The following is a 57,671-nucleotide window of genomic DNA, read 5'->3' on the forward strand; positions in this document are numbered from 1 at the left end:
AGAGCGAGTTTAACGATAAAAGAAGGGGTATTTTCAAAAGCCCATGAACTGAACGAACGAAGCCAACCATCCAACAACTCAAGTGCAACATCAACATCCAATACATCGGCATTAATATCTCCCGTCGTCGACAGCAACACTCGCTTGTAAGAAGTGACATCCACGCCAAAAGGTTCCATTAGGGAGATGGTCTCTTCTAAGCTAGCAACCATGACACTAGTACGCTCATTAAAGCGTATTAGCTCCTTTTTGATGGTCGCTTTCTCTTCTTCAGTGACAAAAGACAAACGTGCCTCTTGGTCTTGTCGCTGTGTGTCAGTGTAAAGAATGGCATTGGTTAGATACTTGGAACGAGATATTAGAGCCATCTTGAGCTTATCTTCGGAGACAGTAACATCAACGCCACGCTCTTTAGACCAATCTAATGTCTTAGCAAGTTGCTGATAATAAGCATCCATCATTCCGATTCGTTTTTGAATTCGTAACTCTAGAGGTTTCTTAGCATCACCTTCTGCTGAACGATTTTCTTTGCTCAATGTAACGATTTTAACTTCATTCAATGCCAACAGTTTTTCTAAGAGTTCAACCTGCTGAGAAAGAATGACATCAAGTCCATCTTTTTTGTCAGATGATAATTGAGAGAATATCTCTTCGCGTAAGGCTTGATTCTTACGCCTTAATATATCCTCAAGAAAGGGCTTCTCTGCATCATGCGCCGTTTCTAATGTTGCCAGATCGAGCATTAATTGATCTTGTACTTCTGCTATTTTATCGACACTTTGTGCAAAACTTCCAAATGCAACAAACGCCAACATTAACAATAGACAACGCCAAACCTTCATCATATTAATTCCTATTACTGTCTAAATTGACCCTATAAATAGTAGTAAAAAGAAGATGGATAACAAGCATTTAAACGTATGTTATGTTAAAACTTCGCAAATTATCAGACAGCTTCTAATATTTGAGAGTTCCAATCCCCACTTATGACCTGTAGAGTACGCATCCAACAAAGAACAATGGCCAATATCTTCACTCGGGCACATGCACTAAAGCGCCTTAAATACGATGTTGGCTCACAGCAAGAGAGCATAAAAATGAACAACGAACTTGATATTATTGAGTCTCTAGAAGAACTAGAGCAATTCCTAATTTCAGTGGAAGCTGGCGGTTTAGGCCTTGAAGGCGTTGAAGGTGTAGGCATGGCAACCAATAATTCTGATGGCCGTCACTTCGTTGCTGTATTCAACAGCAGCCATAAAGTTCTACTTGCTCGTTGGATCACCAAAGAAGTGTTTGATAACGGTAAAGACTTGGTACGTAACGGCCCTCGCCGCACTCACTAAGTTTTTCCAATAGTCCTAATGATTAAAGCCCAACACGTTCATCTACGGCCTGTTGGGCTTTTTTGTATCGCCTCATGGAAAATAAACCACTCGATACACAATAAATTCGCGATAACTGCCGATTGTTGTGAACTTTAACTAGAGCTCAATGTCGTATTCGCGTGAGTTGGTGATTATACGGCGTTTATCGTATATCTGCTGTTTCCCGCACTAATACATAGTTTCACTTTAACAATTTTATGACTTGTGGCGCGAAGAGAACTTATCTAAGCTAGCCACAATCCAACGAGCTCGCTTTTAGCTACTAACTGATTCGATTACTGACTGATTTGCTAAATACACCATTACTTTTCTTATCTACACAGAATCGCCGACAAAAGCATTCGCTTTGGGCGCTCTTTCTTACCGGACTGGTTATCGTAACCTGTCTGGCAAGTACGCTATCTGTAAAGAAAGTATCGATTTCAACTTCTCTCATTGGTCAATCTATCCTAGTTGATGCACAAACTCACACGGAAGCCAGTAACCCTCAAACCGACATCGCTTCTTCAGAAAAAATGACCGCTCTATACGCCAGTGTTTTCGGTTTAGAAGCCTCTAAAATGTTAACTTCACCCAATTCAAGTTCATGCAGCCTAAGTTCAAAAATGCTGACCTTTGCCGCCCCAAAAACCGGCTGGCTGATCCCATTCGTACTTATTATTGCTGTTGCATTTAATTTACCGCCTCACATCTCAAGGTTATCTAGAGATAATCATCGCTCTACTCGACCTACAAAACACCGATTGCATCTAAAGCACTGTATATTTAGAGAGTAAATAACCGGGCTACTACACCCTTTTATTTATTTTTTGGAGATACATTTGTGTACAACACACTACTAACTAAGTTTGTCGATTCATTGGCATTCTCTATGCGTACATGCGCGAAAACCTTAGTCACTGCCCTTTTGGTTATGACGTCATTTACCGCCTTGGCACAGACAACGGGCTGGCTTAGTGTGCCTGAGCATCCGCCTGTTAAGATGCGAATGATGTCGACAGGTGAACAGTCGGATGACGGCTCTAAAATCCAAACCGTGCTCGATGTCGTGCTCGACGGCGACTGGAAAACCTATTGGCGTAGCCCAGGCGAAGGTGGCATTCCGCCAAGCTGGGACTGGTCTGGTTCAACAAACATTGAGTCAGTAGATTGGCATTGGCCGATACCTAAGTATTACGAGCAGCTTGACGTCATGACGTTAGGTTACAAAAAGCACGTCAGCTTTCCTGTCACGTTAACCCTGAAAGACAACACAAAGCCTGCAATATTCAGGGCGTCGTTTACCTTTCCGTCGTGTACCAATATCTGTGTGTTAACCGATTACGATATCGAACTGCCGATTGACCCACAAACTTTAGCGCTCGATGAAGAAGCGATGTTTTTGTTCAACCAAGGCATGAGCCAGTCGCCACGAGAAGCTAACCGCACTGCGGTGAACGGTCTATTTTGGGATAAGAGCAAGCAGCAATTAGTTACTCAGCTAACAAGTAAAGATGGCTGGGATAAGCCTATGGTGTTGATTGACGGGCAAGAAGTGATTGATGACTTCTTCTCTCAACCAAGCGTCCACATCACAGACAATACAATGACAGCCGTATTTGATGTGAGCAACTGGATCGGTGAAGTCGACTTAACGGACCGTACAGTGAGTGTCACTGTTTCAGACAGTAATTTTGCCGAAGAGATGACGGCTCAAGTTGGGTCACAACCGATCACTTATCAAACAAGCAACAACGGTTTTCTGGCAATGATTGGCTTTGCTTTAATTGGTGGTTTGATCCTCAACATCATGCCATGTGTGTTGCCAGTATTAGGAATGAAGTTAAACAGCATCATTCAAAACCAAGGTGCATCTAATCGTCATATTCGACTGTCATTCCTAGCTTCTGCTTCAGGTGTCATTACATCATTTGCGCTGTTAGCCCTAGGTATGACAGCTCTAAAAATGGGTGGTAATGCGATTGGTTGGGGAATCCAATTCCAAAATGTTTGGTTCATCGGGTTCATGCTGTTCATCACTTTGCTGTTCTCGATTAACCTGCTTGGGTTATTCGAATTCAGACTACCATCAGGCTTAAACACTTGGATGGCAACCAAAGGCGATGACTCACATTCAGGCCACTTTGTTCAAGGCATGTTTGCGACGCTGTTAGCAACGCCGTGTAGCGCGCCATTCCTAGGAACCGCAGTCGCGTATGCACTCGGAGCAAGCTACCAAGAGTTATGGGCTATCTTTATCGCGCTCGGTATTGGTATGAGTGCGCCTTGGTTGATCTTTGCGCTATTCCCAAGCCTAACCAAGTTGCTTCCAAAACCTGGAGCGTGGATGTTCAAAGTTAAGCTGGTATTTGGCTTAATGATGTTCATTACCAGCCTTTGGCTAACAAGCCTTCTGAATCCATTCATTGGTAAATTCCCGACTATCCTGCTGTCGCTATTTATCGTGATTTCAGTGCTAGTTTGGATTGGCATGAAACTGGGCCGAAAGGTACTGATTCCTATCATGGCAACCACAACCTTGGTGTTTGGTGCTGCATTGATCGTCGGTAGTGTCACCGCTGATAACTGGGCGACACCCATTGTTGACGATCTCGCTTGGCAAAAGCTGGATGCGAAGCAAATCCCTCAGCTCGTTGATGAAGGCAAAACGGTCTTTGTCGATGTGACGGCTGATTGGTGTATCACCTGTAAAGCCAACAAGATCGGTGTCATCCTTCAAGATCCTGTCTACAGCCACCTACAACAAGAAGACATAGTTTTGATGAAAGGCGATTGGACGACACCAAGTGAAAGTGTCACCCAATACTTACAAAGTAATGGGCGATTTGGTGTGCCATTTAATATCGTCTACGGTCCAAGCTATAAAAGCGGTATTCCACTTCCTGTCATTCTCAACAGTGACACTGTCGTGCAAGCCATCGATGCTGCGAGATAACTGATGAAGACTCCCAACAATGAAGAGAGATCTAACACGGCTGAAGACAGCACTGTAAAGAGTGAGGCCAAAAAGCCAAGTCGTCTTAAGAAGTGGGGAAAGGAACTGGTTTCAATGATACTTATCGTTGGCGTGGTTTCATTTGCCATGGACTTTTATCACAGCAGAAGTATGCCTCAGGGCGATGCGATTCCAATTGTGGGTCAATCGCTCCAAGGGGAAGATATTGATGTTATCGAGCTAAGCAAAAATGGTAAGCCTGTCATTGTCTATTTTTGGGCGACTTGGTGTGGTGCCTGCAAATTTGTGAGCCCAGCCGTCAATAGCTTCAACGACTCCCATCAGGTGGTTTCGGTCGCTCTATCGTCTGGCCCAGACGAGCGTGTCCAGCGCTACTTGGATGCAAAAGAGTATGACTTCCCTGTTATCAATGATCTTTCTGGGTCAATCAGCAGAAGTTGGGGCGTTAATGTCACTCCAAGCATCGTCATCATCAAAGACGGAAAGATCAGCAGTATCGCAACAGGCGTTACTTCTCCTATAGGGCTGTGGTTAAGAACCTACTTTGCCTAACTCGCTCACAAAGAAAAAACAGAGCAAAGCTAAGTGAATAAAGCGATTCAGCCCGTTTAACAAACAACATTAATGTGAGCGCAACCCAATAAGCGCTCACGATTATCACGAATTTGAGAAAAGACAATATGAAAAAGCATCTGATAAGCGCACTGATTTTAGGCTCACTATTGAGTACTAATGCCTTCGCAGAATTAAACAAAGAGCAAACTCAACAACTTGAAGAAATTAATCAATTCCTGAAAGAGAACCCTTCAACAATCTCTGGGTTGCATACCAGTTTAGAGCAGTACGTAGCAGGTCAAGAGCAAGCGAAGAAAGCCCAAGCGGAAAGCCATGATTGGTTATACAACAATGACGCTCACCCAATCACGGGCAATCCGGATGGCAAATCGGTCATTATTAATTTTACAGACTATAACTGTCCTTACTGTAAGCGCTTGGAAAAAGGCTTGGTTCAATTAGCCTCTGAAAATAGCGATATTAAAGTGATCAACGTGTACTTATCGTTTAAGCAGCAACAGGTTTCGGGTCTAAACACCAACGCAGCGCTATACGCGATGAAAGTATGGAAAGATAACCCAGAAGTATTCCCTGAAGTTGATAGATTGCTGATGGCGAAAAGCGGCATTCACTCGAAAAGCTCACTAGAAGCAGTCGCCAAGAAGACGGGAACAGAGGCGGAGCTAAAAACAACTCAAGAACAAAACCAGGTTCTAACCACTAACCACCAAACCTTTAGCGCTCTAGGTTTAACAGGCACTCCAACCATGATGATGAACGGAAATGTTTTACCGGGATATGTGCCTTATGACCGACTTAAAGATATCGTGGACGACGCTTTTTAATCGAGTTTAGACAGAGATAAAAATTCGAAAGAGAAGTGAATAAAAAGCCGACTCGTAGTCGGCATTTTGATGAGCTTAAAATAATGTTTTCAATATTATTTTTGAAACAGAAAAGCAGTCGAAGTGTCACTATCTTGCAATGGATTCTTAATCTACACTCGCTACTCTAAAAGCAGTTCTGTCGATGAGTCCAAGACGTGCTTACTCTAGACAACTGTCTTTTGACCGAGCCCCTTGCTCGGTCTTTTTTTTGCGTGTTTTAGATGGCGACACAGCGCATTAACACGGAAACGTCCAATCAACTGAACCCTAACTCAGCAAGCGACAAACAAGTGCACCCGGTTCCCTTAACGCATCCACGTTATAGCTAAGGACACATCCAGCAGATGGCGCGTGATAGCGGCGACACTCATTACCAAAAGCGTCATATTGAATTGCTAACAAATCATCTTGCTCCACGCTTTGTAAAAGCTCGACCTGAGGCAAAACAAAACCACCAATATCAGCACGAATAGATACCACATTGTTACCTTCAATCCAATCCATACTCGGCAACTGGCTTGTCCCCAACGGATCTTTTCCCTCAACTTCAAGCATCTCGTAATAGGAGAGCATATTCAAAACGCCGTCTACTGCTCTTTGAATCATTTCAGGCTGAGTAAACTTACCCATGCCTACTTCCACCGTGATACTTGGTATTCCACTTCGATTCCAAACCGTTTCAAGAATACCCGGGTCGCCAGGATCATTAAGCACACAATCAGGTTGCATCAACCTTGCCATCTCCAAACATTGTTCAATTCGGTAATCAGCAAACACATAAAGTGGGTAGACCGCGCCACGAGTTTGAGTATGGAGATCAACAGCGAATGTCGCATTGAGCTTAAGTAAGCGATCCCACAGAGACGCAACAAAGCGCTCCGCAGCTAAACCATGTGCATCACCCGGAAAGAGTCGATTAAGATTCGCAGGACATGAGCCAGGATCTGAAGAGACGAAGTCACGACTATGGTTCAACAAACCTGACAAGTTCACCGTAGGCACAATCGTTACCGAGCCTTTTAGGGTTTTACCCACTAAGTCACGGATAATTTGCTGAGCAGCCAACACACCGTTTAGCTCATCACCGTGAATGCCGGCAGTGATCATCAATTTAGGGCCATCTTGGCTGCCTTTGAAAACAGAAACCGGCATATTCTTAGGCTGCCCTAGTCCATCACTGGTTACTTGAAACCAAAACTGATGCTCTCCAACGGGTAAGTCTTCAACATTCAAGGAGCCAATAACCTGTCTGCCTTGTAAAACATCACCTAAGTACTCTGTTTTCATCCAACGTCTCCATCTTGTTGAGCAAAATCTATTCTCTTCTAAGTTTTTGCATCATAGAGGATATCTTAACCAGTACAAGCAGTTAATCAGATTAACAAGCTCTAAAGCGCTCCCAAAATTCACCAGCATCGACATACGTGATTCCAAGGTAAAACTTGTCAATGTGACCTTTGAAATACACGCAACTTGTATAACTATTCACAGAACACTCAGTCTGATGAAATAAAAGTGCAATAAAATCAACACTTAAAAAAGTTCCCCATTCACGAAAATGTAATTTTATAGAAATGAAAGCTTAATTTAGCTGTTCTAAATTAGCTTAATATCGAAACGGAGAGCACATTGCTCACGGATTTTAAAATACAAGGTAAGTGATTATGAAAAAGGCAGTTCTAGCTTCTGCAGTGGTAGCGGCACTAGTTTCAGGTTCATCTCTAGCAGCAACAGTTTACAGCTCGGATGGTACGGAACTTAAAATTGGCGGTCGTGCGGAAGCTCGCTTCAACGTCTCTGATAACAACGAAAGTGCGTCTGACAGCTCTTTTAAAGACAAGTCACGTGCCCGTGTAAATATCTCAGGAAAAACTCAAGTTTCTGATGAACTATACGGCTTTGGTAAATATGAAGCTGAGTTTACAGGAGACACAGCTGTTGGTGTTAACGGAGAAAAAACTGACTCACTTACTAACCGTTACTTCTTTGCTGGTCTTGGTACCAACTTCGGAGAATTTTCTTACGGTAAGCAAGACTCGGCTCAAGTAATGTTGACAGATATTACAGATACTATGGCTACATTTGGTGCAGATGCCGCTGATGCTGTCGCTGGTAACAAAGACAAACGCGAAAACAACTTCCTTTACTCTGGCGAATTTGACGCGTTGACAGTTCAAGCAAACTACATCGCAGCCGATGAAAAAGATGCGGACAGCTTTGGTCTTGCTGCTATGTACAACCTAGGCGCTTTTGACCTTGGTGCTGGTTACGTTTCCCAAAAGAATGGTAACTTCGATGATGACCAGATTAACCTTGTAGCTCAATTCTCGATGGATGCGTTTACTGTTGGTGGCTTATACACAATGGCTTCAGTTGCAGATGAAGATTACACTGGCTACGAGCTTTCAGCTATCTTCAAAGCAACTAAGCAGTTATCACTAATTGGTGTATACAACTACGGTGAGTTCGATAAAGCGGCTGACGAAGAAGCAAACAACTTTGCTATTGAAGCGGTATACAAGTTTAACGGCCACATTCGTACCTATGCTGGTTACAAGTTCGAGCAACTAGACAATAAAGATGACCAACTACAAGCTGGTGTACGCTACGACTTCTAATCTAAATTTACTTTAGATGAAGGCTAAAAAGGTTGGGCAATGGCTCAACCTTTTTTCATATTCAAATATTCTGACTAACTTCATCAATGCTTTTTCTGGTTTCATTGTGCTAAATCCGTATCATAGGTGAACCACATCAAATAATTAGAAGCATCATGTCACAACACCATCCGATTCAAGGCGCTAGCTGGATGCTAACCGCTGGTTTAGCCTTTGCTGTCATTAACAGCCTTACTCAAATCGCTAGCATTCATTTCGGACTTACTTCTACCACCGTCGCCGTCATTCAATACGCTATCGCGTTGTTCGCTATTCTTCCTTATCTGAAAACGCTAGGCATTCGCAGAGCACTAAAAACCGACAACCTCAAATTGCACGTGTTCCGGGTCTTCTTATCAGTCATTGGTATTCAGCTGTGGATTTGGGCGTTAGCTTACCCAGTGCCTATTTGGCAAGGTATTGCCCTTCTCATGACTTCGCCTTTATTCGCGACTATAGGTTCTGGGTTTTTTCTAAAAGAGAAAGTGGGCGCTGCTCGTTGGGGAGCGACCTTAGCAGGCTTCGCTGGTGCGATGGTTATTCTCGAGCCATGGGCTGAAGACTTTAACTGGGCAACACTGTTACCAGTTGGTGCCGCTTTCTTTTGGGCATGCTACTCACTGATGGTTAAAAAGCTCTCTTCACAAGACAGCCCTTCAACCATGGTGGTCTACCTTTTACTATTGATCACGCCATTTAATATCCTACTTGCCGCGCCTGATTGGCAGACTCCAAGCGGCGGTACTATTTGGGGAATATTAGTTGTTATTGGTGTAATGACAGCACTCGCTCAGTGGGCAATTGTAAAAGCTTATTCCGTCGCTGATGCTTCATTTGTTCAACCGTTTGACCATGCGAAATTGCCGCTAAATGTTCTAGCTGGTTGGGTTGTATTTAGCTGGGTTCCACCAGGTCGCTTATGGTTAGGGGCTGCTATTATTATTGCGTCAGTTGCGTTTATTACCCACTGGGAAACTAAAAAGCCTTCGAAACTGAAGAAAGTTTAGGGGTGGTGAAATAAATAGTTCGACTGTCCGTTCTATATGGATAATAGAATTCAAACGAGGCCGTAACCATGAAGAAACCAGTCAAGATTACACTATACCGTTGGGCAGGCAGCTGGGGTCCATTTACAGTGAACATCCCATGTGGAGAATGTACTTTGACCAAAGATATTCTTAAAGATACTTTTGAGAATGAGTTGGCCGATGTCGATGTCGAATTGGAAGTGAAAGATTGGTTATCTCACTGGTGGGAACCTTTAAAGCTGGGCTCTTGGCATGCTCCGATCCTTGTTGTTGAAGGTAAGGTAGTAAGCCAAGGCGAAGCACTAAATCGCGGTGTTCTGATTCAATCGGTCATTAAAGAGTGGACCAAAAGAGATACCCTAAAAGGCAATATTGTTTATGGCAAAGCAACCTGCCCATTCTGCGTTAAGGCGAAGAAAATGCTTGATGAAGCGGGTGTTGAATACCAATACCATGATGTCGTAAAAGACAGCGCAGCTTTGTATCGTATGATTCCAGAGGTAAAAGCGCACATTGGTGAGAAAACACCAGTAACTGTCCCTCAGATCTGGCTCGATGGTAAATACATCGGTGGAGCAGACAACTTAGATGCATGGATGAAAGAGAATGGCTTAGATAGCATCCCAAATAATGTTGTCGATCTGTCCAACCAATCAGCAGGCTAAACTCACACAGAGCTATAAATCCAATCGTGAATTAATCAGTGTTTTTTGTGTCCATCCACAACAAAACAGGGCGATGAACTTCATCAATCGCTAAAACGACAAAGGCCTTAAACATCATAGATGTTTAAGGCCTTTTAAAATTCCGTTTTTTAAAATGCTTATTTAGCCATTTTCTTCATCATTCGCTTAAGGAATGATGTTTTTTTTGGCTTTGGCTTGCCATACAATGCTTCGTGCATCATGTTTTTTGCTGCCATTTGACCAAGGTATGCATGGCCTAGTTCGTAATTCATGCTTATCTCCGCACATAATCAACTTTCCTTAGCGCGGATTTTACACTTAAAACGCCCAAAAACAATACATGCATCACACTTTAATGCAATAAAATCCATTAATTTGCAACAAACCTAATTTTGTCTCTGTGCTAATCAGCACTGTCTATGTATATCAATGAGTTAACCTGAATTCTGGTTTGAGCTTAATGCTCCATTCCTAATAACAGTCCAACACATTGATTTAGACGCTTATAAAAAAAAGCAGCTCAGAGAGCTGCTTTCTAAAATACTTTACTAAGAACCCTAGCTGCGCTTTGGCTGTCTGTAAGTTTTACCAGCAATTTGGTATGTGTCTTTTTGCTTCAATTCAAACATTGTTTCAAAGAACCAAGCTGCAAATTTGATTAAGTCATCGCCTTCATTCATGACATGTTCGATGTACTCTTGCTCTTCGCCTTGTTCATTTTCTTGAAGCGTCACGTGGTAAATACGCTTTTCGCCTTCCACTTCAGCTAGTGCAAATTGACCCGTCAGTGATGCAGCAGCCTCAGCGACTTCTGTATCCTCATTGGATTTCAATAGCTCAAGCGCTTGAGGCAGGCCATCTAGTGCGCAGATAGCTTTTACCAGTACTTCAAATTCATTTTGCTGCATTTTGTTTTTACCTATTCAATGGACCGAAGCATTGTAGAAAACCATCAGCACAAATACAACGTATTAACGATGGTGCATTGGACGATAGTGGACTAGGCATTTAGCTATATTCCACTTCAACAGTATCATCTTTCTTGTTCATTTTGGTTGAAGACCAAAGCACGCCCCCCATAGCTCCTCCAATAATCAAGTAGAACACACCTAACTGTAGGTAAGTCGTCACCCAACTCTCGACGAGATACCCACCAAGTAAACCCGCCAAACACATCTGAATTGAACCCGACAATGCAGAGACCGCACCAGCTTGTTTCTTATGTGGTTCCAACAACATACTAATAGAGAGAGGAAAAGAGATACCCTGCGCAATAGTCAGCCAAGTAAACGCCCAAACTAAGTTAAAGATGGATAACTCATGAGTCAAAAGCCAAGTTCCCGACGCCAAGATAATCAAGATAGCTAGGCTCATCAGTTGAGGCGTACTAAACCTACGATTGAGCAAGTTTAAAGCGACGCTACCTACCAGCAAGCCTGCCGAAGGGACAATCATCAATGTGCCGTATTCTGCGGCAGTCAGCCCTAACTGCTCTTGCATTAAGAATGGAAACAGCGATAAAGATACCAAACTTGCCATGTAGCTCATCCAGTTATAACTGGCACTGGTCAACACTTGGCGGTTAGTCAACAAGCGTCCGTAGTTCTTCACCACTTGGCAGGCATCAAAGCGACTCTTTCCATATGGCAAAGTCTCAGGCAACACAAAGTAACCCAGAGTGAATATTGCCAGTAGATACAGTAGAACAAACAGGAACACCGCTTGCCACCCGAGGTGAAATGAAATCCAACCACCAAATACAGGCGCAATGATAGGCATGATCGAAGCGGTGATCGAGATATAAGACAACGCTTTGGTCAGTTGAGGGCCATCATAACTGTCGCGGAGCACACTTCGTCCGAGAACCGAAGCACTACCCGCTCCTAAACCTTGCAACAAACGGCCAACCTCTAGCGCCAGCATGTTGTCAGAAAACACGACACAAACGATAGTACCAATCAAATAAACGCCCTGGCCTAACAAGAAGATAGGCCGTCTTCCCACCGCATCAGACATAGGTCCATAAAATAGCTGAGACAGGCCAAAACCCACAAGGAACAGCGTGACGAGCAGCTGTACATCTACCTGAGTCACACTTAAGTCAGAAGCAATTAACGGCAAAGATGGCAAATAGATACTCACACCTACCTGCCCCGTAGCAATAATCATCATTGCTAAGAGTAACGGCGTTTTTTTAAAGGTCGATTGGCTCAAAAAATTCCCTATTCGTTTGATATTTGTTCATGATATAAGTTTATATTCAAAACCAGTAATTGATAATTAACCAAATTGGAATTTAATTAAGTCCTAATAGGAAACAATATGGATTGGATTCTCAACGTAAAGAGCTACGTTAGAGTGGTGGAAGAAGGCAGTTTCAATGGTGCTGCGCGTAAACTCAATACCACCAGCTCAGCGATAAGCAAAAGGGTAAACTGGCTCGAAGAACGCATCGGGACTCAGCTACTGAAGCGTACAACCCGCTCGATTAGCCAAACCGAAGCGGGCGCGCTGTTTTACCAACGAGCCAAAGATCAGCTCGATAACTGGCAGTCAATCATTGATGAAACTCGCTCAGTTAACCAAACTCCCGCAGGCTTACTGAAGATAGGTGCGACCATCGCGGTCGGCTCTAAGTTTCTGGTTCAGCACATGGACGACTTCCTTGAAAAGTATCCGGATATTAAGGTACAGCTCATCACCACCACTTCAGGACAATTACCTGAACTTGGATTGGATCTGGTGATCAGTCGAGAATTGGAACAGCTCAACTCTTTAAGCTTCAAGAAAACGCCCTTGTTTGAGCACAAAGCGGGGTTCTATGCCGCACCGAGTTACCTCGCCAAACACGGTTACCCCACCTGCGAACAAGATTTAGAGCAGCATAATTCTTTAATCTGGGGAGAGCGTCCAACCCGTGAAGTCACGCTAACCAAAGGGCAACGCATCACTTTAAACGGCAACTTTGCTACCACGAATCCAGAAGCTTTGTTTCATGCTGCGAAGCGAGGAATGGGAGTGTTGTTAACCATCAAAGCGATGATCAAAGAAGATCTTAAACAAGGGACGTTAGTTCCAGTATTACCAAATATAACCGCCGACGAAGTGATGGTTTACGCGTATTACCCTAAGCTTGATTACTCACATACGCGAACCAAGTTATTTCTGGATCATTTAAAAGAGAGGCTAGACAAAGAGCGCAGCACTCAGGCTCTGTGAAATAAGTCACATTTTAATTTGAAAAGTTATACAACACGAACAATAATAAACTAGACGCATATAAGTACTAAAACTTAAGACTGCGTAGTGCCAAAATCGTATAGACAAGATCATACACATACAGCTTACACAGTGAATCTGGTTAACTAAGGATGGTGACTATGACTCAACATACGCATAACAGCATGATAGACACAGAGCGCATTGGTCGTTTACTGAAATTGGAAGGTATAGACCTTTTAGAGTCAGCCGTACTTACTTTACATCAAACCTTTGGTACTCAGTACACCAGCATCATTGAGAAGAAGCACTTCCCAGATCAAATCGTTCCTTTGGTGATCGCCCACTCTGACCATGTACTGCATGATAAAATCAACGCACGTCATGGGCAGATCTACCAACAAGCAGTCAATCAAAGGCACCCGGATTGCTCGTTTGCTCAGCATGTCGTCCAGTCATTGCCAACATCGGCATTTAGGCAGGAAATCACCTCACAAAACTCCATCGCGATCCCTACTCGTACTCAAAGTGGTGAAGTGATGGGGGTGTTGTTCTCAACGTTTACCTCGCCTCTAAGTCCAGTTCAACAACAAGACGTGATAAAACACCACCAATTGTTCGCTGACATCATCATCCACACCTTGCGTGAAATGTGGTTCAACGACCGTTCTGAACAACTGGTTAATCAACTCAGTTACGAAGTATCACACGACAGCTTAACGGGGGTACTAAACCGAAGCTGCTTGTCTGATACCTTGGAATCGATCACTCAACAGAGCGTCACTCCATTCTCGCTCGCCCTGCTCGACATCAATAGCTTCAAAGCCATCAATGACATGCACGGCAATTATATTGGCGATAAGGTACTTCAATTTGTCGCAGAAACATTGCGTAGAACCTTACCCGAAAGCAATCTGACTTTCCGGACTGCTGGCAATGAGTTTGCTTTCATTACCTATAATTCGGACCCAATAGCAGTTTGCGAGCAAATCCTAGCCAAGATAAAACAAGGTTACAGTAATGTTGATATTAAAATCGATTTCGACGTTAGTATCGGCATTGCTCGTTCAGATGGGGGTGACAAGGACGTAGAACAGATCATCTTCAACACTAGCTTGGCACTTAAAGAGTGTAAACACAGCCAAGATACCCACATTCAATGTTACGACACTCACTTGAGGGTCCGTTATCAAAGGAAAACCGAGTTAATCACCGCCTTACGAAGTGAACTTGAGAGTCCTATTTCAGGCAGTTATGTACCCAATGGTAATGGCATGTACGTAGTTGTGCAGCCGATCGTAGGTCAAGCTGATACTCAATGGGAATATTTCGAAGTACTTACTCGCTGGAAAACGAACAAACATGGTGATATATCGCCGGTGGAGTTCATTCAAGTGGCAGAAGAATCAGGGCTGATTGTAGAACTGGGAGAACGCATCATCGAGTTGGTGTGCCGTGCAAAAACCACACTAGAGCAAGGCTTGGGCTACAAGGTTAAGCTTGGAATTAACTGCTCCGCGCACGAGCTCACCGATTCGAAACGTTATATCTCATACCTGACTCGAACTATTGAACAGCACCATTTTAAGGCGAATGAGTTTGTTATCGAGTTAACCGAAACAGTACTACTCTCTCCGACGCAAGAGACTAAATCCGCTCTTAACTTTCTGAGAGGACAAGGCTTCACGATTGCACTCGACGACTTCGGTACCGGCTACTCCAGTTTGAACTACATCCACAGCTACCCTATCGATTGCATTAAAATTGATGCAACCTTTATTCGTAACTTACTAACAAGCTCTACATCCGAGAGCGTTGTCTGGTTGATTGTTCAACTAGCCCATAGGCTCGATGTATCTTTGGTTGCGGAAGGTGTTGAGAAGCGTGAGCAATTAGAAAAACTGCACGCAATGGGGTGTGACAAAATCCAAGGCTATCTCTACTCGCCCCCGATGCGACCTGAAGCTATCGTTAGCTATGTCGCGCACTCAGAGCCTTTAGTTTAAACCCTTACCGAACCTTCTATTGAGAACTAAAAAGCCGCAAGAGCATCACTTAACACTGACTGTGCTTTGTGATGCTCTTGCGGCTTTAAAACAGTTTAATGGCTAGCTACTTACTAGTATTATTAACCATTGCTAGATTGCGAGTTTCTAACGCTGCCTTCAATAGCTTATCAGCTTCATCTCTTGCAGCTACAAACGTCGCTTTTTCCTTTTTAGGCACAGAATCTGCCATAGGGATATTCGCTGTCATTGCATTCACAGGACGACCGCGCTCAATTAGCTCGTAGTGCAAGTGTGCGCCGGTCACTCGGCCAGTTTTACCTGATAAACCAATGCGCTGACCACGAGACACCTTTTGTCCTTTACGCACGAGGATCTTGCTCAAATGTAGGTAGCGTGTTTTATAAGTACTACCGTGCTGAATAACCACGTAATTACCAGCGTATGGGTGCTTACGAGTCATAATCACTTTGCCATCACCCGTCGCTTGAACTGGGGTGCCAATCGGCGTCGCGAAATCTGTACCATTGTGCGGTGAGACTCGCCCAGTCACGGGGTGTAAGCGCTTAGGATTAAATTGAGAACTTTGACGCCAACCACTGCTCACCGGGTAACGTTGGAAAGCACGCTGCAAGCTATCGCCATTGGCATCGTAATATTGCCCATCAGTATGTAAATACGCTGACACAACACGATTACGATTCATGATCTTAATTGCTTCAATTTCACGTTTTCCGGTTGCAACACCATCAACAAATTGCGCTTTCTGAAGCACTTCAAACTGATCACCAACACGCAAGTCACGGCTAAAATTAAGCTTATCTTTCAACAGAGTAACAATATGATCAATCTCAAGACTATTCAGGCCAACCTTGTTAGCCGACATCGAGAAACTGCCTTGAATATCACCCACTAAAGGCTTTTGCTTCCATTCACCCGGAATAGAAATATCTTCGAATTCGTAGCTACCGTCATCAAGCAGTCGATAAACCACTTTATCTGCGACGCTAAATTGAAGCTCCATTTTGGAAAGTTCATCCGTCGCTTCATCACGCCAGAAACGTAAGGTATTGCCCGGACGAAGCGTATCTAACGCAAGAAAGTTTAAATCGGTTTCCATCACGCTCATCATCGATTTATAAGAAAATCCAAGTTGAGTGAAAATGCTACTCAAGTTATCGCCCGTTTGAATTTGATACTCAAATGTCGGTGGCTCAATAACGGTAACAGAAGAAGGTGACAGAATGGACTCAATAACGGTTGAGTCTGGTAAATCAAGATCGATCGTTTTCGTCAGATCCGATTGTGAAGATTGCAAAGCAACACCAATCGCTGCAATAAGTGGCAGCCCTAAAATAGCTACTTTTTTTACAGGTGAAAGCTCAGCAAACGCAGAGGGAAATATTTTTGAATACACGGTAAACAGGTCTTTCTACGATATAAAGGCATAGGATATGCTTTTCAAACGCATAAATCATCAATGCATTGTCATAATATGATATGAATCTGCTCAATTTAGGCTAAGTCATTGAGTTGCCATAGATGAAGAAGCAATTAAACGAGAAATAAAATTAACCGCTACATTTGAAAATAAAAAAGCAGAAACGGCTAGTATCTGCTTTTGATTGATTTACGTTATTCCGTTTCGATTAATTAATAGACGAAGCGAATTAGTTGATAATTTAGGCCAAAGTTAAGCGTTAACCGTCGATACCAAGCAGTTGTCTTCACCAAACTCGTTAGGGATGTAACGATCAGCATTCGCATCGTTAACCCATTGTTGGTCATCAACTAGGTAGCGAAATTGAAACTCGCCATCTTTAGGTAAGCGAGTTTTAAACTTGTAAACCTTCCCTTTTGCCAGTTTTTTCATTGGCGTGGCTTTCCAATCAAGAAAGTCAGCAACGATGGATACCGAGTTCGCTTCTTGAGCTTCTAGCTCGAAGGTCACTTCAACTTCATCTTTCGTTTTAAAAAAACGTTTATTAATCATTCGCAAGCTCCATTTGTAAAAGTAAGCAGACACAAAGCAAAGTGTGTCTAAATTTCATTCATCTACCTAAGATAATATGTAATTTGGCTCACATAAACAACAGATCCTTACACTAACGAAAACGTTATTGCTTACCAATTGATTGCGTATCAAAAGAAAAGCTCATTAACACCTTTTCAGAAGGGGATTCTGCAAATGATTGTTCCGAAGAATGCTGAGTAAAGCCGATAAAACCTTCCCCAGTGAGTTTATTCTGTGATCGCGAATCTGGCTGCTTAGCGACCTCCAATGTCTGAATCTGTATACGATCACCCAGTAAAAGTTGGTCGACTAACACCACACGGCTTCGTTGCTGGTCATGTTTAAACAGGCCAAGATAATAAAACACACCGCTGCCTTGGTTAGATATCCACATCGGCGCGACAAAGAAACTCGCCTTACCCAGCGTGACAGCTGAAAGGTTATTGGTATCTACCGTTACCACACCGCGCTCAACACCTGAGTCATAGCGTCCAAACGCGATCGCTCTAGGTTCATCTACTTCATTGATAAAAGCGTACGCGTTGGTCTCAGGTACTTTAATTGTCCATGGGTTGGTTGTCTTCAAATCACAAACGGTTTCTACGACTGGGTCATAACTCAATTGAGAAGAAGGGAACTTCGCCAAGATCTCTTCGTCACTTAAGCTAAAGCGATAAATCCCCGCCAGTATGACTACAACTAACATGATAATAGGAATCAGTAAAATCAGAGGAATAGGTAAGATTTTCTTTTTCATGAGCAATTATATTCTTTTGTTTTCATCCAGTTGTGCAGACCATAAAGGGCTTTAGTATAATTATCAATACAGGGTTAACCAGAAGTGGAGCATGGATGGATATCAATCATATTAAAGATAGAAATATCAGAAGTTGCGAATGCCGCTGTGGATCAGTCAACCTAGTATGCAGAGGTGAACCTCAACGAACCTCTGTATGCCATTGCTATGAGTGTCAGAAACGCACCGGAAGTGTATTCGGTGTTCAGGCTAGATTCCCAATAGAGCAAGTCACCCTAAGCGGAGAAGTGACCTCTTTCTCACGCATCAGCGACACGGGTAATGAAGTCACCTATCAGTTTTGCCCTAAATGTGGCACCACCATGCTCTTACAATCTGTTGCTGCTGCCGATTTTTATATTGTCCCGCTCGGATTATTTAAAGAGCAAGACTTTCCGCTACCAAGCTTTTCAGTCTACGAAGAACGGAAACATGGTTGGGTCAAATTCGACCATCAAATGAGTCACTATAACTAGCTTGTTACTGACCTTTATCTTTATAAAGCAACAGCATTAAAGCAAACTGCAATACTGTTGCCTAAGATCAAATATCAATGCTCCACAACGCTAGCGTATCTTTTCGCTAGCGTTATAATCTGCTCCTCTTTTTAACCCAGGGTGAACAACATGATTTCTAAGCTACCTCGCTGGGTTGAATACGGCGCCTTACTGTTAGCAGGCCTTGCTGGCAGCGTTAATGCAATCGGCTTACTCGGTTTCCAACACCAAGCAATCTCCCACATATCGGGCACCATGTCTTTACTAGGCAGTAGTCTGCTCACACCAACTTCGGCTTCTGTCCATCTCCTGTTGGTGATCATGAGCTTTATGTTCGGTGCAGCGTTCAGCGGGTTCTTTATTGAAAATCAAGCACTGAAGCTAGGCCGCCGTTATGGTGTTGCTTTATGTATAGAAGGTGGATTACTGTTCTTGGCACTATGGGCACTGTTGCAAGGCTACACTTCAGGCCAGTATTTCGCTTCAGCCGCGTGTGGTTTGCAGAATGCGATGATCACCACTTACAGCGGTGCAATCATTCGAACAACACACATGAGCGGGATCATTACCGATCTTGGGATCATGATTGGCGCACGCTTAAAGGGGATGCCCTTTGACCGCCGAAAAGCCAAGCTGCTGATGTTCATTGTGGTTGGCTTTCTGTTTGGTGGTTTAAGCGGCGCATGCCTGTTTCAGCGCTTTGAAATTTTAGCGTTGGCTTTTCCGGCTTCATTTGCGTTCATTATTGCGTTTAGCTACTGGCTCTACCTGACCTATCGGACTGAAACCCCAATCAATTTATAAATATCTGGCAATATATCCTCAACATACGTAACATCCGCAACACTTTATTCTAAACTCTTAATGAGTTGCAGAATAACCAGTGTGAATAGTTAGCGATATTTGATGAATAGTATTGCAAGCACTATCAATACTGGGTAATCTTGCAGCCAGTGAGAAAATACGGATGTTTAGAGAATAAAAACGCCAAGGATGTGGCTTTTTTACATGTAGAAATACGAGAACAATTAACATGTCTAACAACACGAATACTGCTCAACCAGAGAAATCTAAAGGCAGTTTCTGGGTTTTCTTAATCCCATCTCTGATTGGTTTGTTCCTTTTCATGGCGCCAATCAGCTACCAAGGTGATCTAACGATCCCTGTCGCTATTCTAGCGAAATCAATTCAAGCGGTTTTTGGTGAATACTTAGTTTCTATTATCACTGCAATCGTTGCTTTCATGTCTGTGGCTTCCGTTTTAAGCACCATTTTCAAACCTACATTCATTACATCAAGCTCTTTCTTAAACGGTCTTTTCAACCCATCTCCACTATGGTTGTTGGTTCGTCTTATCGGTGGTGCTGCTGCATTCATGGCTTTCTTCCAAGTAGGCCCTGAATTTATCTGGGAAGAAAACACTGGTGGTCTCGTACTAGAAGGCCTACTTCCAACACTGTTCTCAGTATTTATCTTTGCAGGTTTACTATTACCACTTCTACTTAACTTCGGTTTGTTAGAACTGTTCGGTACGCTGCTAAGCAAAGTAATGCGTCCAATCTTCAACCTGCCAGGTCGTAGTGCTATCGACTGTATGGCTTCTTGGTTAGGTGATGGCAGCGTTGGTATCCTTCTTACAAGTAAACAGTACGAGAAGAAGTTCTACACTCAGCGTGAAGCTGCGGTTGTTGGTACCACTTTCTCAGCAGTATCTATTACGTTCAGTCTTGTCGTTATTGCTCAAGTAGAACTAGAGCACCTATTCCTGCCTTTCTACGCAGCAATCTGTCTAGCGGGTATTGTGGCTGCGGTAATCATCCCTCGCCTTCCGCCACTAAGCATGAAGAAAGACACCTTCATTGATGGCAGCAAGCCACACAAAGATGCTGACGCGATCCCTGCGGGTCACTCAACGTTCTCTTGGGGTCTTGAGCTAGCAGTAAACAAAGCATCACAAGTGAAGTCAGCTAAGTCTGTATTTGGCGAAGGCGTTCGTAACGCCGTGGATATGGTATTCGGCGTACTGCCTGTAGTGATGGGTCTTGGTACTATGGCTTTGGTTATTGCGGAATACACCTCTGTGTTCTCATTCCTAGGTCAACCTTTCATTCCATTCCTAGAGCTACTTGGTGTACCTGAAGCGGTTGCAGCATCTGAAACGATTGTTGTTGGTTTTGCGGATATGTTTATCCCAGCAATCCTTGCGGCTTCTATCGACAACGAGATGACTCGCTTTGTTATTGCAGCGATGTCGGTAACTCAGCTGATCTACATGTCTGAAGTAGGCGCTCTGCTTCTAGGCAGTAAGATTCCAGTGAACATCCTAGAGCTGTTTATTATCTTTATTCTGCGTACTTTAATTACGCTTCCAGTTATCGCTGGCGTAGCGCATCTAATATTCTAAATTAGACGCTACTTATATAACACCCTCTATTAAAGCCTCACTTTTGTGGGGCTTTTTATTTCCGTTAAACATATTCACCTTCTCACCCGAAACTCCACCAATATATAAAACCTGCAGTTCGCTTGATTTCATATCTATTTATCCTCTCCATCGCCTTTTAATAGAAAACCACACACATAAACGTCTAATTAATAAATTATCAATACCCGCAGGCTCTGGGCTCGCGTGTATCTTCAACTCATTGAACCAAATACTAAAAGTAACAAATATGTAATTTAGTGAATTTTGTATTGTTTAGGTTGTTGTATTTTTGTAGTCTATTTTGTGAAATTACATTCAAGTAAATTCCAATCTAGTCGATATATATAATTACAAAAACACGATTAACTTTAGTCTTCGCAAAGCCTGTGAGAAGGGGAAAACTCAATGAAATTTAGCCATAAGGTGGTTGCTGCATCATCAGCCTTGCTGCTAGTGACAGTATCATTGCTTTCAATACAACAACTTTACACCGTAAGAAGTGCTGTAGAAAACCACGTCAATGCGAGCCTGAAAGAAATGGTCTCTGGCGTTAAAAATACCGTCGAATCAGAGATGAACGCCAAGAAGGCGCTGGCTCAATCGACGACTGAAGTCATCGAGATCAACCCTCAAGATCGTACATACGTAAAAGAAATCTTAGAAAAGCCAAAGCTTAAAAACAGCTTCCTAGCGGTTGGTTTTGGTTATGAAGCCAACGGTTTCGTTATTGAAAATGATGACGGTTGGGATGCAGGGCCAGATTACGACCCACGAATCCGTCCTTGGTACATTGATGCTAAATCAAAAAACAGTTTAGTTGTGACCGCTCCTTATGTGGATGCATCAAGCAAAAAAGTCATCATCTCAGTGGGTACACCCGTTAAAGACAACGGTCGTTTCACTGCGGGTATGTTCTACGACCTAGAATTGACGAACCTCGCTACCTTGGTAAACCAAGTGAACTTGTTTGATGCGGGTTACCTATTCCTAGTAACAGCCGACGGCACCACGATTGCTCACCCAAATGCTAAGAACAACGGTGAAACGCTTTCAAGCTACATGCCTCAAGCGACTATTCGTGAAGGCTCTCAAGAAATTGAAGTCGACGGCAAAATGTTCTTAGTTAACTTCACCCACATCCCAAGTGAAGATTGGTACATTGGTGCCATCCTTGATGAAGAGATCGCTTTTCAAACCGTTGAAGAATTGAAGAACAGCTCGATGATCTATTCATTGATTGCGGTGATTCTTAGCATCATCGCACTGACTGTTCTGATTCGTGTATTAATGCGTCCACTGGATGCGCTTAACCAAGCAATTCAAGACGTAGCAAGCGGACAAGGTGACTTAACTAAGCGTCTAGATACCAATACCGACCAAGAGTTTTCTGACCTAGCGAAAGGCTTCAACACCTTTACCGAAAACCTGCAAAATCAGATCATTCAATCGAAAGCGATTGGTGTTGAGATTAAACGTGGCACTGAAATCACAGTGAAAGGTGCGGGCGAATCAGCGAACGCAATGAATACCCAGTTGCAAGAGCTTGAACAGTTAGCAACAGCAATGAACGAGATGGCGGTTACCGCAACAGAAGTCGCAAACAACGCTCAAGGTGCGGCAGCTGCTGCTCGTGAAGCAGACGAAGCAACACTAGACGGCACTTCTGTAGTTAGTGATACTACTCAAGCGATTGATAACCTATCTGAGCGCATCGACCAAGCCGTTGCTGAAGTACAAGTACTTGAATCAGCAACCGCAAACATCGAAACGATTCTTAAAGTAATCAACGATATTGCAGACCAGACTAACCTACTCGCATTGAACGCAGCGATTGAAGCGGCGCGTGCTGGTGAATCTGGTCGTGGTTTCGCAGTCGTTGCCGACGAAGTTCGAACTCTAGCGCAACGCACTCAAGAGTCAACCACTGAAATCCGCAACATGATTGAGCAGCTCCAAGCGGGTGCAAGCTCAGTATCGAACGCGATGAACCAAAGTAAAGACACAGCTACTGACGCCGTTGAACGTGCTCAGCAAGCGAACTCTTCACTTGACCGTATCCGTGACGCGATTCAGCGCATCTCTGATATGAACATTCAGATTGCTTCAGCAGCAGAAGAGCAGAGCTTGGTAGCGGAAGAGATCAACAACAACACTGTTAAGATCAAAGACCTTTCAACACAAGTATCAAACGCGGCTCAAGAAGCGAACACAGCAATGCAGGTACAAACGGACAATGTTCGCCAACAAGACGAGCTACTGAACAAGTTTACGGTTTAACCGCCTTACCGTTTAACTAACACTCTGTTTAGTAAAGAATAAACAGCTTCATATTAAAAGCCCCGCTTACTGATTGTCAGTAACGGGGCTTTCTTTTCAATCTTTTCTTTCTAACCGATTAGACGTAGCTCGTGGTCGTCAGCATCATGCACTGGTTAGGCTCAACCTTAATGGTTAAGTCCTTACCAACACAGTCGAACACCTCTCCAGACAACAAATCGGTCACTGCCCCAGTCCAATTTAATGAAGCTGTTTTGCTTCGTTTCGACTTGTTGATCACTACAATGCCTTTATCACCACGGACAAATACCAGTAAATCATCATTCGCTTCAACCACACGCATCGCTTCGCCATGAACATGGTTATGGAATTGAATCATGTTTTTCATGTAAGGCGCTTGCCAGTCGTTGAGCCAACGAGGCTGGCCGCTCTTGTCCAGAATACCACTGGTGCTCAGCTCACTGTAAACAAGCGGCACGCCGCCATCTCGACCAAGAATGAAAGCGTGCGCCAATCGCTCATCGACTTCATCCATCACATGCTCCAAAAACACCTCGTTGTTTGGAATATCATGAGTTACTGCAAACGTGATAGCTCGCATGTTCGACAGAGCTTGACCAAAACAGTAAGGGTTAATCAAAGACTTAAAACTGCCCTGCTCTTCAAATGCTTTGAAGATGGTGTTGAACAAAGGGAAATCGTACGCCCCTAAGCGAGTGTGTTTAAGGTATGGTTCAAGGAACAGCTCATACTCTTCTTCCGTCGCACCGCCATCAGTAATGATCTCGCCAAAGATGTGCATTTCTTCGCAGATATCGTCAGTCCACACCTTACGCAAGTGTGACAGTGTCATGTGTTTCGCTGCATCGATACGGAAACCTTTCACACCAATCGCTTTTAGAGCTTTTAGGTACGCTCGCTGCTGTGCGACCACATTATCGTTGTCTAACAGTGTTGGTAAGCCAGGATCACTGGCTCCACCAGTAATACGCCCGTTCTGAACTTCCCATGTGTCTTTCCAGTTCTTGATACCAAACGCTTCCACGAAGTCGTTTTCATCAAATAATGGTTTAGAAAGGTCACCAAACAAGCGGATGGATTCGTAATAGTCAGCATCTTTTTGATAAGACGTCATGTCTTGCTGATTGGGATACGTTAAATCGCTGCGGATACCTGATTCGTTGGCCATGTGATTAAACACTACGTCTACATAGGTACGAAGCCCGTGTTGCTTTAACGTGTTCACCATCGCAGTGAAGTCTTGCGTGTCACCCAACTGATTATCAATCACACGATAGTCTTGTGGCTGATAGCGTTGCCACCATTGAGTACCAGAATCTCGGTCGCAGCCTTTAGGACCGCGCAGCGATTTCATCGCCGGTGATACTAAAACAGATTTATAACCCAACTCTTGGATCAGTGGGGCGTTCTTCATTACGTCAGCGTAGCACCAGTCAAAGGCATGCAATATGACATCCGTCGCTGGGTTGCTTAACATAGCTGAACTCTCCATGTTGTTCTCCTACCAAACTCGTTTACAGCTTTCTAGATAAATACAAAGGCTAAAAGGCAAAGCTGCATAAATTTCCTCAAGAATGGCATTTATTATATGAGTTACTCATTAAAAACCCTCCTCCTCCTACCAATTACTCACGGTGGATAGTTGAGGGCGTAGCACCAATTATCGCATAACGTCTGGGATGAACACTCAGCCATTGTGCTTTTAAATGCGCAAAAAAGTCACAAAAAAGGAGCGTATATACGCTCCTTTTATTCAATCTATCACATATTTATTGCTAAGTTCTGTAAAGAACTTTAACCACATGCCAACCAAATTTTGTTTTTACAAGATGTGGTACAAGCGTCTCGCCAGAGAAACACACCTTATCAAACTGAGGCACCATTTGACCTTTTTTGAACTCGCCTAGGTCGCCGCCCTTTTTACCAGATGGACAGGTTGAATGTTTCTTTGCTAGCGTTTGAAATTTAGCGCCCTTTTTAAGCTGCGTCATGATGTCTTCTGCTAGTTCTTTATGCTTCACCAAAATATGAAGCGCTGCTGCTGTTCTTGCCATGATAATTCTCAGTTTGTTGCTGCCAGTTTACTTACGACGGTTGCTTAGAACATCGCTAATGAACTGACTGTTGTAAATCTGTTTGCCGCTAGCGACTTATCGAAATAAATTCATCGACAGCCAGCGTTTAGCGTGATTTTAACCCAAGAACAGCTATTCTTCACTCTATAACCGAAAACAACTGCCTTAAAGGCCATTAAAAACCGCATCGCGACTTGCTGCGGCTTCCATTTCCCTTTAAATTAATCCTTATGAATTAAGCGCGTATTAAGTAGGAGCCACTTATGGCCAAACCGATCAGTAAAGCGAGTCAGTCACAGGGAATGTTGATGTTCAAGTTATCCCTTACTCAAAGTTTTGCGATTGGCACACTTAAGGTCAGAGAAATCGTCCCTTTTCAACCGATGACTCAGATCCCCTACTCCCATCATCACGTGATTGGTACGGTGACTATCCGCGACCTTACGGTTCCAGTCATTGATATGTCCGCTGCGATTGGCTTCCGCCCGATAACACCCGCTGAATACCAAGATTGTGTACTTATCGTCACCGACTGTTTAAGAACAGTTGTGGCGTTCTTGGTTCGTTCGATTGATAAAATTATTGAATGTGACTGGAAGAGTATTGAATCTCCACCCACCAGTGTGGGTCGCAATGTCTTTGTAACGGGAATTACACGCTTTGAAGACCGTATTGTACAAATGCTCGACGTGGAACTGCTGCTTTCTAAGATCTACCCAGATTATGAGAATGCGCATATCCCGATGCTGACCGATGTAGAGAGAGAGCGCCTCAAAGCGTTGAACATCTTACTAGTGGATGACTCTTTGATTGCGCGTAAACAGTTATCTGATGCCTTAGACAGCATCAACATCCCTTACAGCATTTGTAACAACGGCTTAGATGCCATTGACCTAATGCGACGCCAAGCCAGTGCTGGCAATGCCATTGATCTCCTCGTGAGTGATATCGAGATGCCGGGATTAGATGGTTATGAGCTTGCATTTGAAGTGCAGAACGACAGTGCTCTAAGTCACGCTTACTGTATTTTGCACACATCACTATCCAGTGAGATCTGTGTTGACCGTGCCAATCAGGTGGGGGCACATGAAGCGCTTGAGAAGTTCAATGCGGGTGAGTTAATCGAAGCCATGCTACGCGGCGCAAAAGTCTTAAACGACGCCTCCACGGCAGCTTAAACCCTGTCTTAAAAGCTAAACCACCTTTCACTTTGGTTTAGCTTCCTACATGCCAAATCATCTAACGCTCGGTTAAGGCTTTTTCGGCATTGGGCTCTTTGGCATGGAATAGCTCTTACTCACGAACTCCACTTCCTCAACCCTTTTGACGTGATTGGTATAAGACGCCAAGGCATAGAGTGTATTCGCAACTAAGTTAGCGTATTTAAAAAGAATCGGGTCTGGCGACTTTTTGCTTTCATGATGTTCAATACTGACCAGTGCTCGCACGACCTTTTTAGCCTGACAACGACACAAGTGAAGTTCGCTCGACACTCGGTTCCCACCAGGTAAAACAAACCCTTTGAAACCACCTTCTAGCTGATCGCGAATGTGATGATAATCTTGCTTGAGCTCGACCAGTTCGGATTCAGTGATCGCTAATTTCCCACGTACTGAACCATTTAAATGATAGATGTTCGGTTGTAGGCGTTGCAGGATCTCGCGAACTTGTGGTTCCAATTCCAATGAAAGAACCAATCCAACTCGGCAGCAAAGCTCGTCCGACAGAATCTCAAAATCACAGACAGGACTGTCTTCATAAATAAACGGGTAGCAGAACTCGTCCCAATCTCGACTTACTGGTTTCACGTATCGATCCTTACACATAAATATTAATCAGACGCCAATATACCAAACTCTTTGATTGAGTCTGAGTTTATTAGCTCAAAGACCCGCAGTTTCCCTGCTTGATAATGAGATAGCAAAAAGCCCTCACATTGGAGGGCTCCTAAAGAAATCGATTAAACGAAATTATTCGTTAGACACTTTTTTGTGGCCTTCTTGTAGGTGAACGAAATCCACCAAATCGTCGCCTGACACTTGATATGCTTGACCAAAACCTTTCACGAACAGTCCGTTCTCTGCTTTAAGGTTGAATAGTGAGAAATCTTGAAGCTGGCTCAAACCATCGATGATCTCGCCAAAACGCTCTTGCATCTGGCCAATCACTTGAGTCCAAAGTTCTGTTTCACGCGCTACAACACTTGCTTGAGCATCAAACGTTAAACGCTTACGTGCGTAAAGCTGCTTCGAACTCTCTTCATCTTCAATCATCATCAAAGAGACTTGAGGGTTCGCTTTCAAGTTACGGGCATGACGAGCAATATCAGAAATTAGAACAAAGTAACCTTCTTGGTTCTGAACGAAAGGTGCGTAACTTACGTTCGGGCGACCTTCTTCGTCAACCGTTGCAAGTTGAAGGGTACGGCGCTCTTGGCGAAACTCTTTAATTTCTGGACCTAGGCGACCTTGTAGACGTTCTTGTTTTACTTGCTGTTCCATGGGTAATTCCTTTCTTCACTTTCTCTGATTTATTATTTTTGCTCGAGGTTGAACGATCATTAGCGAACTAAACGATCCTCGAGCATTGATGTCTTATTTAAGCGAGTTGGCACCTAATTTAAGCTTGCCGTTAATTATGCTTAAGCTTGTTCTTGTAGGGCTTTAAAACGTTCAACTTGGTCGGCAATAAGCTCACGCTTTTCGTTGCGGCCTAAGTAGATCTTAAAAATGTTCTCGCCCGTTTCACTGAAGAAACCGAAGTAATGGCTTTCACGACCCATGAACGCCTTGCTCACCAAACCAACGTGTTTGACGTTGTCGAGTTTCAGGTGGCCATGAAGTTCGCCTTCTTTGCCCATTAGATTGTAGTAACCACGCGCGACTTTACCTTTAGGGAACGGCGCTTTTACTTCAAAGATTGAGCCGAATGAATGCATAATTGTGGTCACTGGGCCCCAACCAACTAAGCCTTCTAGAATCTCTTGGGCACGGCTGCCATCTAACATCACCGCCATGTCGTTTGGAAAAGCAGCAACTACTTCAACTTCTGAAACGCCTAGCTTCTCAGCAATAGCAGTAGGAAGCAGTTTTGGTTCTTCTTCTAGAATGCGTGCGACACGTTGTTCTAGGGTTTGTGTCATTTCTAATGTTGTATCTGTCATTGAATATGTTTCCGTATAAACTAAAAATTCGATATTAAGCGTGCTTCAAACTTGCATGCAGGTGTACGCCCGAACCTGACGCTTTAGGTGCAGGGTGCATTGCTTGATATTCAGCGTTAAGCACTTGAATCACACTCTGAGCCAGACTTACTGCCCAGAAGCTGCCAGCAATAGTCAGGCTCAGATAATCTTCCGAAAGCTCAACCAAGCCATTCTTTTCCCAATGTGAGAACAGAGGCTTCAAGTAATCGAACGTGTCTTGTCCCATAAAGGCCGGCAACGTACTTCTTCTAACAACACCAGAATCAAAGCCTGCCTTTAATGTCGAGAAAATGGGCTCTAATGAGCTTTGCTTCGTCATCATGGCAATCGGCAACTGACCTTGCTTTAGAGACTCCATGTAGCTGTCTAAAGTTCGATGTTGCATCACACCATGACCGCCAATGTTGCCACCAGCACCACAACCAATTGGAAGCACTTCGGCATAAGTTTTCGCTAAGCTGTTGTAAATGCTGCGTTCGCGGTTATCGCGAGTCCAGTGATTCACGCTCAACTGTTTAACCTTGTGCTTAGCCATGAACTCAACACCTGCCAAGTACATACTCGCCTTATCTGGCGTGTTGGCCGGCGGTGGGATTTTTCCTTTCTCAACGAGATTAAGCATAGGTGCATTGCCCGCAACGATCAGTTGGTAGAGGTCAATACCGTGTGCGCCAGTAGACATGTAGTCTTCTAAATCTTGTTGGAACACTTCCATAGACTGGTGCGGTAATCCGTATAGCAAATCAAGAACGATGGGCGCTTGCTCTGTACGGCTTAGTGAACTGATACGTTCTAGCACAACCTCTCGGTCATCTAGACGCTTAGCACTACGTCGAACTTGAGTGTTGAAACTTTGAATACCGAATGAGAAACGATTGAAGCCACCTTCAAGCGCACGATCAAACATCTCGTCGCCAAATCGATTGATGCGCCCTTCCAATGTCATCTCAACATCGTTCGCTAGTGGGAAATATTGGCGAATAGCCTTACCTAATTGCTCTACTTGTTGAGACGATAGGTCGGTAGGTGTTCCACCACCAATGTAGACAGCGTGAAATAATCCAGACTGAGCCCAAGGCGTTTTGGCTTTTTGCTTCAACTCAACCATCAGAGCCTCGAAGTACTCATCGACTAATTTGCGGCTTGCGGCATTTTGGAAAAAGTTACAGAACGTACAACGCACACGGCAGAAAGGAATGTGAATATACAGGCAACGCTTATCCTGTTTCTTCCCTTCGCTCAGCATCAATTCATCAAAGAGTTCTAACTTCTTACTGGGGTCGACCGGAATTGAACTTCCTCCGGCGTGGGCAGAATGCTTTTTCGCAAACGCAAAACGAAGCGGATCAGGGCTAGAAACACCCAAGATTGATTCGTCAAATTTATAAATATCAAGACTCATATAATCTCTCTAAACACTTACATAGCAAAGCCTGGAAGACTATTCGCTAAAAACTGAGAGAATCATAAATACACGTAAATGATAATGCAATTGATAATTGATCTTATTTAGATTCTAAGCAATAATCCGATACAGAATTTTGATTTGGTAAAGGATTGATTGTGAACGTTCCTAGATATGTTATTGCAGGCGGTGCATCGTTAGTGATTCATGCAGCGTTATTGTTTGTCGCTCAAGAATCCAAAGTATTTGCGATGCCTGCAGGTAGCCAATCGAACACGGTATCGATCAACTTCACTCCTAAGAGCGTTACCTCACAAGCTCAGCAAAAAACAACCACAGAGCCAGTTGAACCAGAACCAATAAGAGAAAAGGTCTCACAAGCCGAACCTAAACCTATCGAACCAAAAACGGTTGAGCCAAAGCAAGCTAAGCCAACCCCAAAGAAAAAAGCGATCACCAATAAGCCTCAGCCAAAGAAAGTTGAGAAGAAGGTTGTTGAGAAAAAGCCCGTTCCAAAGAAACCGGTGACTGAGAAAAAGGTGGTTAAGAAAGAGCGTCCAGACCTAAAACCAGAACCAAAGTCCAAACCAGCCACTCAACCAGAGAAACTGGCCGACAAAAAAGTCGATAAGAATATGGACGAGTCAGCCAACCGGCCTCAGGAAGTAAACCAAGGCGTATCAAACCAAGAGCCAGTTTTGGTCACTAAACCTTCGTTCTCTGCGCGCCCTACCCCACCGAATTACCCTCGCCAAGCAAGACGTCGTGGCGTTGAAGGTGTCGCGACTTATGAGATCTGGCTAGACGCTGAAGGCAAACAAATTAAACAAGCATTAGTAAATTCATCAGGCGCACTAATGCTCGATAACGCCGCTTTAGAAGCCATTAAACAATGGAAATTCTCACCTCACACTGTCAATGGTCGAGCGATTGCTCACCGTGTACAAATACCTGTTCGTTTTAGGTTGGATTAATCATGCAACAAATCAGTTACTTACAAGATCAACTTGGCTTAATGACTTGGCCTCTTCTCATCTGTTCTGCATTAACAGCAATGATCATCGCTGAACGTATCTTCCAAGTGATGTTAAGCATTGGTGTTGGCAAACGCGCCATTCGTCGAGAGCTCAACCAGATCTCACCAACCAACAGCAAAGAGATCGAAGCATTAGCACAATCTATCTCAGGAAAACGACCGCTACTGTACAAGGGCGTGTCGATGTTGCTTGCTCACCACTCTTTTTCGAAAGGACTGCGTGAAGATGCAGCAGGGATCTGGCTACAAGAAAAACGCCACCAGCTTCATGCAGGTTTAAGACTACTTGGTTTAATCGGCGTGATCAGCCCGCTCATTGGCCTGCTTGGTACGGTACTTGGACTTATCGAGATGTTTAAAGGCGTTGCCGCGACAACAGGCAGCATTACGCCGAACGATCTAGCCGACGGATTAGGCTTAGCAATGAGAACTACAGCTGCAGGTTTGATGATTGCGCTTCCTGCGATCTCAGGCGCTCAACTACTTGGGCTGTGGGCCGACCGAGTACTGGCTCAGTTAGAACATACTCTGAACTATGTGAATGTGTGGCTAGAAGGAATGTCGATTCAAACCAATCACTCTGACGAGACTAAAGGCTCATCAGTCAACAAAGTCGCTGTTGGTGATGTGAGTCAAGCATGATTAAAACGCCTCACTCATCTCAAACACAAAGTTTAGCGCCAGATTTAACGCCGCTGCTCGACATCATTTTTATCGTGATGGTTTTCCTGCTGCTTACCGCTTCGGTGAAATTGGAGTCTTTAGAGGTAGAGCTTCCAAGCTCTGATATTAAGAACGTTTCTGAAGTTCATAAAGATTCGATTAGCGTCAATATTTTGGACCACGAACCCTACTGGGCAATTAACGGTCAAGAATACATCGACTGGGAAAACTTCAAGATTGCCCTGTTAGAAGAAACTGGTTCAACGGATAAAAAGCCGATCATCATTGGCGCAGATAAAGCTGCCAACGTGGAGAACCTAGTGAAGTTGCTTTCCTTCCTTCAAGAGAACGGAATACCAGCGACTCAACTGCTCACTGACGATGGCTAGAATAACACTCAATTTTCGCGAGGTTTGGCTTCTGACCTATAAGACTAAACAATCAGAACTCAGCCTCTCTATCGATTCGAACTCACAATGCGAACGGACTGCTCACTGAGTATCTTCGCGATACAAAAAGAAAATATAAAGAACTTATTATGAACAACTTAAACGTGCTCAATAAATTAAAAACCAAGACACATCTCCTTTCAGTTGCCGCTATGAGCTTGGCACTTAGTGCACCCGCAATGGCCAACGACACTGAACAACCTCGAATCATCAGTGCCGGTAGTGCTGTTACTGAATTGATTTTGGCATTAGGTGCTGAAGAGCAGTTGGTCGCGATTGATGTAACCAGCCACTTTCCTCAAGCAGAAAACCTGCCAAAGATTGGTTATCACCGAAACCTGTCTGCGGAAGGCTTACTTGCCCTAGAACCGACCACGTTGATTGGCTCAGATGAAATGGGACCAGACAACGCTATCTCTCAATTGAAATCAGCGGGTGTCAATGTAGAGATCGTCAATACCGAAGCGAATGTTGAAGGGCTATTAAAACGTATCGACCAAATCGCTAAGATTACCCATACCGAAGCACATTCACAGCAAGTTAAAGCTGAAGTAAATCAGAAGATTGCTGCACTGAAAGCAAACCAAATACCAAGCAACGAAGCAAAGAAGGTGCTTTTCTTATTGCTGCATGAAGGTCGCCCTGCGAACGTTGCTGGCGGTGAAACATCACCAAACGCGATCATTGAATTGGCTGGCGGTGTGAACCCTGCCGCTCAGAGCTTAACGTCTTACAAGCCACTGTCGATGGAGTCACTGGTAGAAATGCAACCCGATGTGATTCTAGTCAGTGGCCGTAGCTACCAAAAAATGGGCGGTGCTGATGCCATCCTCAAATCACTGCCTATGTTAGCGGCAACTCCTGCAGGTATGAACAAGCAAATCATTACCGTTAATGGCAGTGCTTTGGTTGGAGGGCTTGGTCTTGAAAGCCTTTCTGAAGCGAAGCGATTAAACGCACTTATCTATCCGCTATAACTTATCTACCCGCTATAACTCAACTACCCTATTTTTACTGTTGCTTGCTTAATACTCATCACCGTCTCGCTTTTTGCGAAGTCGGTGATAAGTATTGAAGCGGGTGATAGACATTGAGGCTCTTTATGTTGCTACGATCCGTCCCACTGAAAACATCGATGTTAGGCCTAGGAGCTACCTTACTCTTCGTCGCGCTGTACTCGATCACTGTTGGACCAATGAACATTAGCTTGGCTGACAGCGCAGCCAGCCTGCTCCAACCAAATAATGACTTAGCACCTCACATCAATTTGGTGATTCAAGAAATTCGCTTACCCAGAACGATATTGTGCATACTAATCGGCGCAATTCTCGCTTTGTGTGGCGCGGTCATGCAGGGCTTGTTTCGAAATCCACTTGCCGAGCCAGGAATCATCGGCGTTTCTGCCGGAGCCTCATTAGGTGCAGCATTAGCCATCGTGCTTTTCTCTGAGCTTTCACTGCAATACCCCGCTTTCATGAACTTTGCAGCAGTGCCTATATTTGCCTTTTTAGGTGGAGCCTTAACCACGCTGCTGGTTTATAAGCTAGGTACGGGAAAATTCGGTACTTCAGTCACCATCATGTTGTTAGCAGGTGTAGCGATCAGCGCACTGTCAGGCGCAGGTATTGGCTTCTTGAACTTCATTGCTGATGATCAAATGCTGCGTGATCTTTCATTATGGTCAATGGGTTCATTAGCGGGCGCGAAGTGGTCAGGTATTTTGCTTGCGGCTGTCACTCTGGGCGTACTATTTATTGTCTTCTACCGTCAAGCAATGTCACTGAATGCCCTGTTACTTGGCGAATCAGAAGCACAGCATCTTGGTATCCCAGTACAGAAGCTAAAGCGAAGGTTGATTCTACTGACTGCTGCAGGCGTTGGTGTCACGGTTAGCCTATCTGGCATGATTGGCTTCATCGGTCTTGTTATCCCCCATTTGGGCCGCATGTTGGCTGGCCCGGATCACCGTATTCTCTTGCCCCTATCAGCGGCACTAGGCGCATTACTACTAACAGCTGCAGACATGTTCTCACGCGTGGTACTTGCACCAGCAGAACTGCCTGTAGGCATTGTCACTGCAATCATCGGTGCTCCATTCTTCTTGTACCTTCTATTTCAACAGAAAGGGAGAATCCTTTAATGTTTCCTTCAGCGTTAAAAGCGACCGACATCGAAGTGAAGTTCGGTAGTAAAGTGATATTAGATGGTGTTTCTATTGAGATTGAAGCAGGAAAGGTAACCACACTGCTTGGGCCAAATGGCGCAGGGAAAAGCACTCTGCTTAAAGCGTTATGCCAAGAGATTTCGAGCAAGGGTGATATCCAATATTTTGGACACACCAAAGATAAGTGGCCTTCGCATAAGTTGGCAAAACATTTGGCTATGCTTCCTCAGCACAGTACCTTGACCTTCCCATTTTTGGCACACGAAGTTGTTGAGCTTGGTGGGATCCCCTTACAAGAGTCCAACAAGAAGCTCACCAACATAGCTGGCCAAAAAATGGATGTTGCTGATGTAACACACCTAAGTGAAAGGCTCTACCCTTCGCTATCTGGCGGTGAAAAACAGCGAGTTCACTTGGCTCGAGTGCTAACTCAGCTTCATTATTCTGGCGATCAATGTATCTTGATGCTTGATGAACCAACATCTGCACTGGATCTTGCCCACCAGCACAACACCTTAAAGATCGCGAGAGATTTAGCCGACAACCAAAATGCGGCCGTAATCGTAGTGCTACATGACTTAAACCTGGCCGCTCAGTACTCCGACCGACTCGTAGTACTAAAAGATGGTCACTTAGTTTGCGATGGCAGCCCTTGGGAGGCACTTCAACCTTCTATGATTGAGGATGTATACGGCTACAAAAGTATCGTCGAAAAACATCCAACCATGAGCTTCCCTCAGGTTCACCCCGCACAATAGACTCGATTTAGAACCCACTCATTTTGAGTATTCGTTCCTAATAACAGTTAAGTCACTCTAAGCCTCGATTTTCTCGAGGCTTTTTATTGGCTCATAGCCTCTCTCCCGTCTTAAACTCCATTTTATTAGCAACCATAGCAATGAACTCCAAAACGTCCCACTCCGAGCGTTTGAGGCTCTAGAAATCAACAATATCAGTTAGTGTTGCTTAGTTTTTAGCAACTAAGATTGAATATAAGAGGCAAACGTAAGCATTTAAAAAGAAAAGAAATAACTTCAATTGGAACTAAATAAAGTTAGCGGCAGCGGAGTGAGAACGAGAGAAAAAGAGCGAGATAAATGAAATTGCAGGCACAAAAAAAGCCCCCTCAGGAGCTTCTTTCATTGTGTATTGATTATTGGCTCATTCGAATCAATGATTTACCAATCAACCACTCTAGTTCTTTACCGCTTGTATCGCCAAACTGAGTTTCAGTCAGCTTGTATAGACGATCAATACCGTTTGCAGCGAACTCATGAGCACTCTCAGCAGTAACGATATGATGGAAAAGTAAACGTAAGATTGCTAGGAACTCAGCGTCTTCAAGTGCTGCAACCCAGCTAGCTGAAAATGCGTCAAGGCCATTTTCGAAGTCAATGTGTTCCATGAACATCTTGAAAATACGACCGTCTAAAGCAGCAGTAAAATCCGTTTTCTTTGGAAAGTGATGACTAATACCTGTACGAGAAACGCCTGTTTGTTGACTCAACGTCGTGTATGACATCTTGTCGTAACCTAATCTCAATAGCTGGTCTACAACGGCATCCATGATCTTCTGGATCGTGATTTCTGTATCTTCTTTACTACGCTTTGGCATATTCAGGCTCTTCTCTTTGTAAATCCATCTAACTCAATCAAATGAAGTCAGAATGAAAATCGTTATCAGCATTATGTGAGCAAGGTATTTTTTCGCAAGTATTTATAACTAAATTCACACAAATACTATGTACGAACAATTTTACAGTGATGTCTCTTTGGACACTTTGTCTAATTATTCTTCGAAAATCACCTTACAATCCTAAGTCGATAAGTTTAAATAACTACTTAGAATATGAAATACCCAACGAAAAATTCATTGTATAAATACCTATCAAGCGATAGATAGTCTTATAAAATCATTCCTGGCGCAACTAAGTGAATGATATTCTGACAAATTAATAACATTCCTTTTCAACAAAACGTGAGGTAAATCACATACATATTTATCGGCGCGAATGTAGATATTCATTAAGCACCTTAACAAACAACATAGCATACCAGTACAAATTAGTTCAAAGGTTTTAATTTTTGTAGATACAGTTCAAATTGCTCGTTAGAATAACCTCAGACTTTGTAAGAGGATTATTTATGAGCCAAGATATTGGTAACAATGATGTATGTGAGGCTTGCGGTTGCGCAGGCGAAATTGGCTTCATCATCAAAGAAGGCGACGATGTTGCTGAAGTAACGGTTTACGGTAACTCTAAAACCCTTATTGAAGCTGAATTCGCTAAGTATGTTGAGTTAGCAAAGCAAGTGTCTAGCAATGTTGAATTTGAAGCATCAGAGATGACAGAAGAAAGCACAGAATTGCACGCACGCTTTAAATTTGAAGTCAGCGCCGAGAAGATTATATTCGAACTTAAGACTCGCTCTCTAGCACGTTAATATAAGCACCTGGACACATACAATTAAAAGACGAGTTTACTGCTCGTCTTTTTTTATTATTTCAACCCAACCTAGAGCACCATTAGTCTCAAAGTCATTTTCAGCCGCACATTTAATTACAACACCTGATACCTCAACGACAGCACCAACACTATATGTCTTATCATTGTAATAACAAACTCGTTGCTGTGAACCACTCTGAGTGACGACGACTGCCGCCTTGGCTGGCGTTGATATTATTTTATTAGCACTTGCTGATGTTGAACACAGCACCGCGGATAAAATCACAAAAATTTTCAAAATTTTACGCTTTATTCGAATCAAAGATCTACCTTTCATTGTCTCTTAATCCTTTTTACCTACCAACAAATGAGTAAAACACTATGCGAGGATAATTTTTTCATTATAGTGTTAACGTCTATCGTAATAAGAAGCCCATTATGCTCCGAATAATTGCACTTATTATTGGTTCTTTAACCATAACAAATGTGACTGCAGAACCACTCGATCAGTATCAAATATTGAACCATCTGGATAATTACGGAAACTTATATTTACGAAATAAGCCTTACACCTCACTACCCACTGGGTTAATCGTTGATGGCAATCTAAATATAGAGAACACCGCGATCACTCGCCTGCCTAAAGGCTTAGAAGTTAACGGTAGCCTCAAAGCGTCTAACAGCCAGCTCTCTCGAGTTGCGACTGGAGTTAAGATAAAAGGCTACGCCGACTTAATTGGCAGTCAGATTACCAGTTGGCCACGAGGAGTAAGAGTGGGCGGATTTATTAACCTCACAGACACTCCACTTCAGAGGCTACCCAATGGCTTTAGAGTGAAAGGAGATCTGAGCGTGATTCGTACGCCTTTGACAGAGCTACCAAACGGGATAGTCATCGATGGCGACTTATATATAGGTGGTTCTGGGGTCACAACGTTTCCCGAGACCATGACAGTAAAAGGCAATATATACCTAGGTGGCAACAACGTTACGACTTGGCCAACAAACCTAGAACTCGGTGGCGCCGTCGCTCGATAGTTCAACCTAAACTTTAGGTCTTAAAAGCAGATGACCAGCAACAAAAAAGGAGCCTAGGGCTCCTTTTTCAGTTCCATCAATGAACTTGTTTGCTAACACTCATTAGCCGATATTCTTCACTGGGTTCGCATAGCTATCGATCAAGTATTGACGAGCGCCTTGTGGCAAAGTCGATAACTTCTCTTCAAACTCTTGCTTAACCGAAGCTGTAATCGACTCGTCTTCTCTTTCCGCTGCTAGCAAGTTAACTGGGAACAGCTTGTAGTTATCGTGGATCTGACGATCAATCTCTTCTGCAAGCGCTTCTGGCGTATCAAAATCTTGGTCGATAACCTGACCGAAACCGACATGAACACGACCTTTATTACCGATGATACCTTGAATGATACTTTCGATATCTTCAAATTCACCCTTTTCGTAACTGCCGTTTACGTCTTTTTCAAAAAGCTCTATCGCTTTAGCCATATCACATGGGTCATTCTCGTAAGAAATAGCCACAGGAACGATCTTCAATGACTTCACGTATTCAGGGAAAGCAATTTTTTGTTTACGTCCTTCAACGTGAAACATTTTCAAGATTGCTGGCTCGGTAAAATCGTTACCGTCTTTAGCGCGACCTTCCTTTTGAGCGATCCAGATTGAGTTACCCGTTTCTAGAGAATGCTTAATATAAGAAGACAGCTGCCCTAGTGCTTTCATCATCTCACGCGGTCCTTTCAAAGAACGCTTTACGATGAAGCTCTTGTTTAAACGCATCAATTCCGTCGCACATGGCTTCTTCAGCAGGTTATCACCAATAGCGATACGACAAGTCTGATGATTATTTTGATGCAGAGCGTAGTTTACCAACGCAGGATCCATAGCAATGTCACGATGGTTTGATACAAATAGATAAGCTTGATTCGCATCCAGTGACTCGACACCAGTGTACGTTACACCTTTAGTGGTTTTCGCTAGCGTGTCACGTAAGTACTTTTTCACTTCAATCTGAATGGATTCAACGCTGGTCAGCTTGCTCCATTTCATTTTTAAGTACACGCGCAAAATCGGACTCATTAATGCTTTGAACCAAGACGCATGGTTTGAAAAACGGTAGTGCAAGATTGCACTGATAAATTCTTCATCATTAATAAGACGGTTTAGTGCCGCTGGAATTTCATCATCGCCGTAAGGACGAATATCAACATATGGATCGGTTGGAGAGGTCATTTTTTCATTCATATAATAAAAAGCTGGCTCATTCTACGCGTTGTTTTGACTTCTCGCAGCTACAGAGCCCATACTTTTGACAAGGTCAGACCAGAAACATCGAAAATCCCCTGTTATTGTTGGCATTCTTTAAGATTAACGGTAATCTTGACGCCCCAAAATTAAGGTACTATCTATGAACTTCGCTATTGAATATACATCGGCTTACTTTTTACACTTGGTGATCACACCACGCAAGAAAGTACTTAAGCATAGCCTTGTATCGATTCAAAGTGGCTTGGTTTTGATAAAGCTAGGTAAACAAGAGTATGCCGTTGAACCAGGACAAAGCGTCTGGATTCCATATGACTGCCTAACATCATTGACCTACTTTCCAAACACTCAGGTTAACCGCGTCGACTTTTCTGTGCGTTTGACGGATTCATTCCCTAGACAAGCGGGCTACATCACGCAAACAAACCTCTCTTCTGCGTTACTGGAAAAATTAGAGCTAACCAAAGCTCGTACTTCAAATGCCAACAATACCGAGCAAGCATTTAAAGATATGCTTTCTGTATTGAAGCAAGAAGTATTAGCGTTTAAACCACTGCTTTGTGAAAGTGCTTTGTCTCAGCGATTCAATCAATGGAACATTGATGACTCAAACCTACCGCAAGAACACACCTTAGTGATGGTAATGCGCGAGGCGAAGAAGCGCATGCAATCTGGTCAGAAACGCGCACTTGTGATTGATGATCTGTTCTCAGGTAAAGAAGAAGAGTTCGAACAGCTGTGCATGCTAGTGTTCGGTGAAGACCTCTAGGCAAGGAGAGCCAGCACCCGTTCTTCACTCACTAGACTAGTGATGCCGAACTTCAAGTCACTCTATCACCCAAGTTTTTGAACCAAGCTAAAAACACCAGATGCTAAAAAGCCGCAAAACTCAGTTTTGCGGCTTTTTTAATTCTTAAAATTTTAACGTAGATTAACTATCTAACAGTCTAGAAAGGCAATTCAACCTGCATCATTAAGTCAGCGTCTCGCGAGTCATGCCAACGATAATCAAAGCGCATGCGCGGTTGCCCTTCCACTTTCTCACCAAAACCGATGCTGAGTTGAAGACCATGATTCATCAACCACTCTTCGGTCGACATATCATACTGTTCATCTTCAAGATCTTCTGGAAACCACATACCCAAACCAACATAGTTTGATTCAATGCTTTGTGTCAGCAATGGCGTGTCTTTACTTTGAAGAACCCAGTCAGACCAATAGTCCGGTGTGCTTTCTGGTTCATCATCACTCAGCCCACTGATTTCCATCATGCGCTGACCGAAAGATTCAAGGCTTGTAGAGAAATCTAGACAGCTATTTTCATCATCAGAGGTCAGCATGATCGAATCTAAGCTAAGAAAGTCACACTCAGCATGAGCAGGTAAACTGCATGCTGCAATGATCATCGTCGCTGGTATCGCGCGCTTTAGCATAGTCCTCTGACCTCTTGATTAGTGAACTTACATTATCTGATACAGTCCACTATCTTGCAACATCTTTGTAACTGACTTTGTACTCAGTTTTGCCACATCGCTTCCACTTATCAACGCATTACGTATGTCTGTGCTACGAATTTTGACTTTTTCAGGGCAAGCCATTACAGACCACTGCTCGGTAATCTCATCTGATTTATAGAAAGATGAGAACTTAAAGAAGTTATCTGGGCCAATAACAAACGTCAGTTCAGCGTCACGATGTAACTTTTGAAGCTCACTGAGCACTGCATAAGTCGTTACGCTTTCACCTGGAGTAAATAGGCTCTTTTCGATCAAAGAAAGCTCCACTTGATCTAGTGAAAGATCGCTAATAAATGCGTTAACTAACTGACATCTCGTATCAAAGTCTAGCATCTCTTTTCCCCAAGCATGGGCAATACTTGGAACCAGTAGAATTTTGTCAAAGTGAGCCAACGAATCAATCACACTTTTGTGCCCTAAGCTCGGTGGATTAAACGCACTACCGAAAATGGCTATTTTTTCCATTATAAATTACTGCCTTCTCTTTCTAAGCTTGTGCAAAGAGGTTTTTAAATCAGATGATTTAGGTATGATAACACTAGATTTTTAATTTGCTTGCAGGAAAGGAATACGAATGGAACAGTTAATTCGTGACGAAATGCGCGTACTACCTTCAATTGACCCTCACTTCGAAGTGACTCGTCGTGTGGACTTTATCAAAACGAAACTTCAGCAGTCAGGCTGCAAGTCTCTGATCCTTGGTATCAGTGGCGGTGTGGATTCGACAACCTGTGGTCGTTTAGCGCAAATGGCAATCGACGGCCTAAACGAAAGCACTGGCAGCAACGACTACCAATTTATCGCCGTTCGCCTACCTTACGGCGAACAAAAAGATGAAGACGAAGCGCAGCTTGCTCTGTCTTTTATTCAGCCTTCTCAATCTGTTTCCGTAAACATTAAAGCAGGCGTTGATGGGCTGCACGCAGCATCTCACGTTGCGCTTGAAAATACAGGCTTGCTACCAACAGATTCAGCAAAAATCGACTTTGTGAAAGGTAATGTGAAAGCTCGCGCTCGCATGATCGCACAATACGAAATTGCGGGTTACGTTGGCGGCCTTGTAATCGGCACCGACCACTCAGCGGAAAACATCACAGGCTTCTACACTAAACACGGTGATGGCGCATGTGATTTAGCACCTTTGTTCGGCCTGAACAAACGTCAAGTTCGTGAACTTGCTGCAACTCTGGGTGCTCCGGAGCAACTTGTTAAGAAAGTACCGACCGCGGATCTCGAAGAGCTTGACCCTCAGAAAGCGGATGAAGCTGCACTGAACCTTTCTTATGACCAAATCGATGATTTCCTTGAAGGTAAAGAAGTACCTCAAGACGTATCCGATCGCTTAGTGAGCATCTACAAAGCAACACAGCACAAGCGTCAACCAATCCCAACGATCTACGATTAATTTTTGAATTAATCTCAGAACCCAAAAGGCCGGAAGTTCATTTTAGTGAGCTTCCGGCCTTTTCTATTTAGTACTTGTCCTTTTGACCTAACGAGTCGTTAATCCACAACTTCGATATCAGTTTGAGGCACACTGCAACACGCCAGTATCTGCCCCATGTTGCGCTCATGCTCTTGTAATGCAGGCACATCAGGTTGGTGAACTTGCCCAGACTCAAGGGTCACTTTACAAGCGCCACAGAAACCAGCACGACAGCTAGAAGCGATAGACACACCGGCCGACTCAGCTTGCTCTAGCAGGGTTGATTGGTTATTACCTTCAAACAGGTAACCGTTCACACTTAACTGCAGTTGCTTCACAGCCTCTTCAGTAGACTGAGCAACACCAAACGCTTCTTGGTGGTAGTGCTGAGGATTAAGCCCCATTTGAATCAACAGTTTCTTGGCATTATCCATGAAGCCATCAGGGCCACACACGAAGGCCTGACGTCTGTGTAACTCTTCAATTTTAGCGACATGAGACACGCTCAAACGTCCAGATAAACCATCCCACTCCTTAGCTGGTTGGCTTAGCGAATAAATCACACGTAAACCTGTATGCTCGTTGGCAATCTTATCGATCTCAGCTTGATAAGGAATGTCTTCTTCGCTGCTGCATTGGTGATAGAAAACCACATCATCAATCTGACCGTGATCAGCTAAATAACGAAGCATCGACAACATAGGCGTAATCCCACTACCTGCAGATAAAAGTAGTAACGGATGCGTTGAATTTTCTTCTAAATAAAAAGCGCCATCTGGGTTTTGAGCAACAAGCGTATCACCTACTTGGAAGTGATCATTGAGCCAGTTTGAGATTTGACCATCGTCCACTCGCTTCACTGAAATCGCTAAACGACCCGCTCGAGATGGGCTAGACGATAACGTGTAACGACGAGAAACCTTCTCGCCATTAATCATCATCTCAATAGGTAGATGTTGTCCAGGCTGGTAACTTGGTAAGGAGTGGCTCTCTTTCGCAGGCTCTAACCAAAACGTAGTGAAGTCGCGAGCGATCTCTTCGCGCTCAACACAGGTTAGATGCAGTAACTCAACCCAAGTGTCTTCATAGTGTTCTTTTTCTTTAGTTTCAAGCACTTCAACGACGTCACCCGCTTTGACTAAACCTTCATTTTTAGCCACAAGATTCTGACCAAAGAACACGCCACCGCGCTCATTGGCTCGGAATGTAGAGAAGGTATTAAGCGGCTCCTTTGTAGCTCTAAATTCGCCACTCTCAACATCGACTGTCGTTAGGATACAGCGTTCACAAGGCTTAACCGCCTCAAATTCAACCTCACCAATTCGGATACGCTTCCAGCCGTCCTCAGCAAAGGCTTCTGTGTTTGAGACGACGAAGTTGGTGCGGAACTGATCCATCGAATGCGTTTCAGGACTGCGGCGATTCAACTCATCAAGCGAAGCTTGGCTGATGATTAGCATTGGGTAGCCATCAGCAAAACTGACATTCTGACCCAGCTTTTCACGAACACGATTCGATTGTTCGCCAGAGAAAAGTAGCTCAACTCGCACACCCAACACATCACTAAACCAATCATCGGCTTCATCACACGTTGTGTAGGCCGTGAAGCTGTCTTTCCACACAGTAGCTGGAGCTTCCTGCATCTTGAAGTTTGCATACTTTAGGCGCAGCGGTTCTTTACCTTCATAAGTAAAAATCAAACCGTCTGGCTGCAAGCTTGAAGACACCTTGACCATTTTAGGATACTTACGTGCAGTAACCATTGAACCGTCAGCTAATGCCAGCATGAAACGTCTGTCAAAGGTAAGGCCTTGTTTTTCAACCCAAGCAGAAGAGAGCGCAATGCCGCCCACTGATTTAACCGGAAACACATTGATTTGAGATAAGGAAGGAGCTTGCTCTGAAGCCTTTCCATCTAGAGGTGACTGCGACATAACGATTCCAATGTTTTTGTAGTTTGTCCCAATGCTAACAAATGGTTATAAATAGATAAACTGGCAGCCATTAAACACTTGATACTAAGCTAATATCTTGAGATGTTTAAATCACTGTCTTGTATATATCAAGACAGTAATGCATTAACACTCTCCAGACCTTCTATAATCTGAATACCGTTGGTGCATTGAACTTTCATTGAATAAAAAGGATTTATCATGAACAAACTCGTCATTATCATTTTATGTGTACTACTTCCGCCAGTTGGTGTGTTCTTCGCTCGTGGTGCAGGCAAAGATTTGCTGATTAACATCGTCCTGACCTTCTTCTTCTGGGTACCTGGAATGATTCACGGGCTCTGGGTCGCGACTCGCTAACTCGAATCCAAGAAAAATACCAAATTAAAATCCCATAAAAATAAGCTCTTAACCCTGAAGAGTTAAAAATAGGATGAAATGAAAGTGCTTTTCCACTATCATCCTGTCGCCTAAACGTAAGCGATTGCTTTCACAGATTTCGCTGAGTTTAGGCTCCAACTACATTACACTTCAAATGGTGGGAGCCTTCAATGACACAACTTACGATTACTCGTCCTGACGACTGGCATGTTCATCTACGCGATGGCGAAGTATTAAAAGATACAGTTCGCGATATCAGCCGTTACAATGGTCGAGCGTTAATCATGCCAAATACCATCCCACCGGTAACTGATACCGAAATGGCTCTAGCTTACCGTGAACGCATCATGGCAGAGCAACCAAGTGAACAGTTCCAGCCTCTAATGGCACTTTACCTAACAGATAACACAACACCTGATGAAATTCGCAAAGCGAAAGAGTCTGGCGCTGTTGTAGCGGCGAAGCTATACCCTGCTGGCGCGACGACAAACTCGGATTCAGGCGTAACTTCAGCTCAAAAGATCTACCACGTACTAGAAGCGATGCAAGAAGTGGGTATGTTGCTGCTGGTACACGGTGAAGTAACGGCTCACGATGTTGATATCTTTGACCGTGAAAAAGAGTTTCTAGACACAGTGCTAGCGCCGATTGTTAACGACTTCCCTAACCTAAAGATCGTTCTAGAGCACATCACGACTGCAGATGCTGCAACTTTCGTTAAGAACGCTAACGAGAACGTAGCGGCAACCATCACAGCTCACCACTTGCTTTATAACCGCAACCACATGTTGGTTGGCGGCATTAAGCCACACTTCTACTGTCTTCCTATCCTAAAGCGCAACACGCACCAATTAGCGCTTATCGAAGCGGCAACAAGCGGCAGCAAGAAGTTCTTCTTGGGTACAGACTCGGCACCACACGCAAAAGGTGCAAAAGAGTCAGCATGTGGTTGTGCGGGTTCTTACACAGCACACGCTGCGGTTGAACTGTACGCTGAAGTGTTCGATTTAGAAGGCAAAATTGAGAACCTAGAAGCGTTCGCGAGCCACAATGGTCCGGATTTCTACGGCATGCCACGTAATGCAGACACCATCACTCTTGTTAAAGAAGAGTGGAACGTTGCTGAAACCATGCCTTTCGGTTCAGACATCGTTGTACCAATCCGTGGCGGCGAGACTATTGCTTGGTCTGTAAAATAAACGCTCGGAAGGCAAAGTAAATACGTTGTAGATACGTCGTAAATACTTCACCTCAACTAAAAAGGGTCACCCGATTATGGATGACCCTTTTTGTTTAGTATTTAACAAACTCATTGCCGAAGACGTTGTTTAAGTCCTAGTTGCCGCGAACCTTCTCTATCACACTCCAAATCGCGACAACAAGTAACCCTGCCAATACACCAACCACGCCATTCAACAGAGTTGGAACAACCGCTGTCGCTATCGTATGTCCACGAAAATCCATAATAATCGGCTCAATTAAGTGATGAATCGCAGGAACGTTATGCACCACAATACCACCACCAACCAAGAACATGGCAGCTGTGCCGACCACAGCAAGCATCTTCATTAGCTTTGGTGCAAAGGCTACAAGCCCATTCCCCAATTGAGTTTTAATAGCGCTCCCATTCGATGTTCGCTGCAGATAGAACCCTAAATCATCCAACTTAACGATACCCGCCACTAAGCCATAAACACCAATCGTCATCACAACCGCAATCAAACTCACGACAAGAATCTGGGTAAGGATACTTGTCCCCGTCACGGTACCCAGAGCTATCACTATGATTTCCGCAGACAATATGAAATCGGTACGAATCGCGCCTGCTACCTTTCTCTTCTCATATTCCTCGATGGATTCTCCAGTACTGGTATCCTCCCCCTTTTCGTCATGTTGATGGGCATGCGGCAAGAGCTTCTCTAAAATCTTCTCCGCGCCTTCAAAACAAAGAAACAGACCACCAATCAAAAGCAAAGGCATGATCAACCAAGGAATAAAGGCACTGATCAATAATGCTGCTGGCACTAAAATCAGCTTGTTCTTAAATGAACCTTTTGCAACCGCCCACACCACTGGGATTTCTCTTTCAGCAGAAACACCTGATACTTGCTGAGCGTTCAGGGCTAAATCGTCACCCAATACGCCTGCGGTTTTTTTAGCTGCCACCTTAGACATCAGTGCGACATCATCCAACACAGTTGCAATGTCATCTAGCAGTGTTAGTAAACTTGCTCCAGCCATTTTGTTGTCTCTTTATAAAGAATTAAACCATCAATAAAATGTAACACCATCAATTCACTCATCAAAGTTATGAGTCTGTAAAAAATAAAGTCACAAGTTGTGTTTTCTATTGCTGTCTCTGTTAGACAGGAATAATCTGTCTTAATCTTTCACGAACATAAAAGAAAAAGTATAGATGAAAAGTGAATCTACCTACCCGATTGGTAAGCCAGGACAAAAGTGGCAACAAGCAGAACGTGAAGCATGGTTAGCTCAAAGAACGGTTAAGCGTGAATACCAACAAGAAGTTGTACCAAAGATTAAAGTACTAGCAGATCGTTTTGACATCGAGCAATACGGCGCGCTGAGCTACGATGAAGCTCGTTTCCCTCTTTTTGCAATCAAGAGCAAAAACTGGGATGCATCAAAACCAACCGTTCTGGTAACAGGCGGTGTTCACGGTTATGAAACCAGTGGTGTACACGGTGCGATCAAATTCGCAGAGACTCAAGCAGAGAAATACGCAGCACATTTCAACATAGTGGTTGCACCTTGTGTGAGCCCTTGGGGTTACGAAGTCATCAACCGTTGGAACCCAAATGCTGTTGATCCAAACCGTTCTTTCTATGACGGTACACCAGCTGAAGAATCAGCAAATCTGCGTGCGTTAGTGGCGTCTCTGCCAGAGGTACTGGTTCACGTTGATCTACACGAAACGACGGATTCTGATGAAACGGAATTCCGCCCTGCACTCGCTGCACGTGATGGTATTGAATACATCGAAGGCATGATCCCAGACGGTTTCTACACAGTTGGTGATACTGAGAATCCGCAGCCTGAATTCCAAGCGGCGGTAATTGCTTCAGTTGAAAAAGTAACGCACATTGCGCCAGCAGATGCAGACGGCAAGATCATTGGTTCTGAAGTTACTCAACATGGTGTGATTAACTACCCAATGAAGAAGCTTGGCTTATGTGGTGGTGTGACTGATTGTAAGTACGGCACAACCACTGAAGTTTACCCGGACAGCGACAAAGTGACAGACGAAGAGTGTAATGACGCTCAAGTTGCTGCGGTAGTCGGTGCTTTGGATTACGTAATTCAGCACGAATTAAACGCTTAAGCTAGTACCTAGTTCCCTAGAACTAATCCCTAAAACTAAAAAAGAGCCACAAGTGACGATTCACTTATGGCTTTTTTTTTGTCTTTTCTGCTTATCTCTAATTTCTTCTTGGGCATAAAAAAGCTCCCTTGCACACTGTGCAAGAGAGCTTTGAAATCACGCTTAGCGAGGAGTCATTCACTAACTCCCTGCTTGGTTTCTTTAGTTAGCCGTTTCGCTAACGCTTGCTTGTCCTTTATCTACTTCAGTCAGTAGACCTTTCAACAAGCTGAAACAACCAATCAGAAGAATGATCGTAAACGGCAATGCAGCAATGATCGTGATCGATTGAAGTGCTTGGATAGATTGAGTACCACCAATCCACAGCATCACCATTGCGATAACACCTGAGATAACCGCCCAAACCACTTTCTGTTTCACTGGAACTTCAAGCTTACCACCTGCTGTCATACCATCAATAACGATAGAACCCGAGTCTAGTGTAGTAACGAAGAACACAATGATCAGTGCTACAGCGATAACAGAAAGAATGCTACCAAACGAGTACGCATCTAGCATGTGGAACAAGCTTAGAGATACATCAGTGATGCCTTGGTCGAGGCCAAGTTGCCCTACATGATTAATCACTTGCTCGATAGCCACACCACCGAAAATAGACATCCAAGCTGAAGTGACCAATGTTGGGATAATCAGTACGCAAAGCAGGAATTCACGAACCGTACGGCCTTTAGAAATACGCGCTACAAACATACCGAAGAATGGTGCATACGCAACCCACCATGCCCAGTAGAACACAGTCCAACCATGCAGCCATGTTGTGTCTTCACGGCCTGAGCTTTGGCTCAACGCTACAATGTTTTTCACATAGCCCGTTGCAGCCGTCGCCACAGAATCAAGTACTGTCGTGAAGTTAAGAACAGCAATTAAACCAAGGAATACAAACGCAATCACCATGTTCAGGTTACTTAGGAACTTAACGCCACCGTCCATACCACGAAGAACAGAGATGATCGCTAAACCCATAATCAGAACAATAATAGATTGCTGAAGGAAGATGTTGTTTTCCCAGCCGAACACGTGGCTGATACCACTTGCTGCTTGTGTGCCACCTAAACCCAATGAAGTCGCTAGGCCAAACAGAGTAACCAGTACCGTAAGTACATCAATTACATCACCGGTCTTGCCCCATACTCGCTCACCCAAAATTGGGTAGAACACAGAACGCATTGATAATGGTAAGCCTTTGTTGTAAACAAAGTACGCCAAGCAAAGTGCCGTCATGCCATAGATAGCCCATGCATGAAAACCCCAGTGGAATACGGTCGCACCCAGTGCCAGTTCACGGCCTGCTTCTGTAAAAGGTTCAGCATTCAAAGGCGTGCCAAACCAGTTAGTGAAGAACGCGGTCGGCTCTGCAACACCCCAGAAGATAAGCCCAATACCCATACCTGCTGCGAATAACATCGCAATCCAAGATGCCATTGAATAGTCCGCTGTCGCGTCTTCACCACCTAAGCGAACTTTGCCTAGAGGTGAGAATGCAAGAACAACGGCAAAAACTAACATGATGTTAGCTCCCCACATAAACAGGAAGTCAAACTTTGAAAGAACAGCACCCTTAATAGAATCAATTGCAGCTTTAGCATCTGCAGGCGGAAGAGCAAGAAGAGTGATGATAAAAAGAAGAGATAAGCCAACTGAGGCTACGAAGACGGTGTTATGGACATCCATGCCCCATTTACTGACGTTGTCTTGACCAACTTGATAGTCAGTAGAATCGATACTGTATTTTTTTGATTTAAAACTCATAAATTATGATGTTCGCATATCCGAATCAACGAATATAAGGACGCTCTCCATATCCAACTACTACTTGATTGGCTCGCCATACCACCGAAATAAACGTGATAAAAACCACCTCGAGTGGTGATAAATGGACTTACTAGCTCAATCCCAGGCCGCAGATTATAGCACAGCACGAAGCATTTTGACTGAGTTTTAGCTCAATAGTCACCCAAACCAAGGTTAATAGTGATAGTTAAGCTAATAAAAACAGAATTAAACAAACAAATAAAAATGTTTAAATACAGCACTTTAAATAAAAATAACGCACTGTAAAATCTCATTCAAACTTTCTAAAGATAAAATCAACAATAGCCTAATTTATTTATAGCTCTAACAAAAAAGCCCCGCTATAGGGGCGGGGAAATTACCAAAGGTAAAAGAGAAATCAGTATTCAAATGTCAGTGCTACGTCTAGCAGAGCAGCACTTCACATTTCAAAGACAGCACATTAGATCGCGAAGCAAAAACCTAGGTTATAGTCTTCGCCATTTTTTGCCGTGAACTCTTTATCTTCACTTGAAGCGTTCGGTCGACCGCTTTCATCGCCTTTCACTAAACTCACCCAGTGACGGATGCCAGAAGAACGGCTCGCCTCAGTTTGGCCAAACGTGGTGCATGTCTCTAACTGGATATCTTGAATATCAACCAATTCTAAGTAGCCGGTGCCTTTACGAGCACCGATTGTCACTTCAACGTGTGTACCGCTTTCATCACGAAATAGGATTGCTGAAGGCTTAGACTTATCGCCGGTGAAAGCCACAAAGTGCTTCGCTCGTTTTAGGCCAGTATGTTCGCCATTTTTGAAGTAAACCTGAACATGTCGGTAGTCAATCTCATAGCTCACTGCGTCTTCGTGTGAACCCGCCTCAAGAGGAAATAGAGTATCAAGCAACTGTTTCGCCATTTTTTGTTTTTCGAGCTGCTTGTCTGCTTTCACCATTTCTACGGCAAAGACAGCTTCAGCAATAAATGTTGAATGGTTTCTGTGAAGTTCTGTTTTGTCTAGTGTCAGCATATTCATAATCTATCCCTCGTACGGCTTTGAATTTCATGTAGGTCAAAAATCCTGATTGACCCTTTTCAAAATTGTTCTTTACTGTGTTGCTTCCATGTATTTCATACTACTTGTATTTTCGAAATAATTTCACAACAAAAATTTCACAGTGTTAATTTTACTAAATTGCTTTTTTACACACTCCTATTTTTAGGGGTTAAACGAGTCGTAAGCCATTAATTTAAATAGACTTACGATCATAGAAGAGTCACTTTTACGTGTTGTTTGAATTTGTGTAATAACCGACCCCTACTAGCTTATTGTCGATAACACGGTAATACGTGTGCTTGGTTTCGACTTTACTCGACAGCGGATTCAACCATCGATAGGTGTAAACACCTCGGCCGTTTTCCTTCGCGAGATTCAACATCTCAGTAAGAATCGGTTTATCGTCTGGACTTAGGATCTCGCTGTGCGAACGCCCAACAAGCTCAGGGGATACACCGTGCGCGAGCAACTTTCCAGAGCTCATATCCATCACGAACACATACAGGTCTCCCTCAACAAAACTGCCTTCAGCGTCATTAAACTCAGCAAGGCTCTGTTGCTCAGACTCCACTATCGCGGTCATCGCTCTCGCCAGTAGGTTCTTAGCCTCGGCCGCACTGGAACGCTCTGGGTAAAAGCCCACAGCAACAATCACATCTCCAACACGCTCAAAGAAAGTGGTTTTCGGCTCACCCATGCGATCAGTTGGGTTGCTCCAGTGATACTTAACTTCACCAAAGCCGTTGTGAACCGCTTTAGTGATCATTTCACGGAAAAAAGGATTGCCGTAAACGTCTTGGGTATCCAACACACTGTCGCCCACCAACACCATCGAAGAGCCGCCACTGGCAAGGAATTGGCCATCAATACCAAGAGCAAACACATAGAGTTCACCGTCTATATATTCGGCATCACTCATGAAGTCTTTCACGCTGTCGTCACCTTCTTTTTGAATGTGCACCACCGCTTTCGCAAGCAAGGTTTTGGCTCTTCTTTCCGCATCACTGACCACATGTGGCTCTGAAATATCGAGCACATTAACTGGCTCGTTTTCTTTCGCTGTTTCTGAATGTTCAGCACGCAATCCAATGCCGCTGATTACTGCAAATACGGCACAACCAATAAGGATAATTCTTGATATATTCATAGTGACTTCTCCTAATAGCCCACTAAGGACGGTAGCCAAAGCGTAATTTGTGGGAAGAAAGCGATAACAAACACGCCCACAACAGAAGCAAGAACAAAGGGGTGGATCTTCGCGGTAATCTGCTCAACCGTGGAGCCACCGATCCCCGAGGCGACAAAGATGTTTTCGCCGAGCGGCGGCGTTGCAAAGCCTATCGATAAGGTACACACCACCACAATGCCCACGTGAGTTGGATCCGCGCCCAACATGTACATGATTGGTAGCAGCACTGGCACAATAATCATGATCGCAGCTAAGGTTTCCATAAACATGCCGATGAACAGCAGCAAGGTAATCGTCAGAGCCCACACCATGTACATGTTGTCGGTGAAACTGAGTAGTGATTCCGCCACAACAACTGGGATTTTTTGCTCAATCAACAAGCGTCCAAACACGGTGGCAGCAAAGAGGATTAACAATACGCGTCCGGTGATCCACGTCGTGGTTGATAGAGATTTCATCACGCTTTTGAACGATAACTCTCGGTGGATAAACACACCCACAAACAGCGAATAGAAAATCGCCACAACCGCTGATTCTGTTGGTGTGAACATGCCGCTGTAGATACCGCCAAGAATCAAGAACGGCGCTAATATCGACCATAATCCACGTCGCAAGTAGTGCCTTACATCACCAAACGACCACGTTTCGGTCAGCCCTTTATAGCCTTCTCGCTTAGCAATGAAGTAGTTGGTTACCACCAGCGTCGATGCCATGATGAAGCCTGGTACAACCCCAGCGACAAACAGCTTTGGAATCGACAGAGAAGCAAACTGGCCGTGTTGAGCAATGGCTTCCGGTGGCGCCATTAAGCCCATTGCAGAGATACCAAAGATAACCAAAGGAATAGATGGCGGGATGATAATACCCAACCCACCGGATGCAGCTGTAACTGCCGATGCGTAGCTCTTATCGTAGTCACGCTTCACCATCGCAGGCACCATTAACATGCCTACCGCGGCGGTGGTTGCAGGGCCTGAACCCGAAATAGCACCAAAGAAAAGACATGCCATTACCGTTGCCGCGCCAAGCCCGCCAGTTACGGGCCCAGCTAAGCTTTCAGCGATATCCACCAGACGTTTGGAGATACCCGCTGCCTCCATTAAGGCACCCGCAAGAACAAAGGCTGGCAGCGCCATTAATGGGAAGTTACCCACCGAGGTAAACGCGATTTGTACTAAAGCGATGGGATTTTTATCGAGCAACATATAGGCCGCCATCGAAGCGCCGGCCAGTGATACTGTGATTGGTGCGCCTAGGATTAAAAGCGTTAAAAAGCCACCAAATAAAATTAGAGTTAAATAGGATTCCATTATTACATCTCTCTATTACGACTATTCTCTGTGATGACTATTGCGCAGACTTTTGTGCCGTCATTTTGCGCAGCTCTTTGACTTCTGGATCTTCGTTGGTTGCGCCTTTGAATAAACGCTCATAATTATTCCAGATAATTCGAATCATCATCAGTGAAAACGCGATAGGTAAAATCATGTAGAAGTACTTCATCGGGATACCTGTAGTCTGAGACTTCCAAAACAGATTCATTTTGTTGAACACGAAGTCGTAGCTGAGGTAAACGAAGTAGCCGTTGAAACAGAGCCATAAGAAGTCAGCGATGGTTTCACTCACGGTCTGCACGATTGGCGGAAAGAATTTAAAGTGAAAGCTCACTCGGTTGTGCGCCGACATCTTGGCCGCCACAACAGCCCCTAGATAGGCAAACCAAACGAACATGTAAGTAGCGACCTCATCCCCCCAAGGGATAGAGTAATCAAAGAACTGGCGAGTAAGAATTTGTGTGAACAGCAATAGGACAAAGCTTGCGAGCAGCAGACAACACGTATATTCCTCAATGTTGTTTAAGTGCTTTCTTATTGTTTTAGCGACTGACATATAACCTCCAATGTTGATTTCCACATGACAACCAGTCGCTCACGGTCCTAAAAAGATCAGGTACAGAACAGATCAACGAGTAAAGCCATGTAAATGCCCTATCTCACTGTTCTATTGCTAGGTGATTAAGTAGCAGAGAGCAGCTGATAGGGCGAATCTAATCGTTACTTTCTACCTAGTAACTCAAGAACGTCGTCTAGCTTGTCTTTGCCCCCAATGCTTGAGTAGAACTTAGGCCAAACTGACTTAGTCACCTTGTTGATCCACTCTTGCTCGTTGTCTGCTGGGTCTGTGAATACCATGCCTTTCGCTTGTAGCTCTTCGCGGATCTTGTTTTCCGTATTTTCTAGATAAGCAAAGCTGTGCTCTGTCGCTTCCTGACCTGCTTCAAGAATGATTTTTTGCATTTCAGGTGTCTGTTGTTGGAAAACCGTTTCACTCACAATCAGAGGTTCTAGAGAGAAAATGTAGCGAATGTTGGTCACGTACTTTTGTACTTCGTTGAACTTCATCGCGTGGACTGTGATGTAAGGGTTATCTTGTCCATCTACCACGCCTTGTTGCAGGCCAGTGAAAGTCTCAGACCACGCCATTGGTGTTGGGTTTACACCCCATGCTTGGTAAGACGCGATCATGATTTCGTTACGAGGAACACGAATCACTAGCCCTTTTAGATCTTCTGGTGAAGCAACGGGCTTTTTCGAGTTAGTCAAAACCCTAAAGCCAGAATACGCCCAACCGACAATACGAACACCAGCATCACGAATCGTGTTATCGACTAAGTCTTGGCCTACTTGACCTTGAGTCAATAGCACTGCTTCTTCTGCGCTTTGAATCACGTAAGGCATGGTCAATAGACCAACGGTTGGAGAGAAAGGCGTCACGTTGTTGATCGCCAGTACAGAGAAGTCGAGAAGACCGATTGCCGCATCGTTTACGGTGTCTTGCTCATTGCCTAATTGGCCATTCGGGAACAGATCGATTTTCACTTTACCGTCTGTTTTTTGTTCCATCAGCTCAGAGAATGAGGTCGCTAATTCCCATTGCGTACCACCAGCAGCATCGCCGATAGCCATTTTAAAATTCGCTGCTGCCGCGGTATGAGATAACACCGCTGTTGCTACAATAGTGACACCAGCAATAATTTTATTTTTAATCAATTTCATAGTCTTAACCTTTCCTATCATACAGACTTCCTGCCTGTACTTTGCTCACAAGGTGACCTGGTACAACTTTCCTGGTCGTAGTTCTATTTCCCTATTCTGGAAACAATGTTCGGGTAGTTACAGCCTTTCATCCTTTAACGAATACCACTGATAAAGGAACCGCTGCCCCATTCTTCGAAACGGTGCAAACATCTCTGATTCCACCACTTCCCTCACGTTGGGGAACGGAAGTTTTGATTCAAATATTGGTAGGTCGAGCTTGTGACCTTCACCTGCTATCCACTGAGCAAGGCGTTTGCCTGCTTGAGCGGAATACATCACGCCATTGCCGCCATATCCCAGTGCGTAGAAGATGGATTGTTTTGGATTCGGCTGATAAATTCTCGGCATCATGTCGTGACTAACATCCACCCAGCCCCACCATGAATAATCGATTTGGATCTGATCGAGAGACGGGAATTTTCGGGTTAAATCCGCTCTTAGCATGTCTTCATATTTCTTTTCAGGTGCGTTCTTGCCACTGATGGCACTGCGTGTACCAATCTGTACTCGGTTATCCGGTAACAAACGGTAGTAGTGGCGCAGAATTCGAGTATCAGTAATCACTTGATTGGTTTTGAAGTTACACGCGGCGATTTCGTCTTGAGTTAACGGACGTGTCACCATCGAGTTAGAAAGAACAGGCAACAGGCGGTTCTTAAGCTCGGAATGCAAACCTTGGCTTGTGTATCCACCCGTACACACCCCAACAGAGCGCGCTTTCACAACACCACCTGGCGTTTTCAGGTAATGCACACCGCCACGAGTTTCCCATCCTATAACTGGGCTAGATGGGTGAACCTTAACGCCGAGTGCCCGCGCCTTTCTTAGGTAACCAAACGCCAGTTTCCCGGCATGAATACCAATACCTTCGGGTTCATGCATCGCGCCTGCCGCTTCTTGGTCACCAACGTAATCACGTTTTACGGTTTCCTCATCTAAGATCTGCGCATCGTAATCGAACGTGTCACGTAGCAACTTGGCTTCTTTCTCAAGCGTTGCCATCACTTTTGGACGGTGAGCCACATATAGGTGACCACCCGGCTGTGGGTCACAATCGATGTCTTTGATCAGTGACTTGAACGTTTCCATGCCATCCACACACTCGCGGTGCATTTTTAGCGCCGTTTCTAGACCCCAGCGTTCAATCCACTGAGAACGCTTCAAACGCCCAGAAGCACACTGTGCTTGGCCACCATTTCGGGTACTGCAGCCCCAGCTCATACGGTTAGCTTCAATCACAGTCGCTTTAATGCCGTACATTTCAGCAAGGTGTATCGCGGTACTTAGCCCTGTGTAGCCTGAACCGATAATGGCCACATCGACATCCATGTCTGACGTGATTGGGCCATCATCTTCAGGTGGTGCGCCTGCGGTATCTACCCAATAAGTCGGGGCATATTCCTTACCGTGACCTGGGCTCTTGTCTTTAAGTGGATCGTATTTTGGATCGTATTTATCTTTTGCTTGGGTACTTTCTTTTGCTTGGGTGCTTTTCACCTTTGGCGGCACATCGGCTGCCGGTTGTTCCATTACTAAACTCATAATTCGACTCTCCTAGTCATAACACGTGAACGGGTTGTGGTTTCGTGTCTAGCTCTTGGGAGTGTTGTTAGGAGTCAAAAGAGGTCGTGTTTTACGGAAGGCATTTTTTACGCTGATTTTTCCATCTTTCAGAGTAAATACGTCGACCATGCGAGCTTCGATGACACTGCCATCTGGGTTCGTCGCAGAAAACGTTGATTCACTCACAGCGCGGTCACCGCACACAAAGTGAACAGGATCGCTCCAAGCCGCATCTGGAAAGTTCTGCCAAACCAATTCAAAGCTATTTCGAACTGCTTCGTACCCTTCAATAGTGTTTCCAAGCAAGCCTTCTCCTGCCACCGTGTGGAATACACAGTCTTCTGTCATGAAAGACATCAGCGCCTCAATATCATGGTTATTCCACGCATCACTAAAAGACTGCAAAAAGGCGGTGTCGACTTGGTTTTCCAGCACGAATGTCGCTGCATTGGTTTGCATATTCATATTCCAGAATCCTTTATGTTTTCGTTATTGGTTTAAATTTCAGTAGCTTTGCGCCACTTTTTTATTAGAGTGTTTAAACTAGATCTGTGAAAATTTAACAACTTAATAACAAGGTTCATCACTCTAACTTCGAGTTAGGTGATAAACAATCTCTAAGCTCACAGATTTCATCTTTTTATAAGTTAATTAGTGTTCTAATTTTATTTACTCAACTTTTCACTCACGATATAAGAGGTATAGTTAAATTAGAACATGTTAGCCTTTAGTCGAAATCAAAGTCTTGATGATACTTTCGACCATACTGTTCAAGTTGACGTTCATGAGTATTAACTTGCAATTCAATATTGCCATCACCTTTATTTATGACTTGGTTGTTATCTGCATGTGCTTCGTTTTTTAAATCCGTTAGTTTCTCTTCGACATACTCTGTCGGTTCATTTAAAACATTCATGGATATTAACTCCTTTATCAGGTTTACTTTCACTGATGGAAGAATATGAACGGACACTAGACCGTTTGAATATTCTTGCTCATCGTACAAAGGCTGAATGGCATCATTGCCACCTTCCTTAAATGGGTGAATGGAATACCACTTGTCCTTGCGTGGCTCTTGCTGATCGCAATCCGCCACATTAAATATCTGAGTTTTGTTGATGTTACACGGCGAGCTAAAAACACTAACCCGCTGATAATCAATAGCTTTAATTATATTTA

The 57,671-nt window shown here is 44.0% G+C and carries 57 protein-coding genes (2 of these 57 cut by a window edge); 27 read left to right on the forward strand and 30 right to left on the reverse strand.

Annotation, left to right across the window (positions count from 1 at the left end; all coding sequences use genetic code 11):
• Positions 1–845, reverse strand: partial view of a mechanosensitive ion channel family protein gene (locus tag QQ041_RS09680; RefSeq protein WP_061016501.1) — the 5' portion only. Its footprint begins 760 nt before the window's first position; 845 of the gene's 1,605 nt are visible here — the first part of the coding sequence; it begins with the start codon at positions 843–845; its stop codon lies beyond the left edge, outside the window.
• 252 nt (positions 846–1,097) lie between these two features.
• Between QQ041_RS09680 and QQ041_RS09685 the strand changes: the two genes are divergently transcribed.
• From QQ041_RS09685 to QQ041_RS09700, 4 genes are all read left to right on the forward strand, one after another.
• The gene (locus tag QQ041_RS09685) at positions 1,098–1,346 is read left to right on the forward strand and encodes a hypothetical protein (protein WP_017062732.1); all 249 of its coding nucleotides are present in this window, start codon (positions 1,098–1,100) and stop codon (positions 1,344–1,346) included.
• Between the two features lie 913 nt (positions 1,347–2,259).
• Positions 2,260–4,323 carry a protein-disulfide reductase DsbD gene (locus QQ041_RS09690; protein WP_285953931.1) on the forward strand — a complete coding sequence of 688 codons (2,064 nt, stop codon included), beginning with the start codon at positions 2,260–2,262 and terminating at the stop codon, positions 4,321–4,323.
• Between the two features lie 3 nt (positions 4,324–4,326).
• On the forward strand, positions 4,327–4,896 hold the full coding sequence (locus QQ041_RS09695; RefSeq protein ID WP_146490904.1) for a protein disulfide oxidoreductase: 570 nt from the start codon (positions 4,327–4,329) through the stop codon (positions 4,894–4,896).
• 128 nt (positions 4,897–5,024) lie between these two features.
• Entirely contained in the window at positions 5,025–5,744 is a 720-nt protein-coding gene (locus QQ041_RS09700) for a DsbA family protein (protein WP_146490905.1), read from the forward strand.
• 309 nt (positions 5,745–6,053) lie between these two features.
• On the opposite strand, the gene QQ041_RS09705 is transcribed toward QQ041_RS09700, so the two are convergent.
• Positions 6,054–7,073, reverse strand: a complete 1,020-nt coding sequence (locus QQ041_RS09705; RefSeq protein WP_146490906.1) for a succinylglutamate desuccinylase/aspartoacylase family protein — start codon at positions 7,071–7,073, stop codon at positions 6,054–6,056.
• A gap of 377 nt (positions 7,074–7,450) precedes the next feature.
• On the opposite strand from QQ041_RS09705, the gene QQ041_RS09710 reads away from it, so the two are divergent.
• The 3 genes from QQ041_RS09710 to QQ041_RS09720 all read left to right on the forward strand — a co-directional run bounded on the left by QQ041_RS09710 (position 7,451) and on the right by QQ041_RS09720 (position 10,136).
• On the forward strand, positions 7,451–8,404 hold the full coding sequence (locus tag QQ041_RS09710; protein WP_285953755.1) for a porin: 954 nt from the start codon (positions 7,451–7,453) through the stop codon (positions 8,402–8,404).
• 155 nt (positions 8,405–8,559) lie between these two features.
• Positions 8,560–9,450, forward strand: a complete 891-nt coding sequence (locus QQ041_RS09715) for a DMT family transporter (RefSeq protein WP_285953756.1) — start codon at positions 8,560–8,562, stop codon at positions 9,448–9,450.
• Between the two features lie 68 nt (positions 9,451–9,518).
• Positions 9,519–10,136 (forward strand): glutaredoxin, encoded by a 618-nt coding sequence (locus QQ041_RS09720; RefSeq protein WP_285953757.1) that lies wholly within the window; start codon positions 9,519–9,521, stop codon positions 10,134–10,136.
• Positions 10,137–10,294: 158 nt separating this feature from the next.
• Here the strand turns inward: QQ041_RS09720 and QQ041_RS09725 are convergent, their stop codons facing one another.
• From QQ041_RS09725 to QQ041_RS09735, 3 genes are all read right to left on the reverse strand, one after another.
• On the reverse strand, positions 10,295–10,429 hold the full coding sequence (locus QQ041_RS09725) for a hypothetical protein (RefSeq protein WP_279626256.1): 135 nt from the start codon (positions 10,427–10,429) through the stop codon (positions 10,295–10,297).
• A gap of 285 nt (positions 10,430–10,714) precedes the next feature.
• Positions 10,715–11,065: a hypothetical protein gene (locus QQ041_RS09730; protein ID WP_017057980.1), complete on the reverse strand. Its 351-nt coding sequence runs from the start codon at positions 11,063–11,065 to the stop codon at positions 10,715–10,717.
• Positions 11,066–11,165: 100 nt separating this feature from the next.
• Positions 11,166–12,371: a multidrug effflux MFS transporter gene (locus QQ041_RS09735; protein WP_285953758.1), complete on the reverse strand. Its 1,206-nt coding sequence runs from the start codon at positions 12,369–12,371 to the stop codon at positions 11,166–11,168.
• A 108-nt stretch (positions 12,372–12,479) separates the two neighbouring features.
• Between QQ041_RS09735 and QQ041_RS09740 the strand changes: the two genes are divergently transcribed.
• Both QQ041_RS09740 and QQ041_RS09745 read left to right on the forward strand, forming a co-directional pair.
• Positions 12,480–13,376, forward strand: a complete 897-nt coding sequence (locus QQ041_RS09740) for a LysR family transcriptional regulator (RefSeq protein WP_146490910.1) — start codon at positions 12,480–12,482, stop codon at positions 13,374–13,376.
• Positions 13,377–13,537: 161 nt separating this feature from the next.
• On the forward strand, positions 13,538–15,382 hold the full coding sequence (locus tag QQ041_RS09745; RefSeq protein ID WP_285953759.1) for a bifunctional diguanylate cyclase/phosphodiesterase: 1,845 nt from the start codon (positions 13,538–13,540) through the stop codon (positions 15,380–15,382).
• A 106-nt stretch (positions 15,383–15,488) separates the two neighbouring features.
• Here QQ041_RS09745 and QQ041_RS09750 read toward each other — a convergent pair whose 3' ends face one another.
• The 3 genes from QQ041_RS09750 to QQ041_RS09760 form a co-directional block, all read right to left on the reverse strand.
• Positions 15,489–16,799: a peptidoglycan DD-metalloendopeptidase family protein gene (locus QQ041_RS09750; RefSeq protein ID WP_285953760.1), complete on the reverse strand. Its 1,311-nt coding sequence runs from the start codon at positions 16,797–16,799 to the stop codon at positions 15,489–15,491.
• A gap of 276 nt (positions 16,800–17,075) precedes the next feature.
• Positions 17,076–17,375: an isoamylase early set domain-containing protein gene (locus tag QQ041_RS09755; RefSeq protein WP_009845720.1), complete on the reverse strand. Its 300-nt coding sequence runs from the start codon at positions 17,373–17,375 to the stop codon at positions 17,076–17,078.
• Between the two features lie 124 nt (positions 17,376–17,499).
• Positions 17,500–18,153, reverse strand: a complete 654-nt coding sequence (locus tag QQ041_RS09760; protein ID WP_285953761.1) for a hypothetical protein — start codon at positions 18,151–18,153, stop codon at positions 17,500–17,502.
• A gap of 32 nt (positions 18,154–18,185) precedes the next feature.
• Between QQ041_RS09760 and QQ041_RS09765 the strand changes: the two genes are divergently transcribed.
• The 4 genes from QQ041_RS09765 (at position 18,186) to QQ041_RS09780 (ending at position 23,391) form a co-directional block, all read left to right on the forward strand.
• On the forward strand, positions 18,186–18,668 hold the full coding sequence (locus tag QQ041_RS09765; protein WP_179947237.1) for a GFA family protein: 483 nt from the start codon (positions 18,186–18,188) through the stop codon (positions 18,666–18,668).
• Positions 18,669–18,818: 150 nt separating this feature from the next.
• Positions 18,819–19,493, forward strand: coding sequence for a YoaK family protein (locus QQ041_RS09770; protein WP_285953762.1), 675 nt, complete (start codon positions 18,819–18,821; stop codon positions 19,491–19,493).
• A gap of 229 nt (positions 19,494–19,722) precedes the next feature.
• A complete protein-coding gene (locus QQ041_RS09775; protein ID WP_017105635.1) occupies positions 19,723–21,093 on the forward strand; it encodes a YjiH family protein in 1,371 nt (456 codons plus the stop codon).
• Positions 21,094–21,519: 426 nt separating this feature from the next.
• Positions 21,520–23,391, forward strand: a complete 1,872-nt coding sequence (locus QQ041_RS09780) for a methyl-accepting chemotaxis protein (RefSeq protein ID WP_285953763.1) — start codon at positions 21,520–21,522, stop codon at positions 23,389–23,391.
• Between the two features lie 118 nt (positions 23,392–23,509).
• Here QQ041_RS09780 and QQ041_RS09785 read toward each other — a convergent pair whose 3' ends face one another.
• Both QQ041_RS09785 and ppiC read right to left on the reverse strand, forming a co-directional pair.
• Positions 23,510–24,904: an alpha-amylase family glycosyl hydrolase gene (locus tag QQ041_RS09785; protein ID WP_285953764.1), complete on the reverse strand. Its 1,395-nt coding sequence runs from the start codon at positions 24,902–24,904 to the stop codon at positions 23,510–23,512.
• Positions 24,905–25,187: 283 nt separating this feature from the next.
• Positions 25,188–25,469 carry a peptidylprolyl isomerase PpiC gene (gene ppiC, locus QQ041_RS09790; protein ID WP_258185064.1) on the reverse strand — a complete coding sequence of 94 codons (282 nt, stop codon included), beginning with the start codon at positions 25,467–25,469 and terminating at the stop codon, positions 25,188–25,190.
• A 281-nt stretch (positions 25,470–25,750) separates the two neighbouring features.
• Between ppiC and QQ041_RS09795 the strand changes: the two genes are divergently transcribed.
• Entirely contained in the window at positions 25,751–26,665 is a 915-nt protein-coding gene (locus QQ041_RS09795; protein ID WP_048662365.1) for a chemotaxis protein, read from the forward strand.
• Positions 26,666–26,737: 72 nt separating this feature from the next.
• Here the strand turns inward: QQ041_RS09795 and QQ041_RS09800 are convergent, their stop codons facing one another.
• From QQ041_RS09800 to hutW, 4 genes are all read right to left on the reverse strand, one after another.
• Positions 26,738–27,295, reverse strand: a complete 558-nt coding sequence (locus tag QQ041_RS09800) for an ATP:cob(I)alamin adenosyltransferase (RefSeq protein ID WP_285953765.1) — start codon at positions 27,293–27,295, stop codon at positions 26,738–26,740.
• A gap of 162 nt (positions 27,296–27,457) precedes the next feature.
• Positions 27,458–27,988: a heme utilization protein HutZ gene (gene hutZ / locus QQ041_RS09805; protein ID WP_060469343.1), complete on the reverse strand. Its 531-nt coding sequence runs from the start codon at positions 27,986–27,988 to the stop codon at positions 27,458–27,460.
• Between the two features lie 140 nt (positions 27,989–28,128).
• Entirely contained in the window at positions 28,129–28,650 is a 522-nt protein-coding gene (gene hutX / locus QQ041_RS09810; RefSeq protein WP_285953766.1) for a heme utilization cystosolic carrier protein HutX, read from the reverse strand.
• Positions 28,651–28,684: 34 nt separating this feature from the next.
• Positions 28,685–30,094 carry a heme anaerobic degradation radical SAM methyltransferase ChuW/HutW gene (gene hutW, locus QQ041_RS09815; protein ID WP_285953767.1) on the reverse strand — a complete coding sequence of 470 codons (1,410 nt, stop codon included), beginning with the start codon at positions 30,092–30,094 and terminating at the stop codon, positions 28,685–28,687.
• 161 nt (positions 30,095–30,255) lie between these two features.
• On the opposite strand from hutW, the gene QQ041_RS09820 reads away from it, so the two are divergent.
• The 6 genes from QQ041_RS09820 to QQ041_RS09845 all read left to right on the forward strand — a co-directional run bounded on the left by QQ041_RS09820 (position 30,256) and on the right by QQ041_RS09845 (position 35,167).
• Positions 30,256–31,071 (forward strand): energy transducer TonB, encoded by an 816-nt coding sequence (locus QQ041_RS09820; protein WP_285953768.1) that lies wholly within the window; start codon positions 30,256–30,258, stop codon positions 31,069–31,071.
• 2 nt (positions 31,072–31,073) lie between these two features.
• Positions 31,074–31,775: a MotA/TolQ/ExbB proton channel family protein gene (locus tag QQ041_RS09825; protein ID WP_285953769.1), complete on the forward strand. Its 702-nt coding sequence runs from the start codon at positions 31,074–31,076 to the stop codon at positions 31,773–31,775.
• Complete coding sequence (locus tag QQ041_RS09830; RefSeq protein WP_285953770.1) at positions 31,772–32,185, forward strand: biopolymer transporter ExbD; 414 nt, start codon at positions 31,772–31,774, stop codon at positions 32,183–32,185. Before QQ041_RS09825 ends, QQ041_RS09830 begins: the two co-directional genes overlap by 4 nt.
• Before the next feature lie 149 nt (positions 32,186–32,334).
• The gene (locus QQ041_RS09835; protein WP_285953771.1) at positions 32,335–33,222 is read left to right on the forward strand and encodes a hemin ABC transporter substrate-binding protein; all 888 of its coding nucleotides are present in this window, start codon (positions 32,335–32,337) and stop codon (positions 33,220–33,222) included.
• A 125-nt stretch (positions 33,223–33,347) separates the two neighbouring features.
• Positions 33,348–34,385 carry an iron ABC transporter permease gene (locus QQ041_RS09840; protein ID WP_146490923.1) on the forward strand — a complete coding sequence of 346 codons (1,038 nt, stop codon included), beginning with the start codon at positions 33,348–33,350 and terminating at the stop codon, positions 34,383–34,385.
• On the forward strand, positions 34,385–35,167 hold the full coding sequence (locus QQ041_RS09845; protein ID WP_285953772.1) for a heme ABC transporter ATP-binding protein: 783 nt from the start codon (positions 34,385–34,387) through the stop codon (positions 35,165–35,167). The genes QQ041_RS09840 and QQ041_RS09845 overlap by 1 nt, the downstream gene beginning before the upstream one ends.
• Before the next feature lie 395 nt (positions 35,168–35,562).
• Here QQ041_RS09845 and QQ041_RS09850 read toward each other — a convergent pair whose 3' ends face one another.
• Positions 35,563–36,024: a TetR/AcrR family transcriptional regulator gene (locus tag QQ041_RS09850; RefSeq protein WP_004731875.1), complete on the reverse strand. Its 462-nt coding sequence runs from the start codon at positions 36,022–36,024 to the stop codon at positions 35,563–35,565.
• Positions 36,025–36,554: 530 nt separating this feature from the next.
• On the opposite strand from QQ041_RS09850, the gene QQ041_RS09855 reads away from it, so the two are divergent.
• Positions 36,555–36,854 carry a YfcZ/YiiS family protein gene (locus QQ041_RS09855; RefSeq protein ID WP_146490926.1) on the forward strand — a complete coding sequence of 100 codons (300 nt, stop codon included), beginning with the start codon at positions 36,555–36,557 and terminating at the stop codon, positions 36,852–36,854.
• Between the two features lie 36 nt (positions 36,855–36,890).
• Here QQ041_RS09855 and QQ041_RS09860 read toward each other — a convergent pair whose 3' ends face one another.
• On the reverse strand, positions 36,891–37,193 hold the full coding sequence (locus QQ041_RS09860; RefSeq protein WP_285953773.1) for a YnjH family protein: 303 nt from the start codon (positions 37,191–37,193) through the stop codon (positions 36,891–36,893).
• A 101-nt stretch (positions 37,194–37,294) separates the two neighbouring features.
• Between QQ041_RS09860 and QQ041_RS09865 the strand changes: the two genes are divergently transcribed.
• Positions 37,295–37,894, forward strand: a complete 600-nt coding sequence (locus QQ041_RS09865) for a hypothetical protein (protein ID WP_146490928.1) — start codon at positions 37,295–37,297, stop codon at positions 37,892–37,894.
• Positions 37,895–37,996: 102 nt separating this feature from the next.
• On the opposite strand, the gene QQ041_RS09870 is transcribed toward QQ041_RS09865, so the two are convergent.
• Positions 37,997–39,103, reverse strand: a complete 1,107-nt coding sequence (locus QQ041_RS09870) for a 1-acyl-sn-glycerol-3-phosphate acyltransferase (protein ID WP_285953774.1) — start codon at positions 39,101–39,103, stop codon at positions 37,997–37,999.
• Between the two features lie 175 nt (positions 39,104–39,278).
• Between QQ041_RS09870 and QQ041_RS09875 the strand changes: the two genes are divergently transcribed.
• Positions 39,279–39,905 carry an AraC family transcriptional regulator gene (locus QQ041_RS09875; protein ID WP_285953775.1) on the forward strand — a complete coding sequence of 209 codons (627 nt, stop codon included), beginning with the start codon at positions 39,279–39,281 and terminating at the stop codon, positions 39,903–39,905.
• Between the two features lie 178 nt (positions 39,906–40,083).
• On the opposite strand, the gene QQ041_RS09880 is transcribed toward QQ041_RS09875, so the two are convergent.
• Entirely contained in the window at positions 40,084–40,569 is a 486-nt protein-coding gene (locus QQ041_RS09880; protein WP_285953776.1) for a hypothetical protein, read from the reverse strand.
• Positions 40,570–40,596: 27 nt separating this feature from the next.
• Positions 40,597–41,118, reverse strand: coding sequence for a nicotinate-nicotinamide nucleotide adenylyltransferase (locus tag QQ041_RS09885; protein WP_017067428.1), 522 nt, complete (start codon positions 41,116–41,118; stop codon positions 40,597–40,599).
• Positions 41,119–41,227: 109 nt separating this feature from the next.
• Between QQ041_RS09885 and nadE the strand changes: the two genes are divergently transcribed.
• Positions 41,228–42,058, forward strand: a complete 831-nt coding sequence (nadE, locus tag QQ041_RS09890) for an ammonia-dependent NAD(+) synthetase (protein WP_146490931.1) — start codon at positions 41,228–41,230, stop codon at positions 42,056–42,058.
• A gap of 98 nt (positions 42,059–42,156) precedes the next feature.
• Here nadE and QQ041_RS09895 read toward each other — a convergent pair whose 3' ends face one another.
• Positions 42,157–44,013 (reverse strand): hybrid-cluster NAD(P)-dependent oxidoreductase, encoded by a 1,857-nt coding sequence (locus tag QQ041_RS09895; protein ID WP_285953777.1) that lies wholly within the window; start codon positions 44,011–44,013, stop codon positions 42,157–42,159.
• 219 nt (positions 44,014–44,232) lie between these two features.
• Between QQ041_RS09895 and QQ041_RS09900 the strand changes: the two genes are divergently transcribed.
• Together QQ041_RS09900 and pyrC are read left to right on the forward strand one after the other, a co-directional pair.
• On the forward strand, positions 44,233–44,391 hold the full coding sequence (locus QQ041_RS09900; protein ID WP_008215717.1) for a YqaE/Pmp3 family membrane protein: 159 nt from the start codon (positions 44,233–44,235) through the stop codon (positions 44,389–44,391).
• A gap of 191 nt (positions 44,392–44,582) precedes the next feature.
• Positions 44,583–45,611, forward strand: a complete 1,029-nt coding sequence (pyrC, locus tag QQ041_RS09905; RefSeq protein WP_009845762.1) for a dihydroorotase — start codon at positions 44,583–44,585, stop codon at positions 45,609–45,611.
• A 136-nt stretch (positions 45,612–45,747) separates the two neighbouring features.
• Here the strand turns inward: pyrC and QQ041_RS09910 are convergent, their stop codons facing one another.
• Positions 45,748–46,653, reverse strand: a complete 906-nt coding sequence (locus tag QQ041_RS09910) for a DUF808 domain-containing protein (RefSeq protein ID WP_285953778.1) — start codon at positions 46,651–46,653, stop codon at positions 45,748–45,750.
• Between the two features lie 175 nt (positions 46,654–46,828).
• Here QQ041_RS09910 and QQ041_RS09915 point away from each other — a divergent pair, with 175 nt between their 5' ends.
• On the forward strand, positions 46,829–47,755 hold the full coding sequence (locus tag QQ041_RS09915; protein WP_285953779.1) for a M14 family metallocarboxypeptidase: 927 nt from the start codon (positions 46,829–46,831) through the stop codon (positions 47,753–47,755).
• A 201-nt stretch (positions 47,756–47,956) separates the two neighbouring features.
• Here the strand turns inward: QQ041_RS09915 and QQ041_RS09920 are convergent, their stop codons facing one another.
• The 9 genes from QQ041_RS09920 to QQ041_RS09960 form a co-directional block, all read right to left on the reverse strand.
• Complete coding sequence (locus QQ041_RS09920; protein WP_285953780.1) at positions 47,957–49,564, reverse strand: BCCT family transporter; 1,608 nt, start codon at positions 49,562–49,564, stop codon at positions 47,957–47,959.
• A 484-nt stretch (positions 49,565–50,048) separates the two neighbouring features.
• On the reverse strand, positions 50,049–50,621 hold the full coding sequence (locus tag QQ041_RS09925; RefSeq protein ID WP_017094519.1) for a malate synthase: 573 nt from the start codon (positions 50,619–50,621) through the stop codon (positions 50,049–50,051).
• Positions 50,622–50,868: 247 nt separating this feature from the next.
• On the reverse strand, positions 50,869–51,789 hold the full coding sequence (locus QQ041_RS09930; RefSeq protein WP_285953781.1) for a cache domain-containing protein: 921 nt from the start codon (positions 51,787–51,789) through the stop codon (positions 50,869–50,871).
• 11 nt (positions 51,790–51,800) lie between these two features.
• A complete protein-coding gene (locus tag QQ041_RS09935) occupies positions 51,801–53,141 on the reverse strand; it encodes a TRAP transporter large permease (RefSeq protein ID WP_017064290.1) in 1,341 nt (446 codons plus the stop codon).
• 37 nt (positions 53,142–53,178) lie between these two features.
• Positions 53,179–53,721, reverse strand: a complete 543-nt coding sequence (locus QQ041_RS09940) for a TRAP transporter small permease (RefSeq protein WP_285953782.1) — start codon at positions 53,719–53,721, stop codon at positions 53,179–53,181.
• A gap of 164 nt (positions 53,722–53,885) precedes the next feature.
• A complete protein-coding gene (locus QQ041_RS09945) occupies positions 53,886–54,887 on the reverse strand; it encodes a TRAP transporter substrate-binding protein (protein ID WP_048609745.1) in 1,002 nt (333 codons plus the stop codon).
• Between the two features lie 117 nt (positions 54,888–55,004).
• Positions 55,005–56,471: an FAD-binding oxidoreductase gene (locus QQ041_RS09950; RefSeq protein WP_285953783.1), complete on the reverse strand. Its 1,467-nt coding sequence runs from the start codon at positions 56,469–56,471 to the stop codon at positions 55,005–55,007.
• 48 nt (positions 56,472–56,519) lie between these two features.
• Complete coding sequence (locus QQ041_RS09955) at positions 56,520–56,957, reverse strand: nuclear transport factor 2 family protein (RefSeq protein WP_017633372.1); 438 nt, start codon at positions 56,955–56,957, stop codon at positions 56,520–56,522.
• A 262-nt stretch (positions 56,958–57,219) separates the two neighbouring features.
• Positions 57,220–57,671: the 3' portion of an FRG domain-containing protein gene (locus QQ041_RS09960; RefSeq protein WP_285953784.1), read on the reverse strand. It continues 364 nt past the right edge of the window; 452 of the gene's 816 nt are visible here — the last part of the coding sequence; its start codon lies beyond the right edge, outside the window; it ends in the stop codon at positions 57,220–57,222.

Origin of the sequence: Vibrio sp. TMPB1044, assembly GCF_030442075.1 — a bacterium.
GTDB lineage: Bacteria > Pseudomonadota > Gammaproteobacteria > Enterobacterales > Vibrionaceae > Vibrio > Vibrio satsumensis.

Coding starts and splice junctions, on each gene's coding strand:
- QQ041_RS09685 (WP_017062732.1), top strand. CDS start 1,098: ATGAACAACGAACTTGATATTATTGAGTCTCTAGAAGAACTAGAGCAA.
- QQ041_RS09690 (WP_285953931.1), top strand. CDS start 2,260: ATGCGTACATGCGCGAAAACCTTAGTCACTGCCCTTTTGGTTATGACG.
- QQ041_RS09695 (WP_146490904.1), top strand. CDS start 4,327: ATGAAGACTCCCAACAATGAAGAGAGATCTAACACGGCTGAAGACAGC.
- QQ041_RS09700 (WP_146490905.1), top strand. CDS start 5,025: ATGAAAAAGCATCTGATAAGCGCACTGATTTTAGGCTCACTATTGAGT.
- QQ041_RS09705 (WP_146490906.1), bottom strand. CDS start 7,073: ATGAAAACAGAGTACTTAGGTGATGTTTTACAAGGCAGACAGGTTATT.
- QQ041_RS09710 (WP_285953755.1), top strand. CDS start 7,451: ATGAAAAAGGCAGTTCTAGCTTCTGCAGTGGTAGCGGCACTAGTTTCA.
- QQ041_RS09715 (WP_285953756.1), top strand. CDS start 8,560: ATGTCACAACACCATCCGATTCAAGGCGCTAGCTGGATGCTAACCGCT.
- QQ041_RS09720 (WP_285953757.1), top strand. CDS start 9,519: ATGAAGAAACCAGTCAAGATTACACTATACCGTTGGGCAGGCAGCTGG.
- QQ041_RS09725 (WP_279626256.1), bottom strand. CDS start 10,429: ATGAATTACGAACTAGGCCATGCATACCTTGGTCAAATGGCAGCAAAA.
- QQ041_RS09730 (WP_017057980.1), bottom strand. CDS start 11,065: ATGCAGCAAAATGAATTTGAAGTACTGGTAAAAGCTATCTGCGCACTA.
- QQ041_RS09740 (WP_146490910.1), top strand. CDS start 12,480: ATGGATTGGATTCTCAACGTAAAGAGCTACGTTAGAGTGGTGGAAGAA.
- QQ041_RS09745 (WP_285953759.1), top strand. CDS start 13,538: ATGACTCAACATACGCATAACAGCATGATAGACACAGAGCGCATTGGT.
- QQ041_RS09755 (WP_009845720.1), bottom strand. CDS start 17,375: ATGATTAATAAACGTTTTTTTAAAACGAAAGATGAAGTTGAAGTGACC.
- QQ041_RS09760 (WP_285953761.1), bottom strand. CDS start 18,153: ATGAAAAAGAAAATCTTACCTATTCCTCTGATTTTACTGATTCCTATT.
- QQ041_RS09770 (WP_285953762.1), top strand. CDS start 18,819: ATGATTTCTAAGCTACCTCGCTGGGTTGAATACGGCGCCTTACTGTTA.
- QQ041_RS09775 (WP_017105635.1), top strand. CDS start 19,723: ATGTCTAACAACACGAATACTGCTCAACCAGAGAAATCTAAAGGCAGT.
- QQ041_RS09780 (WP_285953763.1), top strand. CDS start 21,520: ATGAAATTTAGCCATAAGGTGGTTGCTGCATCATCAGCCTTGCTGCTA.
- QQ041_RS09785 (WP_285953764.1), bottom strand. CDS start 24,904: ATGGAGAGTTCAGCTATGTTAAGCAACCCAGCGACGGATGTCATATTG.
- QQ041_RS09795 (WP_048662365.1), top strand. CDS start 25,751: ATGGCCAAACCGATCAGTAAAGCGAGTCAGTCACAGGGAATGTTGATG.
- hutZ (WP_060469343.1), bottom strand. CDS start 27,988: ATGGAACAGCAAGTAAAACAAGAACGTCTACAAGGTCGCCTAGGTCCA.
- hutX (WP_285953766.1), bottom strand. CDS start 28,650: ATGACAGATACAACATTAGAAATGACACAAACCCTAGAACAACGTGTC.
- hutW (WP_285953767.1), bottom strand. CDS start 30,094: ATGAGTCTTGATATTTATAAATTTGACGAATCAATCTTGGGTGTTTCT.
- QQ041_RS09825 (WP_285953769.1), top strand. CDS start 31,074: ATGCAACAAATCAGTTACTTACAAGATCAACTTGGCTTAATGACTTGG.
- QQ041_RS09830 (WP_285953770.1), top strand. CDS start 31,772: ATGATTAAAACGCCTCACTCATCTCAAACACAAAGTTTAGCGCCAGAT.
- QQ041_RS09835 (WP_285953771.1), top strand. CDS start 32,335: ATGAACAACTTAAACGTGCTCAATAAATTAAAAACCAAGACACATCTC.
- QQ041_RS09840 (WP_146490923.1), top strand. CDS start 33,348: ATGTTGCTACGATCCGTCCCACTGAAAACATCGATGTTAGGCCTAGGA.
- QQ041_RS09845 (WP_285953772.1), top strand. CDS start 34,385: ATGTTTCCTTCAGCGTTAAAAGCGACCGACATCGAAGTGAAGTTCGGT.
- QQ041_RS09850 (WP_004731875.1), bottom strand. CDS start 36,024: ATGCCAAAGCGTAGTAAAGAAGATACAGAAATCACGATCCAGAAGATC.
- QQ041_RS09855 (WP_146490926.1), top strand. CDS start 36,555: ATGAGCCAAGATATTGGTAACAATGATGTATGTGAGGCTTGCGGTTGC.
- QQ041_RS09860 (WP_285953773.1), bottom strand. CDS start 37,193: ATGAAAGGTAGATCTTTGATTCGAATAAAGCGTAAAATTTTGAAAATT.
- QQ041_RS09865 (WP_146490928.1), top strand. CDS start 37,295: ATGCTCCGAATAATTGCACTTATTATTGGTTCTTTAACCATAACAAAT.
- QQ041_RS09870 (WP_285953774.1), bottom strand. CDS start 39,103: ATGACCTCTCCAACCGATCCATATGTTGATATTCGTCCTTACGGCGAT.
- QQ041_RS09875 (WP_285953775.1), top strand. CDS start 39,279: ATGAACTTCGCTATTGAATATACATCGGCTTACTTTTTACACTTGGTG.
- QQ041_RS09880 (WP_285953776.1), bottom strand. CDS start 40,569: ATGCTAAAGCGCGCGATACCAGCGACGATGATCATTGCAGCATGCAGT.
- QQ041_RS09885 (WP_017067428.1), bottom strand. CDS start 41,118: ATGGAAAAAATAGCCATTTTCGGTAGTGCGTTTAATCCACCGAGCTTA.
- nadE (WP_146490931.1), top strand. CDS start 41,228: ATGGAACAGTTAATTCGTGACGAAATGCGCGTACTACCTTCAATTGAC.
- QQ041_RS09895 (WP_285953777.1), bottom strand. CDS start 44,013: ATGTCGCAGTCACCTCTAGATGGAAAGGCTTCAGAGCAAGCTCCTTCC.
- QQ041_RS09900 (WP_008215717.1), top strand. CDS start 44,233: ATGAACAAACTCGTCATTATCATTTTATGTGTACTACTTCCGCCAGTT.
- pyrC (WP_009845762.1), top strand. CDS start 44,583: ATGACACAACTTACGATTACTCGTCCTGACGACTGGCATGTTCATCTA.
- QQ041_RS09910 (WP_285953778.1), bottom strand. CDS start 46,653: ATGGCTGGAGCAAGTTTACTAACACTGCTAGATGACATTGCAACTGTG.
- QQ041_RS09915 (WP_285953779.1), top strand. CDS start 46,829: ATGAAAAGTGAATCTACCTACCCGATTGGTAAGCCAGGACAAAAGTGG.
- QQ041_RS09920 (WP_285953780.1), bottom strand. CDS start 49,564: ATGAGTTTTAAATCAAAAAAATACAGTATCGATTCTACTGACTATCAA.
- QQ041_RS09925 (WP_017094519.1), bottom strand. CDS start 50,621: ATGAATATGCTGACACTAGACAAAACAGAACTTCACAGAAACCATTCA.
- QQ041_RS09930 (WP_285953781.1), bottom strand. CDS start 51,789: ATGAATATATCAAGAATTATCCTTATTGGTTGTGCCGTATTTGCAGTA.
- QQ041_RS09935 (WP_017064290.1), bottom strand. CDS start 53,141: ATGGAATCCTATTTAACTCTAATTTTATTTGGTGGCTTTTTAACGCTT.
- QQ041_RS09940 (WP_285953782.1), bottom strand. CDS start 53,721: ATGTCAGTCGCTAAAACAATAAGAAAGCACTTAAACAACATTGAGGAA.
- QQ041_RS09945 (WP_048609745.1), bottom strand. CDS start 54,887: ATGAAATTGATTAAAAATAAAATTATTGCTGGTGTCACTATTGTAGCA.
- QQ041_RS09950 (WP_285953783.1), bottom strand. CDS start 56,471: ATGAGTTTAGTAATGGAACAACCGGCAGCCGATGTGCCGCCAAAGGTG.
- QQ041_RS09955 (WP_017633372.1), bottom strand. CDS start 56,957: ATGAATATGCAAACCAATGCAGCGACATTCGTGCTGGAAAACCAAGTC.